The organism is Amphritea sp. GJ51-11 (assembly GCF_055808735.1).
Map to the genome: position 1 here is coordinate 3,497,881 of NZ_CM147881.1, position 57,671 is coordinate 3,555,551.

Sequence of the window (57,671 nt, forward strand, 5' to 3'; positions counted from 1 at the left end):
TAGGATAAGCAGGGCTTTTTTAGCGAGAGACTGAAGTTGCTTTTGATAGCTACCATCCAGACGACCTGCGGTCAGATCATCAAGCAAGCGAGTTAAGCGGTAGTATCTGACGGTTTGCTGTTGGTCGCAGGCGCTGGTTGCCAGAGCGCAACCAAGATAGGTTTTTCCTGCACCTGTTGGGCCTGTAATCAAGATATTCTGGTGCTTGTGCAGATAACTCCCCGTCAGAAGTTCGCTCATCTGTTTGCGATTGAGGTTTCGTCCCTCCTTGTAGATGAGTTGACTCGGTTGCGCATCCACTCTCAGCTTAGCTTGTCGTTTTAAGCGTTGTATTTTGCTCTGATTACGGTTCAAGATCTCGCTTTCCAGAAGCAAGCTTAACCGCTCCTCGAAGTTCAGCTCTGCGTAAGTGGTCAGTTGCTCTTGTTGCTGCTCTAACGCTTTCGCCGCATGGCTCAAGCGGAGGCTTTTGAGTTGATCATTAAGTGCGTTCATATCTTTTCTCCTAGTGATAACAGGTCGGGCCTCGAACATTGCTGTGAACAAGGTTCGGCGTATTCGCTTTGTCTTTACTCAGTTGCCCTTCACGATTGTTCTTGAGTAGATTGTTGACAGAAGGTGTAATTGGGTTTTGTCAGCATCAGTGCATCTTTACAGGCTTGCTCTAGGCGCGATTCACCATGGGCTTTGCTTAGGTTGAGTAACCCCAGACAAGAACGATAAGACTGCTCTGGATGAGGCTTGGAGTTAAGCATCTTATTGACAACTTCTCGTGTGGCTGGGCCGATATTGGCTCCCCAGTTGAGTAAGCGTCCAGGCGACCACTTTTGATGTTGATGATTACTCGGCATGTGCTCTGGTTGAGTGCTGTTTCCGTGCTCCCTTTGGCTACGTGGGTGCTGAGCGACCAAGTTACCTTGATGGTAGATTTGCACCAAACGGTTGGAAGCTTCCAGTTCGACATGATGGCCAACAAGCTGATGAGGAACCGAGTAGTAATGGCGGCGATATTCGATGTGATAATCAGGCCCCACTTTGGCTCGTTTGGTTTCGGTATATAGGTATCGCTGCTTAGGCAGTGGCTTCAATGCAGGTTTATCGAGTTTGTCGAACAGCGCTTTACGACTTGCACCATACTGTTTCATCTCACGTTGATTTAAGTCATTCATAAGCTCACGGATGGCCAAGTTCAGCTCTTTGAAGGTATGAAAGGTTTGGTGTCGTAGCCGCATCATGATCCAACGTTCCACTAGGAGCACGGCATTCTCTGCCTTGGCTTTGTCTTTCGGTTTGTAGGGGCGAGCAGGCATCACAGCAGTTTGATAGTGATTTGCCAGTTTTTGATAGCTGTCATTAAGTCTTGGCTCATAGCGATTAGCTTTGGTGACCGCGCTACGCAGGTTATCGGGAACCAAGAGCTGTGGTACACCGCCGAAGTGTTCGAACACATTCGCATGCGCCTCTAACCAGTAAGACTTACCTTGACTAGGGAAGGCTTCAACATAGGTGTAATTTGACGCGCCTAAGGTCGCTACGAACACTTCGGCTTCGCGCACTTCACCTGTATCAGGGTTGACGACTTGAAGCCGAGGCCCGCAGTAATCGATAAACAGCTTGTCACCTGCAACATGGAGCTGACGCATGCTGCGCTTTTGGGTTTTGAACCAGCGAGTGAAGTGCTCGCAGAACTGAGTGTAAGCGTAAGCCTGCTCTTGATATTGCTCATGGTATTCCTGCCACAACAACATCTTTGTCATGCCTTTACGCTTGAGTTCGACAGCGTACTGAGCGAAGTCTGGCATGACCTTGTGTCGACTGGCTTTCTTCGAATGATAAAGAGCTTTAGTAAGGTCTGTATCACTGCAACCTTCTGGGAGAGGCCAGCCTATCTGACTTTGCTTAAAGCGAGCGACAAGTTCTGAGACTGTTGCAAGACTGACATTGAGACAACTGGCAATACTACGGTAGGACAACCCACACTCGTACTTAAGGCGTAATACCTCTTTGATTTTGTTCATTGGCGTTCTCTTTTTAGCCATTGTCGCTTCCTTACGTTCTTTTTTAAGAAGTAAAGAATAGCGAGCTATTGATTTAAAAGAGAAAAAGGAAGGATTTCGGGCATTCCGAACGCGGTTTTCGCTATTCCGAACGCTGATTTCGGAGTTCGCTTAAAAGTGTTCGGATAATCGCGGAATGTGCGTTCGGATTAAACCGAAATAGGTGTTCGGGTCATACCGAAATGGCTGTTCGGAATGCTCCGAAATACGCAATTAGCCTACTTATCTTCTCGTTCACTTTATGGTTTTCTGCATATATCGCTGGGTTTGACGAGACGTTTGCTCCCAAGTAGTGGCCCCTCCTCCCCAGAGAAAGCTTCTACAGCTATTCAACTTTTAGCTCAAAACTGGGATGCTCAGTTGAAGTTTTCTATCTCATGTATTCCTATGGATTGCTCAAACTTCGAAAATATACGTGGTGTCACTCAGATTTGAAGGTTAGAATTACACAAGGAGAACCGTGGATAAATCGCATTTCGGTAATAAGAGAATTTACCTGTAAGCCAACTCACAACCAAGGTTCTACCGCCTAGTTTTGGAGATACAACAATGGCCACTGCAGACCAGCTAAAAGCACTACTAAAAAGTCACGCAGATCGTGATGATGATCGCTTTTACTCTATTGCTCTTCAAGTGGCTGCCAAGGAGGCTAGGCAAGGGCATAACAAGCTAGCTAAAGACATCAAGGGGCTTGTAGAGAAGTCCCAACAGAGCGCTAAGTTAGAAGTAGCCCCAACTAAAGCCCTTCCTTTTACCCACAAAGCAAAAAGTGAACTGAATGGTCTTTTAGAACTTACTCCTTTAAGCGTAAGAATAAGTGAGCTTGTTTACTCTCAAGATATAAAAGAACGGTTAGAGCAAGTTCTAATTGAACAACGCCAAAAAGATAAACTTAACAGATTCGGGCTCCACCCGAGAAGAAAGCTCTTGTTTACCGGTTCACCAGGAACAGGTAAAACCATGTCAGCCTCAATGCTGGCCACAGAGCTAAAGCTTCCACTTTACACCATCGTGTTAGACAACCTTATTACTCGTTATATGGGTGAAACGGCAGCAAAGCTCCGTCTCATTTTTGACCATATTAAAAGGACCAGAGCTGTTTATCTCTTTGACGAATTTGATGCGATTGGCGCCCAAAGAGGCGCTCCAAATGACGTAGGTGAAATCCGACGTGTACTCAACTCTTTTCTCCTTTTCGTTGAGCAAGATAGCTCTGAAAGTGTAATTGTTGCAGCTACAAACCATCCCGAGCTTCTTGATCAAGCTCTATATCGCCGCTTTGACGACATCATTAAATTTAAAAAGCCTCACAAAGACCAAATATCCCTTCTTATTGAGAATCGTTTAGCTATATTCGATACACATAATCTAGATTGGGATGAGATATCAACTACTGCTATCGGCCTCAGCTCAGCTGAAGTAACAAGATCATGTGAAGACGCAGCAAAAGAAGCGGTTCTTAATTGCGAAGGAAGGATCTCCACTGACATTTTACTCAAGGCTCTGTCTCGGAGACATTCAGGTAGCTCAATTAATAAGTAAAGAATAATAAGGATAGTTATGCCTGGTGATCGGAAGCACTTGAATGCAGGACGTTTTTTTACTGAAGAACAGTTCAAATCGAAAAGGTTAGGTAGAAACCCTGGGGCTCCAACAAATGACAGGAATACCCATGGAGCTAAATTAGATAGGCAGTATCAAGCAGTACTTAACCAATACACTCAAATTGAGGCAAACAGAGAACAGCCTATCACCGAGGATGTTGGTATCTATGTCGAGGTAGTAAGCGCAGAAAATTGTAAGCTACCTTTAGATAGCCTCGATAATCGTGACTTCAAGCTATGTGCTCACAAAGTCACTAAAAACCGAGAAATAGCAACTGTTTTTATTCCTGAACTTCGAAGAGCAGCTTTCCATAAAAAAGTTAGACAGTATCTTGATTCAGAAAAAGATGGAAAACCTAATAAAGCTGGTGAGGTTTTCCCTAAAAATCATAATTTATTGGATAGTATTTCTGAAATTAGATTAGCTAATTTAAAATCATTTTGGACGGATCCTGATGAGTTCTACCCAACTGATCCAGATTCTGCAACATGGTGGGAACTTTGGCTCAAGAACTCCGCCAGTCACGACGCTATTAAGGTTGCTAATTTACTCTCTGAGCGACTAAATGCAGAGCTTGGTAATACCTCATTAACCTTTTTTAACTCTGCAGTCTTCCTTATCTGCTGCTCAGCTAACGATTTAAAAAAAGCTCCGGAATTAATAGCCAACTTAGAGGAGCTTCGTAAAGCTAAAGAAACTCCGGAGTTAATTCTAGAATCATCTCCTTTAGAACAGGCCCAATGGACTGAGAATATCAAAGAAAGAATCAGGCGATCAGAAGAAATTACTTGTGCTGTTTCCATCCTCGATTCTGGCGTTAACTATAACAATCCACTACTGAGCTTTGTTTGTGATGAAAACTATTCTGCGACCTGGGACCCAGATTGGCCAAATTTTGATGTCTATAAACCCTTGTCCCCATACAACGACCATGGGTCACTACAAGCAGGTACTGCTACTTTCGGTAATTTGATGCAATTAGCATTAAGTAATGAAGAAATTGACATCACATACGCTATCGAGTCGGGGCGCATTCTACCACCAACTGGTGAAAACACTCCGAAACTATATGGCTCGATCACTGTTGGTACTGCATACAAACTTGAAGCTGACCGACCAAATCTGAATAGGGTGTATAGTCTCGCTGTAACCTCCAATCATGAAAAAGAAAGTGGTCAACCCTCTTCATGGTCAGCAGAAATAGACAAGTTTTGCTCGGGGATGGACGACGGCCACCGTAGACTGTTTGTTATCTCCGCAGGTAACAATAGAGACATCAAAGCTACACCTGACTATTGGGATCAAGTCTCTCTTTCTGAAATCGAAGATCCCGCCCAAGCATGGAACGCTATTACAGTCGGTGCATATACCGAAATGACAACCAATGATGACAAACAATTTGAAGGTTGGTCCCCTTTTGTTCGCCCTGGCGATGTAGCTGCATCTAGCCGTTCTTCTGTTAACTGGCAATGGAAAATACATGCACCTTTCAAACCCGAAGTTGTTGCAGAAGGTGGCAACAAACTACTCTCGCCCGATAAAAAAGATGTAAGTAGTGAAGATGTTGTTTCTCTACTTTCAACTTCAGGAAGGGCCGAGGGACAGTTATTTGAAAGAAATGCAGATACAAGTGCCGCATGCGCTTTAGTATCACGTCAAGCCGCAATATTAAGCACGGAATACCCTGATCTTTGGCCAGAAAGCATTCGTGGATTGATCGTACACTCTTCCGAGTGGACCCCTCGAATGATGGAAAGATTTGGTTTACTTAGCGGTGTACACAGCCCTAAAGTGGCAAAAGAAAACCTATTACGTACAGTAGGATACGGAGTCCCTAATCTTGAGAAAGCTAGATATAGCGCAGATCATAATTTAACACTTATTGCAGAAGGAGAGCTGCAACCGTTTACAAAGAAAAAATGGGCTACAGCTTCTACAGATCCTAAGCTGAATCAAATGAAGCTATACCAACTACCTTGGCCGATTGAAGCTTTACGACAATTACCCATCGAGACGGAAGTAAAGCTGAAAATTACACTTTCCTACTTTATCGAGCCGAACCCTGGACGAAGAGGCTACAGATCAAGATATAGTTATCAATCACACGGTTTAAGATTTGAGGCTATTCGCCCCGGTCAAGATATTAATAACTTCCGAGCATATATAAACGTAAGCGATCAATAAACCCCATCTAATAACTTTGCGACTTACCCGCTAACCTGCACCCTCACAGTAAGCAGAGGGCAACGCCATGACGACCGAACAAAAACGCACTTTTTGGCAAAATCATATCGACTGTTGGCAAGGAAGTGGACAATCACAGACAGCCTATTGCAAGCAACACGGACTGAAACTCGCTAACTTCGGCTATTGGCGTACCCGCTTGAGTAAAACCCAGCGCAGCCATAAATTCATACCGGTCGATCTGGAGCCAAATGTACAGGCCAGAGTATCATTGCCTAATGGCATCCGCCTGGAAGTGCCCGTTCATACTCTGGCCGATGTATTACCGTTACTGAGTCGAGCCGCTCTGGAGGACTACTGATGCTTCGCCCCGCAGACAGTATGCAGGTCTACCTGTATGCCGAACCGGTCGACATGCGTAAGTCTATTGATGGTCTGTCCGTGCTGGTTGAGCAGGAAATGATGCTGTCTCCCAGCAGGGATGCGCTGTTTGTGTTCTGCAATCGTGGTCGCGACAAAATTAAACTGCTGTGCTGGGAGCGTAATGGTTTTATCGTCTGGTACAAGCGGTTGGAGAAGCAGCGTTTCCGCTGGCCCAAGTCTGAAGACACACTCAGCCTCACCGGTCAGGAGCTAAACTGGCTATTAGATGGCTTCGATATTTTTAACAATCGCCCTCATCAGCCCCTGTATTTTGACTCGGTAAGCTGAGCATTCAATGTTAAAATCCGCGCTATGAGCGCGGTAAATACACAATTTCCAAACGACCTTGAGGCGTTAAAAAAGATCATTGAGCAGCAGGCGAATCGCATCGCCGCGCTTGAAGAGTCTCTGCGGCTGCAAAAACTGAAGAAGTTTGGTGCCAGTAGCGAAAAGTCTCCCGACCAGCACGACATGTTCAACGAAGCCGAGCTGTCGGTCGTGGTTGAGGCGTACCTTGCTGAAGATGAGGTGGAGCCAGCGCACACCGAATCCAAAACACCAAAAGCCAAGCCCGGCCGTAAACCGCTGCCAGCGGAACTGCCTCGCGTGCGTATTGAGCATGATCTGTCCGAGCCTGAAAAGCAGTGTCCCTGCGGTCATGAACGCACCGAGATCGGCGAAACGACCAGTGAACAACTAGACATCATTCCGGCGCAGATCCGGGTACTAGTCAACGTGCGCAAAAAATACGCTTGTCCAGCCTGTGAAGACGGCGTCAAAACCGCGCCGCTGCCGCCACAGCCCATCCCCAAAAGTAACGCCAGCCCCGGATTATTGGCTCATATTGCGACCGGCAAATACCAAGATGCATTGCCATTGTATCGCCAGGAAGCGGTACTGAATCGTTCCGGTATTGAGATTCCTCGCAACACTCTGGCCAGTTGGATGATCAAGGCAGGTGAACTGATCCAGCCATTGCTTAATTTATTAGAAGATAAGATGCTGGCCTATCCGGTACTGCACTGCGACGAAACCAGTGTTCAGGTTTTAAAAGAACCTGATAAAGAGGCCTCCAGTAAATCCTACATGTGGGTGCGGGTCGGCGGGCCACCCACGCAACCGGTACGACTCTTTCATTATGCGGACAGCCGTAAAGGTGAGGTCGCCTGTCAGTTACTGGCGGGATATGAAGGTTACCTGCAAACCGACGATTACGCCGGCTACAACGCCGTGGGCTCGGACGGGGTTATCACGCAGCTGGGGTGCTGGGCGCACGTGCGTCGCAAATTTATCGATGTACAGAAAGCGACTGCCAGCAAAAATAAAAAAGTGGGCAAAGCCCATATGGCCGTCAGCTTGATTAGCAAACTGTACGCCATCGAGAAAAAGATCAAAGCCGAAAGTACAGAAATAAGGTATCAAACCCGGCAACAGGAGGCAGTACCGCAGCTTCAGAAGATCCGAGCCTGGCTGGATAATACCTTGTACAGCACGTTACCCAAGGGGGTACTCGGCAAAGCGCTGGCATATCTAGATAAAAACTGGGATAAGCTCACCGTTTACACGAAAGACGGTCGCCTGGCCATTGATAATAATCCGGCAGAAAATGCGATCCGTCCCTTCGTGGTCGGCCGTAAAAACTGGCTCTTCAGCGCCACGGTTCTGGGTGCTAAGTCCAGCGCCAACCTCTACAGCCTGATCGAAACGGCGAAAGCCAATCAACTGGAGCCTTACCAATACCTACGCCATATCTTTGGGCAACTGCCTAAAGCGAAAAGCATCGATCAAATCGAGGCACTGCTACCCTGGAATGTCACATTGCAAGACGTTGTTAACTGACCGCTTACTATAAACGGCCTAGTAGATGTAGAAGATTACGATGGTCCCGAAGGTGATAACGAAGGATGGTTCCTAGGTAACCAACTAAGAACCCGCGGTTCTATTCATTCAGATACTTGGACTGGGAGTGCAAGTGATTTGATTGATATGCACACTGTTGCCATCTTCCCTGTCGGTGGTTGGTGGAAGTATCGGACAGCAGAAGACCGTTGGCAGAACAATGTTAAATTTAGTCTTATTGTTAGCATAGAAACGCCTGATCAAGACATCAACATATACACCGAAGTTGAAAATATGATTAACATCCAGATTGAGGTCTAATCAATTAAACATTCTTAGCAAATCTAAGACGACAAAGAAGATTCCTTCGTCGTCTTAGGTCATCATAAAGAGCATCTGACACTTAACCTAATGGATCCAAGCTAAAAGGACCTCAATATTATTTGCTAGCAGGAGATATGTATTCAGAGCTACCTGCAGGTGATCCTCTCTCCCCTTCAGAAATTGAGTTAATACTAGATAGGCGCTCTGATTTCATGCTGTCTGCCACTCGCGCACCCATAACCCCATGCTGGTTTTGCAAGTTCCCAGCGAGCTTTCCGGCAATATCGGAACCAGTATGTGAAGCTAGGTTCTTAGCAGCCTGGGCGACAGTGCCCATCCCTGTAGCGCCCTGAGCCGAGGCTAGTTTAGCAGCTTCCGCTACAGCCAAACCGCCACCAGTAGCTATTTTAGTCCCAGCCGCTGCGCCTGACGCCGCACCGGTCGCAGCGCCTATGAATGCAGATGCTGCACCAGTGGGAGTTAAACCGCCGCCAAAGGCGGAACCATTGATCATTGCAGCAGCAATACCAGGTAAACGGTTAACAAGGATAGCAATAACTATCGATGCGGCCGCAAGTGTGAGGATCTGGTCCTCTGTCAATTCAACGTCTACTTGCCACTGGAACAATGTTCCCCATGCAACAGCGATTAAAAACTGGAGCAACATTAGCTTAACGCCAACACTAAGAGCGTACTTGAAGTAGTTCACGGTAAAATTATTGGTAAAACGAGAAGCCCCAAAGCCCAAGAAAATAATACCCCCGATTGTTACCAAATAGCTTTCAACTAGAATCAATACCATCTCGGCAGCAATCAAACAGAAACAAATCATGATAATTAGAGCTGGAATCAGTAATATCCAAGAAGTCGGCGAAGTAACACCGATCTCAGAGAATATACGACCTGTGATGATCAAGCCCAGCTCAATAATTGCAGATGGATATAGCTGCGTCTGTGCGCCTGATACGGTAGCTGCATCCTGTCCAATCTGACGCAAGCTGGCGATAATATCTCCAGCCCAATCGAAACCGTTTACAACCAACACCCAGAAGAAGCCAATGACCAAGATCGTACGAACGATTGTCCCCAGAGCATTATCCAGCTCATTGCGACCAAGCCCCAAAGTAATACCCACCCAGGTCAGTTCGATCACGGCCAGAATCCAGAATAGACGTGTGGCGTAATCAGTGATTAGAGCTTCCCAGCTCGCCGCTTCAAATCGGAACGAGGTAAGTACGCCATCTAGGATGTTTTCAGAGTTAATCGCGGCTATGGCTTCACTAGGTAGGATTGCAAAAACGAAGATGACCAGCACTGGTATCGATAGAAAATTTCGCATGCTAAAACCCCTTCCCGTCGTTAACGTCTAAGTCGTTTAGACCGTTGGTGAAGTATTTTTTACGGCTCTCGCACTCCTTGTCAGCAAAGCATTGTGCATCGTACTTTTCCTGCTCAATAACCGTAATTTCGCTATTCAAATTGATCTGTGTAATGCCGTAGCCGGCTCCACCTAAAACCACCGTCAAAACGGTATATATAATCACTGTCCTGTTCATGTTTAGAATCCCTGCCCATCATTAACGTCTAGGTCTTTCAGACCGTTGGTGAAGTAGCTTTCACGGATAGCCTGGTCACGATCCTTTTCAGCCTGGATCGATGTTTCAGCCGCTACACTGAGTTGGATTTGAGACATGATTAACTGTCTCAGTTTCTGAATTTGACGTACCTGCTGGGCAGCTATCAAAGAACCGGCCTGTATCGCCTGAAGCCGTCCAGTAGAAGACTGAGATAACAATTCAATCTGCTGGAGAGTGCTGTTTTCATCTACGAACTGTTCAGACTGCAAGCCAGCGGCACGTAGAGCCGAGCGGATCGAATCCCGGTTGGTTTCAGACCAGTCACGATATTCAGATTTGAAGTTAGCACGGTTGTAGTCTCGGACCAGGTGATCGTCATACGACCGAAACTTAGCCTGGAACTGAGAATCTAGGTTGGTTCCGGAGTAGGCCAAAGCTTCGCCGGTCTGCACAATGCTCGCTAGCTGCTGCAAATGCTGGGTTGCATTACCCCAGATATGGTTAGGCAGGTTAAGCGTGTTCTGAACCATGTTGTTGTACTGGTTCACAAGCTGCTGATACTGCTGGATTTGGTTATGAATCTGCGTTAACTGGTGAGAAACTTGCCTAGTTTCCTGGCTAAGCATTGCCCCCAACTCAGCGTTATTTGCGATCTGAGTTATCTCAGTCGCACCGCCAGTTAAACCGCCACCTCCGGCATAGGTCCAGAAAGATAAGAGACAAAGGATCAGTAAAAAAATCCTCTTTTGAACAGAGTTAATCATTAATCTGTCCTCCCTCTTTCTAAAATACCACCCTCTGAATATCTGCAAATCAGAGCAGTTTTGTTTTCTATTGAATCTACTAAAGCTTTGATCCGCTTCAACGAATCGAACAACTCAGGGGTTCTAATAGGCTGCTGTCCAACCAGTTGTGATGATTGAAATCCAGCCTGACGCGCCAGATTATCGAAATTTTTAAAGAGCAATGATTGAAGCTCTTTAGACTCTCTCTCTACGAAAGGGAGCGATACAACGTTATCCATATACACCATCCTTATGATTTCTTGAGTTACTTCGAGAAGGGAGGAGCTATTCCGGTAAAATTCGCTCCATAAAATATTGCTGAATTTTCTCTGCTGAATGCCTCAACGTTTCGGCTGTCAGAATCACATATCCGGCTGTAACATCATCCCTACCAGTTGCATGATTCATTAGCCTTTTGAGCTTATAGCTTCCAATATCCAGGTGTTCTGCAGAGGTTGCGAATGTTCTACGCAAATCATGGAAGTCACAGCTAGTAGATGAAAGCAGCTTGACCTTAGCTACAACTTTTTTTGGTTCCCTGATCTGCCCATAAGAATTCTCGGCAGCGAATACATACATAGATCCAAAAGCCTTAGATTGTCGTGAGAAAATATCTTGGATCGTATCTGTAATTGGGAGCTCTAAAGGCAAACCATTTTTAGTGTCCATTACAGTAAAAATTTTTGCTCTCTCATCTACATTTCTCCATTGGAGATTGAAAACCTCACCCCGCCTTAAACCTGTAAAGAGAGCAAACAGCATCGCGTCACATATTGACTTCCCTGTTGGTGTCTCGGTAGCTTTCACAGACTGTAGAGCGCGGTAGAAAAGTGGCAATTCACCTGGACGTAGATGTGTTTGTCTACGCCTGACGTTGTTCCATTGCTTACGATGGGAAAGGATTTCAACTGGATTTTCAGAGAAGATTGAACTGCCATCCTGATAGCAGTATTCATACTTTGCGAAATTGAACAAAGCTCGCAAAACTCTCATGGTGAGATCTGCTTGTGCTTTAGATCCTATTTTCGAGTGAATATCAGCAACAGTTTTGCGATCTATAGTTTTTAGGGGCCTATTCAGCTGACGAGCCAAGTGATTTCTTACAACACCTTGATACCCCGTCAACGTTGTTTTCTTAAGACTTCTGGCTTTTTTATAAGCCTCAAAAACCTCAAGTAAAGTAATCTCGGCTAAAGCGTCTACGCGCCTTTTTTCATTAGGGTTCACACCGCCACATAGGTCGGCTAAGTGCTGAAGCGCTAAAGATCTTGCTTTCACTGGAGTTAATACTGGATATTTTCCCAAAGTCACACGAACTGGATGGCCGCCAGAGATACGCTTGAATACAGAAAAGCTTTTGATACCCTTTGGAGTAACACGAAGACGCAGCTCCGGTATCTTATCGTCACGATATTCGATACGGCTTTCAGGAAGTGGCAAGCTTTCTATAGCCTGCTTAGTGAAGTTGAATTGTCTAGTCACACATTCTCCGGGGTCACACTAGGGTTACATCACATGAAGATTTCATATTACTGAGAATGATCTCAAAGTACATACAAAACCTTATATATCAATAACTTAGTTACATAGCGTTATACTATGTGACACCGAATTATATGTTTATTTTTGACTCATAATCGATCGGTCGCAGGTTCAAGTCCTGCAAGGCCCACCACCTCCCATAAATATTCAACAGAAAAAGCTCGACTCAACTCTCTAATAGAGATGTATCGGTCGCAGGTTCAAGTCCTGCAAGGCCCACCACCTTCTACGAATACTCAATGGAAAGAGCTCGACTCAACTCTCTAATAGAGATGTATCGGTCGCAGGTTCAAGTCCTGCAAGGCCCACCACCTTCTACGAATACTCAATGGAAAGAGCTCGACTCAACTCTCTAATAGAGATGTATCGGTCGCAGGTTCAAGTCCTGCAAGGCCCACCACCTTCTACGAATACTCAATGGAAAGAGCTCGACTCAACTCTCTAATAGAGATGTATCGGTCGCAGGTTCAAGTCCTGCAAGGCCCACCACCTTCTACGAATACTCAATGGAAAGAGCTCGACTCAACATCTCTAGTAGAGATGTATCGGTCGCAGGTTCAAGTCCTGCAAGGCCCACCACCTCCCATAAATATTCAATAGAAAAAGCTCGACTCAACTCTCTAATAGAGATGTATCGGTCGCAGGTTCAAGTCCTGCAAGGCCCACCACCTTCTACGAATACTCAATGGAAAGAGCTCGACTCAACTCTCTAGTAGAGATGTATCGGTCGCAGGTTCAAGTCCTGCAAGGCCCACCACCTCCCATAAATATTCAATAGAAAAAGCTCGACTCAACTCTCTAATAGAGATGTATCGGTCGCAGGTTCAAGCCCTGCAAGGCCCACCACCTTCTACGAATACTCAATGGAAAGAGCTCGACTCAACTCTCTAATAGAGATGTATCGGTCGCAGGTTCAAGCCCTGCAAGGCCCACCACCTCCCATAAATATCCAATAGAAAAAGCTCGACTCAACTCTCTAATAGAGATGTATCGGTCGCAGGTTCAAGTCCTGCAAGGCCCACCACCTTCTACGAATACTCAATGGAAAGAGCTCGACTCAACTCTCTAGTAGAGATGTATCGGTCGCAGGTTCAAGCCCTACAAGGCCCACCACCTCCCATAAATATTCGTAAGCGGTCAGTTAACAACGTCTTGCAATGTGACATTCCAGGGTAGCAGTGCCTCGATTTGATCGATGCTTTTCGCTTTAGGCAGTTGCCCAAAGATATGGCGTAGGTATTGGTAAGGCTCCAGTTGATTGGCTTTCGCCGTTTCGATCAGGCTGTAGAGGTTGGCGCTGGACTTAGCACCCAGAACCGTGGCGCTGAAGAGCCAGTTTTTACGGCCGACCACGAAGGGACGGATCGCATTTTCTGCCGGATTATTATCAATGGCCAGGCGACCGTCTTTCGTGTAAACGGTGAGCTTATCCCAGTTTTTATCTAGATATGCCAGCGCTTTGCCGAGTACCCCCTTGGGTAACGTGCTGTACAAGGTATTATCCAGCCAGGCTCGGATCTTCTGAAGCTGCGGTACTGCCTCCTGTTGCCGGGTTTGATACCTTATTTCTGTACTTTCGGCTTTGATCTTTTTCTCGATGGCGTACAGTTTGCTAATCAAGCTGACGGCCATATGGGCTTTGCCCACTTTTTTATTTTTGCTGGCAGTCGCTTTCTGTACATCGATAAATTTGCGACGCACGTGCGCCCAGCACCCCAGCTGCGTGATAACCCCGTCCGAGCCCACGGCGTTGTAGCCGGCGTAATCGTCGGTTTGCAGGTAACCTTCATATCCCGCCAGTAACTGACAGGCGACCTCACCTTTACGGCTGTCCGCATAATGAAAGAGTCGTACCGGTTGCGTGGGTGGCCCGCCGACCCGCACCCACATGTAGGATTTACTGGAGGCCTCTTTATCAGGTTCTTTTAAAACCTGAACACTGGTTTCGTCGCAGTGCAGTACCGGATAGGCCAGCATCTTATCTTCTAATAAATTAAGCAATGGCTGGATCAGTTCACCTGCCTTGATCATCCAACTGGCCAGAGTGTTGCGAGGAATCTCAATACCGGAACGATTCAGTACCGCTTCCTGGCGATACAATGGCAATGCATCTTGGTATTTGCCGGTCGCAATATGAGCCAATAATCCGGGGCTGGCGTTACTTTTGGGGATGGGCTGTGGCGGCAGCGGCGCGGTTTTGACGCCGTCTTCACAGGCTGGACAAGCGTATTTTTTGCGCACGTTGACTAGTACCCGGATCTGCGCCGGAATGATGTCTAGTTGTTCACTGGTCGTTTCGCCGATCTCGGTGCGTTCATGACCGCAGGGACACTGCTTTTCAGGCTCGGACAGATCATGCTCAATACGCACGCGAGGCAGTTCCGCTGGCAGCGGTTTACGGCCGGGCTTGGCTTTTGGTGTTTTGGATTCGGTGTGCGCTGGCTCCACCTCATCTTCAGCAAGGTACGCCTCAACCACGACCGACAGCTCGGCTTCGTTGAACATGTCGTGCTGGTCGGGAGACTTTTCGCTACTGGCACCAAACTTCTTCAGTTTTTGCAGCCGCAGAGACTCTTCAAGCGCGGCGATGCGATTCGCCTGCTGCTCAATGATCTTTTTTAACGCCTCAAGGTCGTTTGGAAATTGTGTATTTACCGCGCTCATAGCGCGGATTTTAACATTGAATGCTCAGCTTACCGAGTCAAAATACAGGGGCTGATGAGGGCGATTGTTAAAAATATCGAAGCCATCTAATAGCCAGTTTAGCTCCTGACCGGTGAGGCTGAGTGTGTCTTCAGACTTGGGCCAGCGGAAACGCTGCTTCTCCAACCGCTTGTACCAGACGATAAAACCATTACGCTCCCAGCACAGCAGTTTAATTTTGTCGCGACCACGATTGCAGAACACAAACAGCGCATCCCTGCTGGGAGACAGCATCATTTCCTGCTCAACCAGCACGGACAGACCATCAATAGACTTACGCATGTCGACCGGTTCGGCATACAGGTAGACCTGCATACTGTCTGCGGGGCGAAGCATCAGTAGTCCTCCAGAGCGGCTCGACTCAGTAACGGTAATACATCGGCCAGAGTATGAACGGGCACTTCCAGGCGGATGCCATTAGGCAATGATACTCTGGCCTGTACATTTGGCTCCAGATCGACCGGTATGAATTTATGGCTGCGCTGGGTTTTACTCAAGCGGGTACGCCAATAGCCGAAGTTAGCGAGTTTCAGTCCGTGTTGCTTGCAATAGGCTGTCTGTGATTGTCCACTTCCTTGCCAACAGTCGATATGATTTTGCCAAAAAGTGCGTTTTTGTTCGGTCGTCATGGCGTTGCCCTCTGCTTACTGTGAGGGTGCAGGTTAGCGGGTAAGTCGCAAAGTTATTAGATGGGGTTTATTGATCGCTTACAAATATTCAACAGAAAAAGCTCGACTCAACTCGCTAATAGAGATGTATCGGTCGCAGGTTCAAGTCCTGCAAGGCCCACCATCTCCCATAAATATTCAATAGAAAGAGCTCGACTCAACTCGCTAATAGAGATGTATCGGTCGCAGGCTCAAGCCCTGCAAGGCCCACCACCTTCTACGAATACTCAATGGAAAGAGCTCGACTCAACTCGCTAATAGAGATGTATCGGTCGCAGGTTCAAGTCCTGCAAGGCCCACCACCTTCTACGAATACTCAATGGAAAGAGCTCGACTCAACTCTCTAATAGAGATGTATCGGTCGCAGGCTCAAGCCCTGCAAGGCCCACCACCTCCCATAAATATTCAATAGAAAAAGCTCGACTCAACTCTCTAATAGAGATGTATCGGTCGCAGGTACAAGTTCTGTAAAGCCGCCTTATTCCTATTATTAAATTAAAAAGCCTAACTCATACTGCACGCACAATAACCTGTAGCGAGCGAAGCGTTGTCGCGATTTCTACCCCAGTAAACAAAGGCTTTAGTCATATAAAGTTAAACTTTTCATCGGATAACAACAAACTGCAAACCCGGTATTTAAGTACTGCAACATATAAATGGCGGATTAGGCTTAACAGCATTCTATGAGTTTAAGACCGAACTATCTGATGCTATAGAGGAATGCATAGGGTCGACTATTGCGTGTTGCGGATCATAACCACTGACAGCTTCCAGCAGAAGCTGACGGACTTTGAAGTAATCGTAATGATCTAGAGAGTCCATCATGTTGACGAGTATTGGCTTAAGCTCGGACCATTCAAGCATCGCTTCTTCCGCCCGCATAATCATGGGATGCTCGGTTGCTTGCACATCATCCCCGATTAATAACTCTTCATAGAGTTTCTCGCCGTCACGCAGCCCAGTATAAATAATTTCAATATCACCATCCGGATTGTGCATATCTTTCACAGATAAACCCGCCAGATTAATCATCTGCTTAGCAAGATTTTTTATCTTGACTGGCTTACCCATATCTAAGACAAACACATCACCGGAAGCGCCCATTGAGCCCGCCTGTATCACCAAAGAGGAGGCTTCAGGTATCGTCATAAAATAACGGGTAATCTCCGGGTGAGTCACCGTTACCGGCCCACCCTCACTAATCTGCTGGCGAAACAGCGGAATCACCGAGCCTGAAGACCCTAAGACATTACCGAATCGCACCATAGCAAAACGCAAGCCACAACCTTGCTCTCGTTTGCTCAACGCCTGTAAGACCAGCTCAGCAAAACGCTTACTGGCCCCCATCACATTCGTTGGCCGCACCGCTTTATCGGTAGAAATCAACACAAAGTTATCAACACCACAAGCAATCGCCGACTCTGCAGCGTTCCAGGTACCTATCAGATTGTTACGTACACCGGCCACCACGTTAGCCTCGACTAACGGCACATGCTTATAAGCGGCGGCATGATAAATAGTGTTAACAGCATATTGGCGAATCACCCGTTTGAGGTAAGCCAAGTCAAGCACCGAACCTAACACCGGTACCAGTTTAATCGATTTCTCGCCATCCAGATTAGACAAAAACTTCTGTAACTCTTGCTCGATACAATAAAGCGCAAACTCTGATTGCTCATAGAGAATTAAAGTAGAGGGTCGCTGATTAATAATCTGACGACAAAGTTCTGAACCAATAGACCCGCCAGCCCCTGTTACCATAACACTCCGGCCTAGAATACAGGCATCAAGTAACGCCTTATCGGGTTGCACTTCTTCACGTCCTAGGAGATCGGCTATATCAACCTCACGAACATCACTCATGCTCACTTTGCCACCGGCAATATCAGACAAAGCCGGCAGGGTTAGCACCCTCAGTTGAAAAACACTTAACGAATCAACAATCGCTTTCCGGCGAAAACGGGACACCGAAGGAATCGCTAACAAAACCGAATCAATATCATAGCGCTCAATAAGCCCAGCAATATCGGTCGGACCATAAACCCTTAAATCATTAATATCCATGCCGTTAAGGGTTGGATCATCATCAATAAAAGCGATCGCTGAAAACTCACCCGACTCACCCAAGGCTGTCGCCAGCTGCCTACCCGCAGAACCAGCGCCATAAATCAGCACACGATCGGCATGTTGCTGCGCTTTACTATCGCCACCCGGAAATTGGTGAAGAATAACCCAGCGGGCAAACATTCGACTACCGCCAATCACTAATACTGCGACCAAACAGAAGATTAAAATAACCGATCGAGGGGTATTATATTCCAGCGCCATCATATAAACGCCAACAGCCCAAACCAGCACCGATAACGACACAGCCTTAATAACCGTCCACTGGGCACGATAACCAATGTAACGAATGATGGCCCGATACATACCCATCTTAATGAAAATGGGAATCGCAATAACTGGCGCTAGAAGGTACGCAGGCCAGTGCACGAAATTAACAGCGGTCCAGTCGCCATAACGCAGCGCATAACTGAACCAGCAGCAAATAGGTAAAACTAATAAATCAAATAAAACAAAAACGGCTTTTTTTGCTTTCGCGTAGAATTGAGTAATAGTTGCAACACAATTAATCCCTAAATTGTGAAATCATCGGACGCGATCACCCGAGCCTTGCCCTAACAACGTCAGCAAGAGATAACGAAAATAATCCTTCAATGATAACGTCTTAATCATACGAGCATCCCATTCAGCCAAGCGCTCAGGGGTCGACATATCAATTTCATTAACTTGAGCAAGCCCAGTTACACCGGGCCGAACATTATAGATACCCAACTTATCCCGTGCTTCTGTTAACACATCCTGATTAAACAATCCGGGCCTAGGCCCTACCAAACTCATATCTCCGACCAGCACATTCCACAGTTGAGGTAATTCATCAAGTTTGGTACGTCGTAAAAAATGACCAAAGCGGGTAATAGAGGCTCTGTCCGCAAGATGCGTTGCAACTGAGGCTGTATTCGTTTGCATAGTCCTAAACTTGAAAAGAGTAAAAGGCTGTTTATAGCGCCCGACACGCTGCTGGCAAAAAATTGGTGAGCCTGTATCAAAGAAACCAACCAACATTAACCCCAACAGTAATGGAAGTCCAAAAGTTAACCCTATCAACGCAAAAACAATATCAAAAAAACGAATCACTTATCACGCCCCGTATCAAAACACCGCCGAAGCCCCTCTTCCACTGAAATTGGAGGACTCCATCCAAGCATATCACGGGTTTTACTGATATCTACCTGCAAAGAATCTAACAAGCGATCCGCAATGTCTTTTTTTCCTAATAGCCTAGCAGCAAAACGCAACCAACTCTCTGGCACAGGAAAAAGCCGACTAGGCTTACCCATGGCGACAGCTATTCCTCGCAAAAGCTCAGATGTCGACAGATCTTCACCGTCACCAGCTAAAAAAACCTCATTAGCCGCCGCAGGATGATCGATGCAAGTCACAATCAGATCAACCAAATTATCAAGCGCCACGAATGAACGTTTATTGTGGATAGCACCTAGAGGCAAGGGAATGCCTTTTTCAACTAACTGGATCATCCTCAAAAAATTAGCCTTAACACCGGGGCCATACACTAAGGGTGGACGAATGATGACCACCTCCATATTAGTGTCTGCCCCTAACTGCATCAAACCTAATTCAGCAAGCCATTTTGACCTAGCATAGGGCCCTATAGGGTTAAACTGATCATTGGCCTTAAAAGGCTTATCGACAGCAGTAGACTCACCTAGCACCTTTACGGTACTGATAAAAATAAATCGTTTAACACCGGCGGATGCCGCTTGACGAGCCAAGTTAAGTGTACCCTTGGCATTCACATCACTGTAATGCTCAATCGAATTAGCATCATTCTCGTTGATCACATGCGCAATAGCCGCGGTATGTATAACAGCATCAACATCCTGAACCGCTGCTTGCCAATCAGTATTCGCACCCATATTACCGACATTAACCACCGAGCCACCAAAAGAAACTAACGCTGTACTACCCCGTGAAGAAATGACAACATCACAACCCAAAGCTGATAAACGAAATACCAAATTTGAGCCAAGAAAGCCAGTAGCACCGGTGACTAAAAGCTTCATGTCTTCCTTACTCCAAGAATAAGAGTTATCAATAACACCATAACAACATATAAGCGTTCAACAGGTTTTCGACGAAGTTCATTACTTTGCAACAACAAACAGAAAACATCTCTTCGGGAAAATAGATTATATTTTGTAAATTCGGCATTTGAAGGCAAAATATCTATCAATTGATTGACTTGAGTAACACCATCAAAAAAAACATATTTAGCGCGCTTAAATAAAGAGGAAAATGTTGTATTGACGCCCACCTGATTATTTTCATGCTGCCTGTAATCCAGACAAGGCACAGAATCGATGAGCCACGAATATCCTTGAGATCGAGCAAAAGCATACAGCAGCCAATCATGTAAAATCACATTGTTAGTCGCAGGGGTTTTACGTAAGAAATCTTGAAAATCAGCTGCAAGCTTTTGATTCATAACGTAAGTACAGCCAGGCCCAGCGGCTTCAAAAAAGTAATCAAGTTTTCGCTGAGGTTGTGCTTTATCAATTAATCGACGTCGACCGTCAGCCCAGAAAGCGACAACATTACTTGAATAGGCATCAAAATTCTTTGACTTTATACTTTGGATTGCTCTAGAGAGTTTGTCTGGATACCAGATATCATCCTGATCAGACAAAGCAATATAATCAAATTCCTTAAAATCTACATCTCTAAATAGCCTAAAAAATTCTTTGCAGCTCCACCAAACTTTTCGCCATAGGGTAGGACTATAACATTATCTCTTTCACTTTCTAGCTGACGACACCATTGATAAGTTTCATCCTGCGATAAGTCAACACTGATAAATATCATAGCGTTAACATCAACTTGATTAACAATCGACTCAACCTGCTCTTTAATGTAGTCAAAACCATTATAGGCAGCTAATAAAATTGCACAACTGTTATATTCCAAAAATCTTCCTCAACAACTAAATAAAAAGCCACCTACCTATTCAATAAATAAACTTCCTTAATAAAATCTTTACTTCCAAAAAAAATGCTTTATTAATGAAAATAAAAAAAGAAAGGGAACCATAAGATATAAAGAATATTTAACTCTAGATACTCTCAAGTACATTTTCATTTCACCTAGCCTCATCTTAAATCGAGCATGACTTAGCCCCCCGGCCGTTAGAGAAGGTCTTCCAAGCACAACCAAAGGCAAAGATAAAAAATAAACAGGAACGTATAAGGAAGTACGCATCCACAACTCATGGTCTTCAGAATATCGCAATGTTTCATCAAAATAAAAAAAAGCGGACTTCTTAACAACAACAGAAGGTGTAACTGAAAAGTTTTTTAATAAAATACTACATGAAGCAATACGCTTATTATCGCATTTACAATCCAGAAAATCATAATTGAAATTATCAAAAAGTGTAAATTCATGACCTAAAATCAATATACCATTTCCCACCATTTCTCTAATTACTATCTCTAGCTTTTGCGGATGCCAAAAATCATCAGAATCTAAAAATGCTATATATTCGCCAGTAGCATTTTTTACTCCAATATTTCTTGCAACAGAAACACCTTTATTTACTTGCGATATCATATTAATGGTACGTTTAAAGTAATAATTCCGACTAATATCTTGAACAATCAAAGATGTTGAATCATATGACCCATCATCAACGACAATAATTTCAATTTCATCTTGATATGTTTGCAAAACAACGGACTCAATACATTCAAGAATAGAATATTCAGAATTATAAGCAGGAATAACAACTGAAACTTTCATAAGCTAAAACCACTATAACTTTTTATAATTTTTAAGCAAACGAGCAATAAAAATAAAAATACTAATAAATCTCTTTTTAGTTTCCATTTGTATTCTGAAGTTTTCGGTAAGAGACCCTAATAAATCTTTTGAACTAACACCCGAAGTAGAAAATTCACCAGCAACGAAGTCAGCTCTATTTACCTCTCCTCCATTTTCAACTACTGTCTTTATAAATAAATGATCAGCCGCGATGGGTAGTCGATTTGAATAAAAACCAAACCGATCATGCAGTGATTTTTTAAAAACGGACCCAACAGCATGACCTGACACATATGCACATTGATTATTCACCAAAGGAAAACCATTTTTTGGCCTTACCATTTTACCATTAACATCAATCATCGCGGCAATAATATCCGCATTACTCTTTTCAATTTCAATCAAATATTTTTCTACGGCATCTCGATATAAAATATCATCAGCGCCAACAACTAAATAATAATCATTAGAAATCAAACCAATACCTTTATTAAGCGCATCATAAATACCAAAATCCTTTTCAGAAATAAATTTCATATTGAGCGACTTAATATCGTTCAAATATTCCACAGTTCCATCAGATGAGTTTCCATCAACCACAATCCATTCAAAATCTTTTGACGTTTGTTCCTCTAAACTTGAAACAAGCTTTGGAAGAAATCCTAATGCATTATAGGTTACAGTAATAACTGAGAGCATCACAAAAAACCCAAAACCAAATAAAAATCACTTATATAACAGAAAAAACTTTCAAAAAACAATATCAATATATAAAATAAACAAAAACTATCAGCTTTTATCTAAAATCATATTGTAAAGTTCATGATATTTCTTCGATATAATCCCATTATCAAAACTAGATACCGACTTCTGTCGGGCATTATCACTAAGCGTTAGCCAGTTTGGGTTTTTTGCAACCCACTCAATGCCTACTGCTAAATCCTCTACATCATATGGATAGGCTTTATAACCATTAATCTTATGATCAACAATATCTTTTGGTCCTGTTGCATCGAAGCAAACAACAGGTATACCACACGCCATCGCCTCTGCAATTGTCTTTCCAAATGCCTCCATAATACTTGGAGCAACAAAAACATCAGCCACAGAATATATTAACCTCAATGTTAGTATATCGTTAATAAACCCTAAACTTTTAAACTCAAATTCAATTTTATTTTCTATTTCACAAGAAACACTACCAAAAAAACAAACAAAGTATTCATCAGAGTTAAGGTACTGCAATGCTTCCAACGCTTTAGATATACCTTTATAATAATCATCAAGAGACTGAGCACCTAATAATAATATTTTTTTATTTGTTTTTATTCCAATAATTGACTTACCCATCTCTTTTTCAACAGCAAAAAAATCATTGGTATCAATATTATTTGATATAGTTCTTACATCAAAACCGGAGAAAACATAACTATTCTTTGCTTGATCACTTATCCATTCACTTATACCTACTACTTTTATACTTTTAGGTAAGTATTTCTTCTTTCTTGCAATTATATAACTTGATAAATCATATTTTCTAGTTGAACCAAGCTGAGGGCATGCGCCACACCCATCAATATATTTATCACAACCCATTGAATAATGACACCCTCCAGTCATAGGCCACATGTCACGCAGAGTCCACACGATAGGTTTTTTTATTTTCTTTAATATTTTAACATTCACAAAACCAGCATTTATCCAGTGTAAATGGATAATATCAGCCTTTCTATACTCCTTAGTATTTGTAAAATCATAGCCTAGAACCCCAACACTAAAGATAGTACTCGGCTTTTTCCTATAAAATCTAGTAGGAAAACCATCTAACTTAGCACGTAACAAGGCTAAAAACTTTTCAAATTCATTTTCGGAAATTGATTTAATGAAAGGTTTATCCTCTAACAATTCACTCGTGATCAATATTTGTGATTCTATACCCTCACGAATTAAACCCAGATGTAATGAATACGCCCCTTTAGCAGCCCCTCCGGACAAGTTCCCAGCTACTAAGTGCAATACATTCATAATCATCTCCTACTGTTAAAATATATAAAACCCCACTTTAAAATAAATTATATAACACAATCACTTTTTACCTAACATAACCCCTTTACCACTCATACAAGATACCAGTAGTGTAATCGAATCAGCCCAAAAAAGTTCAAGTAAAAAACAAATGACACATATAATATACGTTTTCACTTATAAAAAAAGCCACAGAACCACTATAATAACGCCACAAATCCATTAACAATGATCACAATGCCTAAATTTTGCTCATCAACCCTCAATTGGTTGTCAGACACACCGACATCTCCGTTATTTGAAGACATCTACTTCTCCATCGATGATGGCTTGGCCGAAACCAAGCACGTGTTTCACGATAGCAACCAACTCACCGAACGCTTTGCGACAGCTAATACCTTCACGATCGGCGAAACGGGCTTCGGTACGGGGCTTAACTTTCTTGCCACTTGGAAGCTGTTTAACGAACAATCCGCGGCTGACGCCAAGCTACATTTCATCAGTGTTGAGAAATATCCCATCACTAAGAATGATCTGGTAAAAGCCCTCGCCCTATGGCCAGAGCTTAGCATGTTCTCTGAGCAACTGATTGTCCAGTATCCATGTCATTCACCGGGATTTCATCAACTTTTTTGATGACGATCGTATTACGCTGACCTTGATGCTGGGTGATGCGGTTGATTGTTATCGTCAGCTCGACGCTCAAGTAGATGCCTGGTTCCTTGATGGTTTTACGCCAGCAAAAAATCCAGAGATGTGGTGCCCTGAACTATTTCAGCAACTCGGTCGGCTCAGTAAACCTGAGACAACCTTTTCCACCTTTACTTGTGCAGGCGTAGTTAAGCGCGGTATGCGAGATGTGGGATTTACGGTAAAAAAAGTAACCGGCTTTGGTCGTAAACGAGAGATGTTCGTGGGCACTTTTACCGCAGACAAACCTGATTCACATCCGCCGGAAAGCCCTGCATGGGCGCGATTGCCACTAAAACACAGCAGTGAGAAAACCGCTATCGTGATCGGTGCAGGTATCGCGGGCTGCTCAACGGCCCATTCATTAGCTAAGCGTGGCTGGAAAGTGACCCTTGTGGATAAGAATTCACAGATTGCCGCTGAAGGCTCAGGCAATCATCAAGGTGCTCTGTATGCAAAGCTGCCGATTGAGCCAATCCCAACCAGCCGTATCCATCTATCAGGCTTTCTGTATAGCAGTCATTTTCTGACGCAGAACCTAGCTAATCGCAACGATATCTGGTCACCCTGCGGTTTATTACAGCTAGCCGCTCATGAGAAAGAACAGGCCAAGCATCAGAAACTGACTGAGTCCGGTAACTACCCTAACTCCGTGGTTCGCTATGTCGAGCAGCGGGAAGCGTCTGATATTGCGGGCACCGCTGTGAGTAACAGTGGTTTGTTTTTTCCTGAAGCCGGCTGGGTGACGCCACCACTGCTGTGTCAGTGGTTATGCGAGCACCCAAACATCACGGTCATGACTAACACCCAGATCAATCGACTTGTACGGGATGATCATCAATGGCATTGCTATACCCAACATGGACAAGCACTATCAGCAGCGGTGACCGTTATCGCCTCCGCTGCCGACAGCGTCTATTTCGAGCAAACTAACCATCTGCCGGTACAAAATATCCGTGGGCAGGTATCTATCACCCATGAACACTCCGGTTTGCCCGCTCTCAAGACCGTCCTATGTAGCGAAGGCTATATTTCACCCCCTCAAGAGGGCCGCTATTGCTTTGGTGCAACCTTCGATCTTAAAGATGCAGCAACGGATATCCGCGAATCAGGCCACCAGCATAATCTTGAAAAAATCTCGAACATGGCTCCCCACCTCGGCACAGCACTGACGCAATATCATAGCCAAAATACCTTAAACGGCCGTGTCGGTTTCCGTTGTGCCTCACCCGACAAACTGCCGATCGTTGGCCCAGCTCCAATCTATAGCGCTTTCATAGAGGATTATGCTCGGCTACGGCACGATGCAAAAAACCTAATTGATACAGCACCTCAACACCATCAGGGACTCTTTGTTAACCTTGCTCATGGATCTAAAGGGCTTATTAGTTGTCCTATTAGTGGAGAGCTTATCGCTGCGATGCTTGAAAACGAACCGTTACCGCTGGAAAAAGAGCTAATCGATAAACTCAATCCGGCAAGGTTCATCATCAAGAATTTGATCAGACGGGCGATATAGTACTTATCATTCAGTTATGGCAGTAGTGAATCGTTATGGCATTGGTTATTTACGATCAGGGTTATCGTATCAAGACACCGGTTAAATCATTATTTATGCCTGGCGGCGTAGAGCAGACGGGTGCGTCAGCAAATACAGCACCCGCCGGCGGTGAACGAGACCATGAAAAAGAGATGGTCGACCAAGCCCAGCATCATGAAACCAGCCCCAGCATCCAGGGAAATGCTCGCAAAGCGGCCTCTGCTTATAGCCAAACCGGCGGCGATGACGCTAACTTAGTCAAGCCGCGCTCCTATATTCCGGCTTCACTGGTCATGTCATACCCGATACAGACCGTACTGGAAGGCAGTAAAATTCAATCAACCTTATACAAAATGAAACAGTATTCCATCAGCCATCTACTGGTGCTCTCCGGTACGGGTCGATTGATGGGAATCGTCACCGAAAAGCTACTGTTACAATATCTTAGCTATCAAGGGGCTCAACCACATAGTATCGAAGACACCATTGATCGCTGCTATTCAAAACAAGTCATCACTGCGACACCAGACACGAATATCCGACAATTAGCTGTCAGCTGTGTCGAACATCAGCTTAGCTGTATTCCAGTTGTCGATGAAAACGGTAACCTGAAAGGGATCATCACCCGCACGGATTTATTACAATCGCTCATCAATAACGAGTGGTTAGATAGCCGTTAAACACGCGGCTATATTAAGGTTTACGGTGGGGTAGCACGCTTTCTTCGCTGAGATTGATGGTATCCTTTTGCCCGCCAAATAAGCCTGCCAAAAAAGCAAAGACCTTTTGTACCCCACGCCAGATTTTCGGCAACAACCAGATAACTAATGCAATAAACAGCACCAAGCCAACAAGAAACGCAATCGGATAGTTCAGTGCCGCCCATAAGCCACCAAAGACGGCTAAGTCTTCAGTAATAGAGGCCGTCCAGTTAGTAACCGGTTCGGGAGAGGTATTGATCATCACCCGTCCACCCGCTTTAAGAGCGTGACTGGTCGCCGACAATGAGCCACCGACTAAGGCGGCGGCGACAATCACCGCTTCATTCATATCGCCCATCGCACCAGCAGCCAACGCGGCTCCTGCAGGGATACGAATAAAGGTATGTAGGGCATCCCACCCCGTATCAACACCGGGGATCTTATCAGCAAAAAATTCAACACAATACATAAAGCCTGCAGCCATCAGCACCATAGGATCAGCAATAATTTCCAATCCACTAGGCAACTGAAAATGCCCCATGTTCGCCGCTAAGCCAAGCATTAAAATGGTGGCGTAAAGGTTGATACCACTCGCCCAGCCGACACCCATGGTTAACGCAATTAAGGCAGTAATCTGTTCTAACTGATCCATCATAATACCCCGTTCAACTATAAAAGTTCACGAGCCACTATATTGCACAGGCCTGTACTCTGACTGAACAAAACGACGGCTTCACCGTTTCTCAGTTTAGCCCGAACCTGCTCTATGCGCGTATCAAGTGAAGTTTCGCTAAAACCATAATCAGTACCATCACGGGTGACAAACTCTTTAATCAGACTAGTTAGCGTATCGGGTTGCAGTTGTTCCCACGGAATAATCATCGTTACCAAGGCCAACGAAAAAAGCTATCGGCACGTTCACTGATACGCGGACATGACTTAAGATCTTCCCGGTATTGTGTAGCCCGTTGCTCAACAGCATCCGCCTGTTCAAGTAATAGCTGATCAGGATGATACTCCAAGCGTCGCAAGCCACCATGGCCGATTCTTGAGGCGATATAAAGCTCACCTGCTTGGTTCATCGTCAGATCATTACGCTGGCTGGCCATCTGCGCATGCCAACCGAGAAAATCTAGCGCAGTGGTGATATCGGCCACCGATGCATCCCAGTTTTCACTCGCCAAACGATACTCTTCCCAGTCGGTATAAGAGGGTTTGATATATTCGCTCGCCTGCGTACCCACCGGCATATTTAGCTCGGCCAAGGCAATGTGCAACGGTAGACCCCAGTGGTTTTCAGTGGCAACGGCGGCATCGAGCCAATCGTTATTCTGATATAACCCACGACAAAAGAGATTATCCGGTTTTACAAATCGCTCAGGCACCACCTGAGCAATATCACTACAGCCTTGCAAAAGCAAAATACTCAGTAAACATACGGGTACTGATCTGTAAAACCTCAACCTATGCATCTGTCGTCCCTCTTAGTCGTTGTATTCCGCCAGTAACGCCATTAACTGCGTTTCGTCCATAACGGGCACATTCAGCTCTTCTGCTTTCTGTAACTTGGAACCCGCGCCTGGGCCAGCCACCACACAATCGGTTTTTTTCGATACGCTACCGGCCACTTTTGCCCCCAGTGCCAATAACTGTTTTTTAGCTTCAGTACGAGGCATCTGCTCCAGCGTGCCAGTGAGCACCCATGTTTGCCCGGCTAAGGGTTGCGCATTCTGATCCACCTCAACATCCTGCCAGTGAACCCCTGCAGCCCGTAGCGCTTCAATGACTTCACGGTTATGTACTTGATGAAAAAAGCTCACAATATATTGCGCCATCACCGGCCCAATATCCGGTGTTGCTTGTAGCTCTTCTTCGCTTGCCGCCATCACCGCTTCAAGAGAACCAAACTGCATCGCCAAGGTTCGCGCAGTCGCTTCACCGACCTCACGGATACCCAACGCATAGATAAAATAAGCCAGTTCCGTCGCCTTACTGTTATCAATACTCTGTAATAGCTTAGTGGCTGACTTATCGCCCATCCGCTCCATACTGGCGAGTTGTAAGTGACCCAAGCGATAGAGGTCTGCGGGGCTATGCACCAACTCCTTTTCGACTAAACCATCGATCAGCTTTTCACCCAGCCCATCAATGTCCATCGCCTTACGGGACACATAATGCTTTAACGCTTCTTTACGCTGCGCGGCGCAGCTCAGACCTCCCGAACAACGTGCCACCGCCTCACTCTCTACCCGAATAATTTCAGAATCGCACACTGGACAACGCTCTGGCAACTGCACTGCCACCGTTGTAGCCGGGCGGCGCTCTAAGACCACCGAAACAACCTGCGGAATCACGTCTCCAGCGCGGCGAATAATGACACTATCCCCCGCTCTCACACCCAGTCGCTCCACCTCATCCATATTGTGCAGCGTAGCATTACTCACGGTTACGCCACCAACAAAGACCGGTTCCAAACGGGCCACCGGTGTAATCGCCCCGGTCCGGCCCACCTGAAATTCAATCGCATTCACAATCGTGATCTCTTCCTGTGCCGGAAACTTATGCGCTATGGCCCAGCGAGGCGCCCTTGAGACGAACCCTAAGCGCTGCTGTAGCGCGATATCATTAACCTTGAATACAATCCCATCTATTTCATAAGCAAGCTGATTACGCCGCTCTGAGAGCGACTCATAATACGCCAAACAGCCTTCTGCACCTTGCACCACCGCCATTTCGGCATTGATTTTCAGGCCCCAGGTCGCCAATTTCCGTAGAATAGCCTCATGGCTGCTTGGAAGTTCGCCACCACTGACTACGCCCACCGAGTAACAACACATTTCCAGTGATCGTTGTGCGGTAATTTTAGGGTCGAGCTGACGCAGGCTACCCGCCGCCGCATTACGCGGATTAACAAAAGGCTTGTCCCCTCGTTGCAGCGCTTCTTCATTGAGTCGAGCAAAACTCTTGCGCGGCATATAAATCTCACCGCGCACTTCGAGTCGCTCAGGGTAGCCAGTGCCCATCAATCGTAATGGAATTGATTCAACGGTCCTAACATTGAGCGTGATATCTTCCCCGGTACTGCCATCCCCTCGAGTAGCGCCACGAACTAACCGCCCATTTTCATACAGCAGACTAACCGCAATACCATCAAGCTTTGGCTCACAAGCAAACACCAACGGAGTGTCTTCATCCAGCTTGAGACGATCGCGTAGTCGTTTTTCAAAGCTATGCATATCCTCCGCTGAAAAGGCGTTATCCAGCGATAACATTGGCATCTCATGCCGTACCTGAGTAAAGGCAGTCAGCGGTTCCGCACCCACCCGTTGTGTGGGTGAGTCTGAAGTAATCAGTTCAGGATGTTCATCTTCCAGTTTTTTCAGTTGTTGAAACAGCCGATCATATTCAGCATCAGGCACTTGAGGATCATCAAGCACATAATATTGGTAATTGTAATGGCGTAATTGGTCGCGCAGTTGCTCAAGCAACGGCGTCATAGAGGTATCGGGTTTCATCGGCTTTTATCTGGGACTATCAGGCGGTTGTCGTTTTTTTCAGCTTACGCATTTCAAATTTGCGAATACGTTCACGATAATGTTCTTTGGTCTGATCGCGCATGGTCGAACGGTTTTCATCCAGCAGTACGCCGTGCAAGTTCTTGGCGACCGCCGAAGCTGTCGCCAACATACACTCATAGGCATTCATCACATCGCGAGGTTCTTCCATCGACATAAAGAAAGTGACACCTCGGGTTTCGATGCTATCCATAGTATCGATATCAAAATAGCCCGGCTCAAGTGCGTTAGTCATACTGAACTGAATCGCGCCTTTATCGAGCCCATCTTCGTAACGATGGAAAATTTTCATATCACCATAGCGCATGCCACAAGCCAACAAGATTTGCAGCAGATTGCGACCTGAGAAACTACTTTCACCTTCAGAAGCAACCACCGAAATAACCAACACCTTGTCGGCTTCAGGGATCTTTTGCAGTGATTGGCCTTTAATGCCTATCGCTGGATCAGCCTTATTATCTAGCTCGACCGTTTCTTTGGCTTTAGCCGCTGGCGGCTGAGATATTGGTTTTGCTGGAGGCGCTGGCGCAGCATCAGGTTGCTCATCCGTAAACAATCCTGTCAGTTCAGTTTGCTCTTCATCATCAATGGCCGAGAAATGCTCTGATGGTCGCTGCGTTTCAGCTACAAAATCGCGGGGCGCCGCATTAGCTATCGATTTATCAACCATTGCAACAGAGTCAACCCGCCGCTGATATATCTCTGGGTGTTCTGGCAGATCCATCATGGTTTGCTGCAGTTGATTATTATCTTCCCGCTTCGGCCGCATCAGCTCACTCACCGGACGGGTATAATCAAATTCATGTTCATCGTCATCCGCTGCAGCTTCATCCCTAGCATTCAGTTGGAAACCAGCGGGTAAAGAATCTATCAGATTGTCCTCTTCAACGGCATACGCTGAAGTTTTATGCCCTTTATCGGCATTAAGTTCAGGATCATTATCGAGGGCAAACATATCGTCAATGTCGGGCTGATCATCGGTTTCAATCGATTGAGCGACAACCTCTGGCTTAACAATATGCTGCACCATCGGAATATCTTCGACATCGTCAACTTCAGTATAAGGAATAGCGTTATCAACAAACTCCGCAGTACTTGTAGTCCCAACCGTGGTTTGCTCAGGCATTTTATCAGCATTAGCTGGTACTTCAGCAGAGACTACACGTACCGCTGAAACACCTTCATCCATTTCATCAAATGAGGGACCATCATGATGTGGAGGAAAGCTATCGGCTGATGCAAACAGTGGATCTTGTTCCGGCACAAAAGCAGACGCAGGCTCTACCGGCTTGGTCACTAATGGCTGAGTTGGTGACATTACAGGCTTGGCAGCCGTATTTAGCTTAGGGACATTATCACTTGATGAACGATTATTGGCCGCTGCAGACTGCTTAACAGGCGACTTTACCGGCGCCTTAGTAGCGACAACCGTTGCATCCATCTTGCTTGAATCAGGCTTAGCTTTTCTGACCGGTGAGAGATTAAGATCATTAAACCCAGGCTCTGCTGCTGGCTGGGGGTCATTACTAAATACCGGCTCTTGACGGGCGCTCGGAGGCTCGCCATAGCCGTTAACCACACGCGCACCGCCACCGGGTAGTTCGGGATTGAAAGATGACTCTTCAGGCAAATCGGGAAGGTCCGATAATGATTTATCGATCTTCATCTTTAGTCGATTACTGCTGCCGCGCATCCGGCGCCAACCATCCAACACAATCAGGAGAACAACTATCACGCCACCGATAATCAGCCATTCGCGTAATCCTAATTCCATTGCCTGATATTACCCTTCATCTAATTTATATGCCGAACGCAGAGATACTCCTGCGCCAGATTTGGTCAATCATTCCACAATGTGATCGATCGACAGCTCTAATATATCAACTTGTCCATGAACAGCAACAGAAGAAATAATCCCACTGAGATCTCCCGGCTGAGGTGTCGGCTGTCCAGAGGCCGATATCCGTGCTACTAGTTCAACGGTTTCAGCCCCGGAAAGCTTAGCTTGGGGACTCATAGAAGTAGTATCGTCTAACACCACCGTCAACGGCAGATCCGCCACCGTCAAACGCTTCGCCGCCAACGGCATCCTTCCACCTACTGGGCGAGCAAAAATAAACACGGTCATGTCCGGTGTTACCCGGCTTCGCAGCTCAGGATCTAGGCTTACAGCTAATTGTAGCTTAACCTCAGCCAATTCGGGCATATCAGGAACGGTTTCGCCTGCAGCAACGAGCTTATCGCGCGCCGAACGAATCCCGGATTTCAGTGAGTCGGCTTGATCACCCGCTGCATTACGCAGCCCTTTACGCCAAAACGCCATCGCCCCTCGATAGTCGCCAGCTTCATAAGCCGCAATACCAAGCAGCCCTAAAGCCGTAACATCAAAAGGATCAAGCGCTAAGGTTTTCTCTACTTCAGCATTAATCTGGTCATTCAATTGGCCATTATTAGCAAAAAACAGTGCCTGCGCATACTGACCATTAACACCGGCATATTGCGGCGCGTCTTCCGGCAAGTATTTTAGCGCGTTGCTATAACCATCTGCCGCTGCAGCATAATTCTGCATACTCATAAAGGTGTTTGCCAGTAAATACCAACCTTCAGGATTTTCTGGTGACTGCTCAAGACGATTCTGTAACGCAGTAATGGCTTCTTCAACAGTCGGGGTTTTACCATTAAAAGGATCAACCGGTCCATTCATCGCCACCGCTAGATCACCGGAACGTCCATGCTCGCTATAAATAGCTAAACCCATCGAGGGTACCAACACCGCCAATAAAAAGGCCGTGATAACCGCCCGTTGCGTCACTAACAACGGTTTACTCGAGGAGGCAACCGTATCATCCACATCTTGTAACAGGTTACGCTCTAATTCTAATTTCAGAGGCGCGTAGTTCTCCTCATCGAGATTACCCGCAGCGCGCTCACTTTTAAGTTCGGCGAGGCGCTCCTCATAAATTGAGATATTCAGTGCGCGGCGATCAACATCCACCTGGCTCTGTGTTTCGGATCGACGTCCTTGATAAACCGGAAATAAAACAAATGCCACTGCCAGCAGTGAAAGCAGTGCAATACCTAACCATAACGCCGTCATTTATTCTGTTCCTGTTTCAATATCTCATCGAGCTTTTGTTTTTCCGTATCACTCAGATTAGCCTTAGGCTTGCCCGGCTCAGCTTTTTTTCGTTTACCACTGACCAACAAAACCACCACGAGGCCGATCACCAGCAAACCTGCGGGACCATACCAGAGTAAATAGGTTTGTTCGGTCATCCGTGGACGATACAGTACAAACTCGCCGTACCGACCGACCATAAAATCAATCACCTGCTGATCGTCAGCCCCCTCTTCCAACATGCGGTGTAATTCGTTACGCAGATCTTCAGCAATCGGCGAATTAGAATCGGCAATATTCTGATTCTGACACTTAGGGCAGCGCAGCTCTGCCGCTAACGATTGAAATCGTTCACGAGTGACGTCATCTTTAAACTCATAGGTATCGATGGCCGCATTCACTAACGAACTAAAGCTAAGTAACACGACCAACAAAGCATGCCGGATCATCAGTTAACCTCCAGCAATTGCATACGCTCACGCAAGTCATTCCAGACCCGCTCATCAATAGCGCCGATATGTTTGTAACGGATAACCCCTTGAGCATCCAATAAGAACGTTTCCGGCGCGCCATAAACCCCTAGATTCAGCCCAAGCTTGCCTTCTGGGTCATAGATATTCAGAGCATAGGGATTTCTATAATTATCCAGCCAGACCTTCGCTTTCTCACGATCATCCTTATAATTAACCCCGTAAATTGTAATCCCTTCATTTTGAACCATACGGTTTAACTGAGCATGCTCCGCCTTACACGTAGGACACCAAGTTGCCCAAACATTCAGCAGTGCAGGGCGTCCCTTCAGGTCGGCAGCGGTAATGGTCTGTTGCTCATCCAGCAGATCAGACAAACTAAACTCAGGCACCGCTTTACCAATGAGTGGTGAAGGTATGCTTTCGGTATTTTTACCAATACCATTCCAAAGAAACAGCCCAAGAGCCACAAATAGCACTAGGGGAAAAATAACAATTAATCGACGCATCGTTATACCTATTGAAACACTTAATCAAGCTGCGGCTCGGGCAGCTTCGCGCCGAGCCTGTTTACGGTATCGAGGATCTGTCGCTGCCAGTAAACCACCAGCGGTCATCAGCAAGCCACCCAACCAGAGCCAGCGAACAAAGGGCTTGTACTGGACACGTACAGCCCAAGCACCATTCCCTAGAGATTCGCCCAGCGCCACATAAAGGTCGCGGAACAAACCTGGATCGATATCCGCTTCGGTCATCACATTGCCTCGGGCAGGATAGAAACGTTTCTCCGGCTTCAACTCGCCATAAAAATCGCCTTTATAAAGCACCCGGATAACCCCCATATCGGCGGTATAGTTAGGCCCCTGCTTCTTCTGCGCGCCCAAAAACTCAAACTGATATTCACTGAAATTCAGTACATCACCGGGCGCCATCCGCAGGTCACGCTCTTCGTTATAAACACTGACCATCAGCGCGCCAACAACCGTTACGGCAATACCTGTATGAGCTAATATCATACCGATATAGCTGCGAGACATACCGGTTAACGCTTTTTTCAGATGACTGCGGCCGGCTATTTTGCGCCAAAAATCCTTGATGCTGGTAAAGACCACCCAGAAGACTAAGGTCATTACACCGGCGACCGTCAGATTAAAGGTCTCAGCATAGAAGTATTGAAATAACAGTCCGGCGATTAAGCTCAGTACCGCGGGTAACCACAGCTGTTGCAACAGATATGTCAGTGAGGTCTCGCGCCAGCGAGCGGCAACGCCAACCCCCATCGCGCCAAGGATCAGCAACATCAAAGGTATAAACAGCGAATTAAAATACGGCGGTCCAACCGAAATCTTCCCCCACCCCATCGCATCTACGATCAACGGATAGATCGTGCCCAACAGCACCATCATGGCGGATACAACAAGTAAAATATTATTCAGCAACAACAGTGTTTCCCGAGATAATAATGAAAAGCTAGACTCGCTCTTCACATTACCCGCTTTAACGGCATAGAGAATCAGGGAACCACCGATGGTAATCACCAATAGTGCCAGAATAAAGTAACCGCGATCAGGATCAGAGGCGAAAGCATGCACCGAGGTCAACACACCAGAACGCACGAGGAAAGTACCCAGCAGGCTCAGCGAGAAGGCAAAGATAGCCAACAGCACTGTCCAACTTTTAAACACCCCACGCTTTTCCGTTACCGCAAGTGAGTGCACCAGTGCGGTACCCACTAACCAAGGCATAAATGAGGCATTTTCAACAGGGTCCCAGAACCACCAGCCGCCCCAGCCAAGCTCGTAATAAGCCCACCAGCTACCCAAACCGATACCTAGGGTCAGGAAAGCCCAAGCAATACTGGTCCAAGGCCGTGACCAACGGGCCCATGCCGAATCGAGACGACCTGTCAGCAGCGCTGCGATAGCAAAAGCAAAGGCTACCGAAAAACCCACATAACCCATATAGAGCATTGGTGGATGAATAATCAGACCGATATCTTGCAGCAATGGGTTTAGATCGCCACCTTCAAGTGGAAACGTTGGCAAATGACGATCAAACGGACTCGAGGTCATCAGGGTAAAGAGGGTAAAGCCAACCGCTACAATCCCCATCACCGCTAGCACGCGGGCAACAATCTCTATCGGCATGTTTTTACTTTTAAATGCTACCGCGACCGTCCAGCCACTGAGAATAAACACCCACAGTAGCAAAGAGCCTTCATGCCCTCCCCAAACCGCACTGACCTTAAAATACCAAGGTAATAAGGTGTTTGAGTTGGTCGCCACATACACCACGGAAAAATCATCGACGACAAACGAATAGCCTAAACAAACAATACTAATCGCCAAAAAGAAAAACATTCCCACCGACAAAGGCCGGGCATAATTCATCATCAGGGTATTGCCAATTGAAGCGCCCACCATCGGCACAACCGCCAGCAGAGCAGACATACAGAGCGCCAGAATAAGCGCATATTGTCCTAATTCAGGAATCATAGTGGCTGGGCTCCCTTAGCGCGCATCTGTTCCGGCATCTTACCGGCCTTCTCTAACGCTTCAGCCACTTCAGGTGGCATATAGTTTTCATCATGTTTGGCCAACACTTCAACCGCTTCAAACACGCCGTCACTATTCATCTCACCCTGTGCCACAATACCCTGCCCCTCACGGAAAAGATCCGGCAAAATACCAGTAAACGTAACAGTGACCTTATTGGCATAATCAGTCATATCAAAGGTCACTAACAAACTCTGGGTATCCCGTTTAACACTGCCTTCAACCACCATACCGCCAGCCCGGATACGGGTACCTTCAGGTGCTTTATGTTCAACAATATCCGTAGGGGAATAAAACAGATTGATATTCTGATTCAGGGCATACATCACCAGCCCAACCGCCGTCGCGGCCCCGAATACAATAAAAAGTACGATGATCAAACGTTGCTTACGTTTAGGGTTCATGAGTTTTGTTTCTCCCTGCGCAGCCGACGGGCCTGCTCAGTAAAAATCTGACGCTTTTGCATCAACGGATTGACTATATTGATCACTATCACCACCAAGGCGATCGCATAACTCAGCCAGACATAGAGGCCGTGACCACCCATGTCGATAAATTCGGCAAACGATTCGAAACTCAAACTAATATCCTCAACCAGTGATCAGGGCGCGCACCCAGCTACTACGACGCTCACGCTGAATAATTTCATTGCGCAGCCGCAACATCATGGCGACTGCAAAAAAACAATAGAAACCGATCACCATAACCAACAATGGCACCCACATCTCTGCAGGCATCGCCGGGCGTTCGGTCAATTTAAAGGTTGCTGGCTGGTGCAGCGTATTCCACCAGTCAACGGAGTATTTGATAATGGGAATATTCACCAGCCCCACCAGCGCTAACACGGCTGTCGATTGCGCCGCAGTCCGTTCACTTTCGATGGCTGAGTTGAGAGCGATAATGCCTAGGTAGAGGAAAAACAGAATCAGCATCGAGGTCAAACGTGCATCCCAGACCCACCAAGAGCCCCAGGTCGGTTTACCCCAAATGGCACCGGTAGCCAATGACAAAATAGCGATAGAGGCACCGATCGGAGCACAGCATTTAGCGACCATATCGGCCACTTTCATCTTCCAGATCAGGCCAATCGCGCCAGCTACTGCCATCAACATATAACAGGACTGCGCCAAAATAGAGGACGGTACATGGATATAGATGATGCGAAAGCTATTGCCTTGCTGATAGTCTGCAGGAGCAAAGGCTAACGCCCAAGCAACACCAACCACGAGCGATAGGATAGCCGCTATCGTAAATATCGGTAGTAATTTACCGGTAATGTCATAACACCAGCGGGGAGAAGCCAGTTGATAAAACCAACGTGGCATCCACTTCTTTTCAGCCATATTTCAACCTTTCGGGGATTTACCCACTCACACTAATTCTTAATGCTGCACCGATTGCCAACGGAGCCATCACCAATCCCAGAGACAACATGGCCCCAAGAATCGCCAGATACCCGCCTAAGGGTAATCCCGTCACTGCCCCCTGTACCGCCGCACTGCCAAAAATCAGCACCGGAATATACAGTGGCAGAACCAACAGTGAGATTAACACCCCACCCTTGCGCAAACCAACGGTCAGTGCGGCACCAATCGCGCCCACTAAACTTAAGGTAGGCGTGCCAAGCAATAGGCTCAGCACCAGTCCCCACATACCATCACCGGGTAAAAATAACATTACCCCCAGCAATGGAGCCAAAATAGTTAACGGCAAACCGGTCAACATCCAGTGAGCCAACACTTTTGCCAGCACCACCAAATAGAGTGGCTGCGGACTCAATAAAATTTGCTCTAAGGTGCCATCTTCAAAATCAGAGCGAAACAAACTATCCATCGACAACAGCGTTGCTAACAACGCTGCTACCCATACCACTCCCGGCGCCACATCAGCCAAAAAGGTTGGGTCAGGGCTAACGCCCAATGGGAACAGTGTTGCCACCATTAAAAAGAAAATCAGCGGATTAACCAGATCACTTTTACGTCGATAAGAAAGCAATAGTTCACGTTTCAATGCACCCCAAAACGGACCATCGACCCGGTATTCATAGAGCATCCCATCTTCCGCCGGTCGATTAGGCATAGTATCGCTCATAAAGTTCCCGCTAATTGATCTAGATTAAGCCGACGGATCTTATCACCCATAGCCAACTCGTGGTGGGTCGTCAAAATAACCGTCCCTCCCTGCTCGGCATGAGCCGCCATCAGGGCTTCTTGTTCTGCCACACCACGTTTATCAATTGCCGTAAAAGGCTCATCCAGAATCCAGAGAGGCGCCCCACTCAAATAAAGCCGCGCCAAGCTAACACGGCGGTTCTGACCGGCAGAAAGCGTATGACAAGGTACATCCTCATAGCCGGTCAACCCCACTTTCATTAGCGCATAATCAAGCTTTTCTAACGCCATATCCGGGTGTAATGACGCATACCATTGAAGATTTTCTCGCGGCGTCAACACCGCTTTAACGCCGGGCTGATGACCAAAATAGAGTAACGACTCCCGGTAATCAGAAGCGCAGTTATCGAGATGTTCACCTTGCCAGTAGATATCACCTTCAAAATGACGCGACAAACCACTGAGAATCCGCAGCAAGGTGGTTTTACCACTGCCATTCTGGCCTTCTATCTGAATCACTTCACCGGCGTGCACATCAAAGCAAAGCGCTTCGAATAGCACTCGCTCATCACGCTCACAGAACAGATTCTCGATTTTCAGTCTTGGTGTGGACAACAGAACAACCTCAAAAAAAGCAAAACAGACAATGCCGCCTTTATAATTAGCAATATCCGCCGAAAGCAAGGCATTATATACAAAATAAACAGCCGTAGTGCATAACTCGGTCAAAAGAACTATGAAGGTATGGAACCTGAGCAGGAAAATAACGAATGCTTAATCCACTGAGCATACAGAATCTGCAAAACAGCGCGGGAAAACCCCTCTCTGCCACCGAACTGGTGCGTACGCTGCCGCTCAACAGTCCGACCCAAATTAACGTGCGCCAAAGCAACCCCGATGCATCACGGCCGAATCAATTTACCTTACAGGTGCAGCTCGGTAGTCAGCTATATCAGTTAAAAAGTGATCAATCCCTACCGCCCGGCACCACAGCAACGCTCACCCGCACCGCTGCCGGGGAGTTACTCTTAAGTAGTAACGCAAGCCCAGCAAACACCGCGGCCAGCACGAACACCCAAACACTGACGAATAACCAGCAGCCAGTGCCATTGCGTCAGAACGGCCCGCAGACGTCCCCTCAAGATCAACGGGGGCAGCAAGCTTCAACGAACTTACCCTCCACAGCGACGATTCCTGCCCGCTCTGCGGCAGAACTCAACCGGCTATTGCCCATTAACCGCCCGGTTCTAGCAAACGTATCGGTGGCCGTTAGAACCGGAGCTGGCGAAGGTAACATTGTCGCCACCATCAATGGCCGCCCGTTTTCGCTAAACCTTAATCAATCTCTGCCCTTCGATGGTAAGGTGATGCTGACCCGCACTGCTGATAACCAGGTGCAGATACAGCCCATCACCTCACCGGCGCAAAACCAGAATCTCGCCCATACCATTAATGACGCACTACGTTATGTGCTACCAACCCAACAACCCATTGCCGACAGCCTGCTTAAACTGCAACAACTGAATAATAAAGCCGGTGGTGAAAAAAGCCCCGTTAACGGCATGATCAGCTCACTGCTATCGCTCTTTGGTGTCAAAACCGAATCGGCTGCTCAAGCTCAAGCCGGGGTACAACAGAACTTACTCAATGGCGGGCTATTCACGGAGCGCAATCTCGCCGACCCGCGCAGCCAAATCTCGACCAATGATATGAAATATCAACTGAGTCAACTGTTACAGCAGGCGGATAAATTGCCCGAACAGCCACGACAACAGTTACAAGACCTAGTTAAAGGATTACTAAACCGCATCACCACCAATCAACTGGATAGCATCCACAACACCCGCATCAATAGTGACGGAGGGCTTGAACGTTATTTTTCATTGGATTTACCGATTAAGAACGGTGATCAACTGGATAATGTCGAACTTAAGCTCTCGGAGCATCGCCGCCAACTGTCTGAAGATAAATGGCAACAGCTTTGGCGGGTTCGGTTACATTTTGATATGCAGGAAAAAGGCACCATCGATGCAGAGCTGGTGCTGGAAGATGAACATCAAATTACCGCACATTTTTGGTGTAGCCAATCCGCCGTAGCGGAGGAACTGAATGAGAAGCTACCCAGTTTTAATCAGCAGTTGCACCTTCAAGGGTTCAGCATTCATTCCACCCATTGCAGTGAAGGCGCCGCGCCTAAGGCCATCAACCAGGTTGAACAGTTAATTGATGTCACAACCTGAGCGAGTCATCAATGAATAAAAAAACTGAAGAGTATCAAAAAGCGATTGCCCTTAATTATGATCACCAAGGGGCACCAAAGATCACCGCAAAGGGTCAAGGCGTAATTGCCGAACAGATCATCCGGTTAGCCAAGGAACACGATGTACATATTCACGAAAGTCCGGAGCTGGTTGAGGTGCTATTGCGCTTAGAACTCGGCGATGAGATTCCGGAAGCACTCTATCGCGCCATTGCCGAGATCATCGCCTTTACCTATAAACTAAAAAACGAAACACCTTAACTAACGACCAGCCAGCGAGGCTAAACCGTTAAGGTAAAGCTGTTAGCTTTGTTTATCCGGTGCCGCTATCTCTTTATGCAACAGCGCCATCAATTCAGCCTCAGGCCGGCCGATACCGCAGTTCTTCACCAGATCATCGACATCAGCCCCCATCTCCATTAACCGAGCGGCCTGATTATAGGCCAGCACACCGGGGTCGCGATTAGCCAATTCCTGCTGTTTTTCAGCGGTAATATTAAGTTGATTTTCAACATCCATTAGACGATGACCCATACCGATGGAACTACTCGTCAACGCTTGTATTTCGTTGCGCAGCACATTAATTAATGCTTCATACTGGCGCTGATGTTGCTGCAGCTTCCGCCGAGCATTAATCGTGTATCCTACCGACACCGATGCAATCACGGCGACAACCGCCAGGGCAAACCAGATCATTCTATCTCCTCATCACTGATGCCACGCTGCATCCAGTTCATCTAACAGCGCCGGAATATTCATAATCGCGCACTGATGTGTCATACAGGTACCCAACAGCCACGGTCGCGATTTAGGGTTGTTATTCCAAGTAATGGACTCGGCTTCTATTGTTTGAGAACCAATCATCAAATCGATCGTTATCGCCCATCCCGAGTCTTTAAATTTTATTAATTCAGCATAATCAGCTTTATCAGGCTCATATCGTTCCGGCACAATCCACATGGCGGTATCAACCACCCGCACCAAAGTACCCGACTCATCATAACTACCCAAAATCCACTCATCATCATGATTCAGCCCCAATTTCATGGCTTTAATATCATGTGCACCTTGTAAATATTTAACGGGCAATGCGAGCTTAATGCCATACATTTTCACCAGTAGGCATTGTAACGGTTCCACCACGATTTCTGGCTCTGGCTCTGGCTCTGGCTCTGGCTCTGGCTCTGGCTCTGGCTCTGGCTCTGGCTCTGGCTCTGGCTCTGGCTCTGGCTCTGGCTCTGGCTCTGGCTCTGGCTCTGGCTCTGGCTCTGGCTCTGGCTCTGGCTCTGGCTCTGGCTCTGGCTCTGGCTCTGGCTCTGGCTCTGGCTCTGGCTCTGGCTCTGGCTCTGGCTCTGGCTCTGGCTCTGGCTCTGGCTCTGGCTCTGGCTCTGGCTCTGGCTCTGGCTCTGGCTCTGGCTCTGGCTCTGGCTCTGGCTCTGGCTCTGGCTCTGGCTCTGGCTCTGGCTCTGGCTCTGGCTCTGGCTGAACAGTATTGGGCTGCTCGCCAGACATATCCAGTATTATTTCCATCTCATCGAGATCGACATCTTCCATCTCGGGACCAGCTTTTGGCAGCTCCGCCGACACCAAAGATGTCTCATTAACGCCTACCTCCGGCGTTTGCGCCAGCTCAAGCTCACCTTCAACGCTATAAGGATTACCTTCATCCTTAAGTAAGGTATCGAGATACTCTTTTACTAGCTGCTGCTGTCGATTTAACTGACCGTCACTCATCCTCTACTCCGTTCCGCCAAACCGCGTAATATACGGATATAAGCCTGCACACCCGGCATAGTCAGATCCAGCTCCGACGGTGTCACCCCTTTAGCACTGGCAGTAATAAACTTACTATCTACCGGCACCACGGAAGCAGCCATATTATCCACAAAGCGCTGATGTAACTCTCGCAAACAGCTGACAGACGTTGGAACAGTACGGTCATAAAACGTGGGGATAAGGGTATAGGTTAGCTGTCGTTTTCTCGCTCGATTGATCATAGCGATAGTACGCAGCATTCGCTCTAGCCCTTTCAAGGCCAAAAACTCCGTTTGAACCGGCACCAACAGATGGCCACACGCGGCTAACGCATTGATCATAAGCACACCTAACACCGGTGGACTATCGATCACGACATAGTCATAGCGGTCTTTTACCAACCGCAGCGCTTTAGCAACCTGTAACCCCATGCCTTCTTGACCAACAGATTTTCGCTCCAGCGTAGCTAGCGCTGTCGTCGCTGGAATGAGGTCGATGCCTTCATTCGAGGTAGGCATTAACAACGGCTCAAGCCGTTTCATGTCGATCTCACCCGGCTGAAACAGGTCATAAACACTGTTTTCTAATTCATCCGGATCATACTTAAAATAACTGGTCATCGAGCCGTGAGGATCAAGATCGACCAATAACACCCGTTGCCCGGCATCAGCCAACAACCCGGCTAATGTAACAGCAGTCGTGGTTTTACCCACGCCACCTTTCTGATTGGCTACCGCCCATACCTGCATTACTGCGGTGACTCCTGTGCCTGCGGAGAAAAACGCTCCGGCGACGTTAATGTTTCTGTATCCAGCGGTTGAGTCGCTTCTTGACGACTAAAACTAATCCGCCCCTGATCATCTTCAACCGTTTTGATGGCTGATTCAGGCAAACCGCTTTCCGTCAAAATAGTGCTCACCGCGTCTTCACTCACCTGCTCACTGCCAAAAGCAGAGACAACCCGTTGGGTTTTCCGATCTCGAGTAATCACAATCACGATTCTACGATTCACTCTGCGACCGTTTTCCGTGCCGTTATCACCCAATGGTTGATATTCACCAAAACCTACCGCAGCCATGCGCTGCGGCGGAATACCATTCATTTCGAGGATTCGCACCACACCGGCAGCCCTTGCCGCGGATAATTCCCAGTTCGAAGGGTATTGATCAGAAGAGATAAACTGATTATCAGTATAGCCTTCAACGTGGATAGGGTTATCATACTGTTTAAGTATTTTCGCCACCCGCTCAAACACCGGATCGGATGTGATCGCTGGTAATGAGCCACCTTCAGGGTAAACGAGATTGGCGCCCAACTCTAAGGCGACCCAAAGATTATTACTCTGCACCGCCGCATGTCCGGTGCGAATCAGTTTTTTAAACTGCATCTGCAGCTGCTCACCAATCGCCTGAAGTGCAGCGCTATTTTCCGGCTTTGGTGGCACAATTTTCACGATTGTGCTTTGCTGACTGGCCTCCCCTAAGGTTTGACCAACGCCAGTGGGATCAACTGTGGATTGTCTATCGACCGGATTATTAGAGGGTTGCTTAGCAAACACGCCGGCAAATGAGTCAGCGACCTGGCGATACTTCTCTTCATTCACCGACGAGATAGCGTACATCACCACAAAAAGCGCTAACAATAAGGTTAACAGGTCAGCATAGGAGATAATCCAACGCTGGGAGTGTAGATCTTGCTCTTCGACTCGACGCCTGGACACGTTAAGGCCCCTGTTCCAGATATCCTTGCAGACGTAGCTGAATGATTTTAGGGTTCTGGCCCTCGGCAATGGATAGCAACCCTTCCAGCATCATCTCTTGATAGTAAAAACGCTTCAATATCACCGCTCGAATCTTATTAAACAGCGGCAGAAACAGCAGGTTTGCAAGCGCCACACCATAAATTGTTGCGACAAATGCGGTTGCTATACCCGACCCTAAGTTAGCCGGATCTTGTAAGTTAGACATCACATGTATCAACCCAAGCACCGCACCGATAATACCCATCGTCGGGGCATACCCGCCCATACTCTCGAGCACCTTAGCCGCCTGCAAGTCACGATTTTCACGACTCACTAGCTCGGTTTCAAGGGTCGAACGAATCACATCCGCGGTGCGGCCATCCACCAACAGCTGCAAACCATTGCGCACGAAGCTATCACTTTGGCCGGCAATCTCATCCTCTAACGCCAGTAATCCCTTACGACGCGCAGTTACACACCAGCTGACAATATTATTAATCCCGTCACGGTAATCCAAATCGGTTTTACCAAACACACTCACAGATAACTTAGCTGCTCGAGAAAGCTCCGCAGGGGATGATTGAATTAACACCGCTGCAAAGGTCCCCCCAATCACAATCAACAGGGCAGGAAGATCAAACAGCTCATCAAAACCACCACCTTCGAGATAGTTGCCACCAAAAATGGCAATAACCGCCAGCAGTATGCCACTCAGACTCACTAGGTTCATTTGTGTCCCCAATGATTAAACAGTTGCCGGATAGTTTCCAGATTCAGCACCGCATCAGCCAGATCCGCTTGAATAACGGCTTTTGGCATACCAAAAATAGTACAGCTTTCTTTATCTTGTGCCCAAACCGTGGCACCAGCTTTTTTCAACACCCGTGCACCATCACAACCATCAGCCCCCATACCGGTCATGACCAGCGCCAACACCCGCCGACCATAGCCTTTGGCCACCGAAGCGAAGGTCAGATCAACACTCGGTTTATAGGTCATGCGCTCATCGCTTGCGCGAATAATCAACTTGTTGGGATTGGCCGGATCTAAAATCATTTGCTGACCACCCGGCGCAAGATAAGCATGCCCCGGCTTTAACTTGTCACCATTTTCAGCCTCTTTAATCTTGATAAGACTTAAATCATCGAGACGCTTGGCGAAAACAGAGGTGAATGCTTTAGGCATATGTTGAGTCAGCAGTATTGGCACAGGAAAATCAGCCGGTATTTGCGTCAGAATAAATTGTAAGGCTGCAGGGCCGCCGGTAGAGGAACCAATCGTAACAATGTCACAGTCTGGAACAGAGACCTCCTTATCGCTTTTTTCCTTCCACGGGGTACTGATAACATTTGAAGCGGCACTCACCGAGGTTCTATTCGCCCTAATCGTAACAGACGATACTGGGCGAGGCGTGCGCCGACCTAACGCCAGAATTTTTTCGGTCAGTATGGTTTCTATATGACCAGACTCGGTGGAACCCGGCCCTGCAACCCAGGCCCGGGCGTCTTTTTCCATATAGTCAGCAGCCCCCTGGGCTAGCGCTTCAAGGGTGACCGAAGCACTACGACGTGTCAGCGACGACAACATAATCACTTGGCATGGGTTTTCAGACATAATCTGTTTTAACGCGGTGATGCCATCCATCTTCGGCATCTCCACATCCATAGTGACCACATCCGGATGCAGCGACTTCACTTTAGCCACCGCCTCTTCACCGTCTTTAGCCGTATCCACCACGACGATGCCAGGGTTACTAGACAGTATTTGCTTTATACGGTTGCGAAAGAAGAATGAATCATCAACAACTAAAACTCGAACTGCCATACGGTTATCCAGTATAAGTCTGCCGCGCGAACATAATGCTCAACTGGCGTATGCCTTCAAGAGGCTAGGAATATCAACAATCAAAGCAATCCGACCATCACCCGTAATCGTAGCGCCCGATAATCCTGGGGTGCCGTGTAAAACAGAGCCAAGGGGCTTAATTACAACCTCTTCTTGACCCACTAGTTGATCAACCACAAATGCGACCTGCATGGTACCAACGTTAGTGATTACCACATGGCCATTTTCAGGCAACGGGTCTTTCTCGAAGCCTTTCATCAACCAGCGTTTCAAATGAAACAGTGGCATCGCTTTATCGCGAACGATAATAACCTGCTGCCCGTCAACCATATTAATTTGTGTTAGATCAAGATTGAAAATCTCATTTACATTGACCAGCGGTAGTGCAAACGCCTGACTTTCAAGCAGCACCATCAAGGTGGGCATAATAGCGAGAGTCAACGGCACCTGTATTTCAATACGCGACCCCATGCCAAGGGTAGAATCGACATCTAACTTACCGTTGAGCTGGGAGATTTTGGTTTTCACCACATCCATCCCAACACCGCGACCCGAAACATCCGAGATCTGTTCTTTGGTTGAGAAGCCCGCTGCAAAAATCAGATTGTAACACTCATGATCACTCAGTCGAGCGGCTGCTTCATGATCAAGCATACCGCGTTTAACGGCTAGATTACGCAGTACATTGGGATCCATACCCGCGCCATCATCCTCAATCACCAGCAGAATGTGGTCGCCTTCTTGTTCAGCCGATAACAGCACATGACCTTCACGAGGCTTATCATTAAATTCTCGAACGGCAGGCTCTTCAATACCATGATCGATTGCGTTTCGGACTAAGTGAATCAGAGGATCTGCCAATGCTTCGACTAGGTTTTTATCCAGATCGGTATCTTCGCCGCGCAGTTCAAGGTTGACCTCTTTGTGCAACTGCCGAGATAGGTCGCGAACTAAGCGAGGAAAACGACCAAAAACCTTTTTAACCGGCTGCATGCGGGTTTTCATCACCGACATCTGCAGATCAGCGGTCACCATGTCTAATGACGCTAATGCTTTTGACATATCACCGTCGTCGACCTCAGCACCCAACCTAACCAAGCGGTTACGAACCAGTACCAACTCACCCACCATATTCATAATCTGATCTAGCAGACGGGTATCCACCCGAACATTGCTTTCAGCGACCGGTTTGTGGGGATGGGCTTTAGCTGCGGCTGCCGAGGCAGGCGCGCTCTCAACACTGGGGGAGAAAAGGAGGTCGCGGGCGTCATCGGAGCAGCGCCAGTCGGTTTAGGCGTTATCGCCGCAAAGGCGCCTTCACCCTTAGACTGCAGATCATCTAATAAATGTTCGAATTCATCATCGTCAATTAGATCATCACTTACCGCTGAGGTTGGCATGACAGGCGAAGCCGGCTCAGTCGCACCCAGTAGCTGATCAAACTCATCATCGGCACGGGTATCAACAGGCTTAACGCCGGGTGCACCACCCGGGCCATGCAGAGTATCTAGCAGGTTATCAAATTCATCTTCGGTAATAAGATCTGAGACGGGGGCCGACATACCCGGTGCACCATGAGCGCCGTGCAATTGATCGAGTAGGTCGTCGAACTCATCTTCAGTAATAAGATCAGAGGCCCCTGCACTATTCGCACCAGGAACATCCGTCGCCAACCCCGCCACGAGGGAATCAAACTCTGCCGCAACAGAGACATCATCGGCTTTCGCCGGTGCGACTGGCGCTGACGACGGCATCGGTGCTCCAAGGGACTTGCCGGAAGCGATCGCATCTAAGCCGGCTAACAGCTGAGGATCAACCGGATCAGGATAGCTACCCTGCTTTACTGTCTCAAACATAGCGTTAATACTATCCAATGCTTGAAGCACTAGATCCATTAACGCTGAAGAAACTTTTAAAGCATTGTTACGCAACTGATCAAAGAGATTTTCAGCGCTGTGGCAGCAATCAACCATCGGATCGAGTTGAAGAAAGCCGGCCCCGCCCTTTACGGTATGAAAACCGCGAAAAATAGCGTTAAGTAATTCACGATCTTCAGGATGTTGCTCAAGATCGACCAACTGCTCAGATAGCTGTTCTAGAATTTCTCCAGCTTCAACTAAAAAGTCTTCCAATATTTCCTGATCAACATTCAAGGACATTCGCTTTACCCTTCAAAAACCGAGGCTAGACAGGAGGTCATCAACATCATCCTGATTGGATGCAACCGCCCCTTGATTTCGCCCCTTCATCTGAGGCCCTTCGGCTTTAATCTCTGAACTCTCAGCAACCGATGGTTCGACTACTGGTGTCGCACAATCCGCAATCGGCAACGCACCGAGGCTATTCACCCGGGAGGCCACTGCCATTAATCCAACTAGTTTTTCTTCGATATCAGCCACCAGCTGAATAACCCGCTTAATTAACTGACCGGTAATATCTTGGTATTCCTGTGCGAGTAAAATACCCGTTAACCGTTCTTTTAGCTGGCCTAAAACAACTTTGTGGTCACCGGCATAGCGACAGGCTTTCTCATAGAGTGCTTCGAGTTGTGGGTGATCACTCTTAAGCGCCGCAAGGTCTTCAATCAGCTCTTGGCGTTGTAAGAAATCCTGCTCAATCGTAGCAACATGCTGCAATGCTTCGTCCACCTGATCAATGGTTTTATGGGCATTAGCTTCAGTCAACTCTATCACATAGGAGAGACGTTCACTGGCGTCTGAAATTGAAGCGATACGTTGTTTCGAATCTTGCAATAACTCGGTAGAACTAACGTCGTCGGTAAAGCCAACAATCGCATTGTGCACGGCCCGGGTGAGAGTTCCCACCTCATGGTAGAGTGCTTGATGACGCATCTCATTGAGCTGCTGTACCTGATCCATCGCTTGCGGTAACTGCCCTTGACTGAGCAGTTCAACAAGCCGTTCAGCACGTGTCTGTAGCTCTACTTCAAAAAGATGCTGGTCGTAATGTTTTTCAAAATCAGACATAAACGCCTCCTAGCCCTGCAGGCGCTCAAAGATTTTGTCAATTTTCTCTTTCAGTACCGCAGCGGTGAAGGGCTTAATAATATAGCCGTTAACACCCGCCTGTGCGGCCATAATGATTTGTTCTCGTTTGGCTTCAGCCGTGACCATCAAGATCGGTATATGACTTAACGAAGGGTCGGCTCGAACCGTTTTTAACAGATCAATGCCGGACATTTTCGGCATATTCCAATCAGTCACCAAAAAATCAATCCCACCGGCTTTAAGCACAGGCAGTGCGGTTGAACCATCATCCGCTTCGACAATATTGGTAAACCCTAAATCCCGCAGCAGATTTTTTATAATCCGTCGCATCGTTGAGAAATCATCTACTACCAGAATTTTCATGTCTTTATTCAAGACAATCCCTCCTAACTCGTTTTAAACGGCAAGTTATTCTTCAGACTCACCGCCACTCTTTTAAACGACCACGTAACCGTAATGCCGCTTGACTGTGTATTTGGCTTACCCGTGACTCACTGACACCAAGCACTTTACCTATCTCTTTAAGGTTAAGCTCTTCATCGTAATACAGTGACAACACCAGCTTCTCACGTTCCGGCAACCCCTGTATTTCACGGGCGATCGCCTTCATAAAATCTTTTTCTTCAAACTCGTCAGAGGGGTTTGGCGAATTACTCGCAATGGTTTCCCCCGGCCCCTCATCCTGCGGCCCCGTCAATTTATCAAAACTAAACAGACGACTTTCAGCGGAGTCTTTCAATAATGCATGATATTCACTGACACTGATATCAAGTTCAGCAGCAACCTCCCCATCTTGGGCATCTCGACCGGTACGCGATTCAATCGTCTGAATAGCTTCCGAAACCCGGCGACCATTACGGTGCACTGAACGGGGCGTCCAATCCCCTCGACGGACCTCATCAATAATCGAGCCACGAATACGGATACCCGCATAGGTTTCAAAACTGGCCCCTTTACTCGCATCATATTTCTTCGCGGCTTCCAGCAGACCGACCATACCCGCCTGAATCAGATCTTCCAGTACGACATTACTCGGCAGACGCGCCAATAGATGATGAGCAATACGTTTAACCAGCGTCGTATGCTGCTCAATAATCTCCTGACTTGACTGAAACTGAAGCTGATTATACATAGAGACCATACGTTACTCTGATAATTTATTCAGGCGCCGGCAATCAAACGCTCAACAAAAAATTCAAGGTGCCCCCGCGGGCTGGAAGGCATCGGCCAAGCGTCCACTTTAGTTGCCAACTGTTTATAAGCCAGCGCCGCTTTACTCTGCGGAAACGCTTTTAAAACAGCACGTTGCTGCTTCACTCCCTTCCTTACCGCTTCATCATAAGGTATTGAACCCAGGTATTGAAGCGTCACATCGAGAAAGCGGTCAGTTACCGTCAATAACTTGTTATACATATTACGGCCTTCCTGCTCAGTGCGGACCATATTGGCCAGCACCCGAAAGCGGGTCATCTTGTAATCCCGGTTGAGTAATTTCATCAGGGCATAGGCATCGGTAATAGACGTCGGCTCATCACAAACGACCACTACAACATCCTGCGCCGCTTTCACAAAACTCACCACCGCCTCTGAGATACCGGCAGCCGTATCAATTACAAGAATATCGAGATCATCGGCGATCTCACTAAATGCGTGAATCAACTCCGAATGCTCATGGACGCTTAATGACGTCATCGCTTGTGTGCCCGAAGCCGCCGGCACAATACGCACATTCGTACCGACATCGATCAGTAGTTCTTTTAAACCACATTCACCCGACAACACATCAGAAATATTACGCTGCGCTTTAACCCCCAGCAAAACATCTACATTGGCAAGTCCTAGGTCGGCATCCATCAATACCACTCGATGTCCCATCTCACCTAATGCGAGACTCATATTAACCGAGACATTGGTTTTGCCTACGCCACCTTTACCACCGGTAACGGCAATCACCTTAACCGGTCGCGAACTACTCATGGCGGTTTCCTGTATCTGTTAACAAATCAGCTCTCCCAATGCTCATCTCTGGCCAACCTATCCTGCTGATGCTCATGAAATACGCGACGACTACGGGTCGCTTTCTGCGCCGTGATCACCGCCCGGCTGACCAAATCCTTTTTATGCGCCACGTCAATATCATCCGGCACCCGCTGCCCGTCTGTGACATAACTCACAGACAAACCGTTTTCGATCACCAGATCGAGGGCTTCCCCTAGATTACCGGACTCATCCAGCTTACTTAGCACACAACCACTCAACCCCAAGGGAGCATAGGTGGCATAGGCACTTTCGATCACATGCCGCTGACTCGAGCAGGACAGTACTAATAACTTTTTCAGCCGCACAGAGACATCTTCCAGCATATTCAGCTGTGCCTGGGTATGCGGTTCATGGGCGTTCATACCCGCCGTGTCTATTAATACTAGACGTTTGCCTCGCAAGGAAACCAGTACTTCATCCAACGAATTGTTTTCATCCACGACCCTCACCGGCACATCCAGAATGCGACCAAAGGTAAGCAATTGCTCATGCGCAGCGATACGATAGGAGTCCGTCGTCACCAGCGCGACACTGGAACTACCATGTTTTAACACATAACGGGCTGCAAGTTTGCCAATTGTGGTGGTTTTACCCACCCCTGTAGGGCCAACAAATGCAATCATCCCACCACGTTCGACGAAATCTTCCCCCATCACTGGGATATTGTCACTAAAACGAGTCAGAGTGGAGCGCCAAGCATCATCCAACTCATCGGTATCAACCACCTTAGACGATAACTGGCGACTAATCTGCGGGCCTAATCCGATCCGCTCTAAGCGACGCTCAACTTTTACAATGGCAGAATCAGCCAACTCATGACGCGGACGCCCCGCAGCTTTAGCGGGCTGAGCTTTTGCTCGTGCTGGCTGAGGCGGAGAGGGTGGACGCGGAGGTTCAGCCTTTTCTACCGTCTGGGGACGATTAAGAATGCTTTTAAGGGATTCGATTTCCTGCTGCAAAGCGGCAATCGCATCTTGCTCATTATCTCGATCAGGGGGGTTCTGGTGCAAATTCATGGCGCCGCCGAGTAGGATCAAGCCTCGGTGCAGCCACCCGCGCCTTGGTTTCCTGAACATTCGGCGATTGATACTGGCGCCCTTGTTGACGGCGCTTTAGCGTATCGAGAATCTCAGTTAGCTCATCATCATCGTCATCCAGCTGCCGATTTTTTTGTCTAGGTTCCGGTGCACCTTCCTGAGCCGTGGCTATCCGCGCCTGCGCCTTGCGCAGCTCCTCGGCGAGGTTACTCTGCAATTTGGCGGGCTTAGGGGCTTCTTTACGGGCGTGCTCTGCTGATCGTTTACGCTTAAATTCTTGCTGCGCAGCTTCATACTCATGCTCATGGGCCGCCACAACTTCAACGCCACCCGCCACCCGATGATTAGAGACAATCACCGCGTCCGGGCCGATCTCGTCCCTGACCCGTTGCATGGCCTGCCTCATATCCGGAGCAAAAAAGCGTTTAACTTTCATAACCGTCTCTATTCATTACCCAATCAAGCACCGGCCTGATTCTGGCCACCCACCGTAGCAATAATCGTAACCCGTTTATTTTCGGGGATTTCCTGATAGGAAAGCACACTAATTTGGTGCTCACCATAACGTACAAACTTAGCCAACAACGGCCGGATTGGAGCCGCCACCAATAAAATGGAAGCCCGCCCTGCAATCTCTTGCTGCTGTGCAACCTCCGCCAAGGAGGTTTGCAGCCGTTCAGCCATGGTTGGTTCAATCACTAAGCCTTCTCCACCCTCACCCCGTTGCACAGAACCTAACAACAACTGCTCTAATTGAGGATCGAGGGTAATCACCGGCAGCTCATCGTCATTACCAACAATATTCTGCACAATCATACGCGATAAAGATATCCGTACCGCCGCCGTGAGACTTTGCGGATCCTGCGTCCGGGCAACCGCTTCAGCCAGCGATTCGGTAATGGTTCTGAAATCCTTGACCGGCACCTGCTCCATCAGCAAATTCTGTAGCACTTTTAACAGTGTACTCACAGAAAGCTTGCCAGGTACTAACTCTTCTACCAGTTTTGGGGACGTTTTCCCCAATAGATCCAATAATTTTTGTACTTCATCATGTCCCATCAGTTCATGGGAGTGCGCCTGCAGAATCTGATTAAGATGGGTTGCCACCACTGTGCCGGCATCAACCACCGTATAACCGAGGGTCTGCGCTTGCTCCTTTTGGCTCTGCTCAATCCACACCGCATCCAAACCAAAGGCAGGGTCTTTTACATCGATCCCTTTGAGAGTACCAAACACCTGACCGGGGTTAATTGCCAACTCTCGATCAGGATAGACCTCCGATTCCCCCACAGACACACCCATTAGGGTGATTCGGTAGGCTCCAGGCATTAAATCGAGATTATCGCGAATATGCACTGACGGTACGAGAAAGCCTAAATCTTGAGAAAGCTTTTTACGCACCCCTTTAATCCGGTTCAACAACTGCCCGCCCTGCAATTTATCAACCATCGGTATCAAGCGATAGCCCACCTCGAGGCCGATCATATCGACCGGCATCACATCATCCCAGTCTAGCTCTTTCACATCCGGCTCAGGTTCCGTCTGCTTGGTTTTAGCCGCGCCCTCTTCAACCAATTCAGCCTTGGCTGCCAAGTTGCGCTGTTGAATAAAGTAGGCGCCAATCCCAGCAGCAATTGCCAACGACAAAAACGCCACATGGGGCATACCCGGGATAGAGCCCATAATAAACAGAATAACAGCTGCAACGGCCAGTGCCTTTGGCGAGCCAAATAGCTGACCAATAATCTGCTGCCCCATATCCTGGGAAGAATTAACCCGGGTCACCATAATTGCTGCGGCGGTTGATAATAGCAACGAAGGGATCTGCGCCACCAGCCCATCACCAATGGTCAGCAGGGAGTAATAACGGGCCGCCAGCTCAAAAGACAGGTCATGTTGCAACATGCCTATACCCAGCCCGCCAAGGATATTGATCACCAGAATCAAAATACCCGCTACCGCATCACCACGAACGAACTTACTGGCACCATCCATCGAACCATAAAAGTCAGCTTCCTGAGTCACCTCTTGCCGACGCAGCTTGGCATCCTCCTGACTGATCAATCCCGCATTCAAATCGGCATCAATCGCCATCTGTTTACCGGGCATAGCATCCAAGGTAAAGCGAGCGCTTACTTCGGATATACGCCCTGCACCTTTGGTGACCACCACAAAGTTAATGATGACTAAAATCATGAAGACCACCAGACCCACAACATAGTTGCCGCCAATCACCACTTCGCCGAAGGCCTCAATCACCTTACCCGCCGCATCACCCCCTTCATGCCCATACAACAGAACGACTCGTGTCGAGGCGACGTTGAGGGCCAAGCGCATTAAGGTGGTAATGAGAAGAATGGTAGGAAAAACAGCAAAATCCAGCGGCCGCATGGCATACACACACACCAACAACACCACGATAGAAAGAGCAATATTAAAGGTAAACAGGGTATCCAGCAGGAAGGGCGGCATCGGCAGCGTAACCATGCCGAGTACGAGCATGAGTAGAAAAGGGATACCTAAATTCCCTTTACTCGCTCCACGAACATTGTTGTAAATCGCTGCTCTGTCCATTACGCCCCAAATGAGATCTTTCCGCTGACAAAGCGTCAAAAAAACATCACAAAATAATTAATTATTTGAAGATTGAAAAATAACATTAATAGAAGGCTAAAAACATCAATATTTTGACGCTTTCATGGCCTTAGGGATAGGAATGCAAGAATCCAGCCATATATTTGCCGGAATTTGACCTAGCAGAATGATTAATCGTCCTGACGCAGCTCATCTGGAATATCCAGATCCTCAGAAACCGCTTTCGGTGCTGGACCCTGTTGACGCTTATGGCGTTGCAACTGAAATACATAGGCCAGCACTTCAGCCACTGCTTTAAATAGACCAGAAGGTATCTCTTCATCGACTTCAGTAGAGTGATAGATGGCCCGCGCTAAAGGTGGTGCAGAAAGTACGGGGATATCGTGTTTATCCGCAATTTCTCTGATTTTAAGGGCAACAAAATCCCCGCCTTTAGCCACTAAAAACGGCGCACCGCCACCGCCCTGATCATACTTCAAGGCCACCGCATAATGAGTCGGGTTGGTAATGACCACATCCGCCTCAGGCACTGCAGACATCATCTTACGTTGGGAGATTTCACGCTGTAGCTGTCGGATACGTCCTTTAACTTCAGGCTTACCCTCACTGTTTTTCATCTCATCTTTAACCTCTTGAAAGGTCATTTTGAGTTTTTGCGTGTAATCATAGATTTGAAAGGGCACATCGATAAGAGAAATCAGAATCATGGTGCAGCTCATGACCAGAAACGCCCAGATCACAATCTCAGTCGCATGGGACATGGCGGGAAAGATATCTTGTGACCCAAGCGAAAAAAGCGCGTCCTTAGAAGCCATCAACACCAGAAACGAGAGCGAACCGACCACTAAAAATTTAGCCAGCGCTTTAAACAGCTCCAACAAGGCCTTAAGTGAAAACATCCGCTTAATACCCGCCAATGGATCGATCCGACTAAACTTAGGCGCCATCGCTTTCATACTGACGTTCCAGCCACCCAGGGCGATTGGCCCCACAATTGCTGCAACCAATAACACCATAAAGAAGCCAATACAGGCATACAGCGCCTCAAACAGCGAATACCCTAGATGCATAAACATCGCGGCCGGATCCATTACCGCCTGTCGATCAAGACTGAAGTTAAACTTCATCATGCCGGCCATCTTATCCGCCACCTGCCCACCGAACATCATCGCTGCCGCTGCCGCTGACAACAACAGCACCGTCGTCGCCAGCTCTTTCGATCGGGCAACATCGCCTTTCTCTTTAGCGTCACGAAGTCGTTTCGACGTGGGTTCTTCGGTTTTCTCCTGACCGCTGTCTTCAGCCATCTACAACACCCCCACGCCAAGCACCTCATCGAGGTAATTAAATGCCACCGCTACAAAGCGCTGGTACTGACCTAAAAAGCCTTCCAAACTAACCCAGGCAATCACTAACCCCACCAGCATGGTAAATGGAAAGCCGATAGCAAAAATATTCAACTGCGGCGCGGCCTTAGCCATCACACCAAAAGCGAAGTTAATCACTAACAATGCCGTCACCGCCGGCAGCGCCATTAATAGCGCACTGGCTAACATCCAACTACCCGACTTCGCTATTGCCATATAACCGGCCACCGGCATCGGCCCCGCCGACACGGGCAAGACAAAGAAACTACGGGCCAACGCCTCAAACATCACCAAATGACCGTTAAAAGCCAAAAACAGTAGCATCACCAACATGAGATAGAGTTGCGATAGCACCACCACCGATACGCCATTTGCCGGATCACTGACAGAGGCAAAACCAAGCCCCATCTGTGAGGAGATTAACTGCCCCCCCAAGGAGAATATCTGAAACAAAATCTGAATAACAAACGCCATCGCCGTACCAATCAGCACCTGCTGCGCAATCAAAATATACGTTTGCAGCGACATACTGTCGATAACGGGCATAGCCGGTAAGGTAGGCAATAAAACGATGGTCATGGCTAACGCCAACCCCAGTCTAATACGGGCAGCCACCAGCTGGGTACCGATCATCGGCACCACCATAAAAAAAGACGCGATACGAAAGAAGGGCAGCAAGAACTGCGCAACCCATTGCTCCAACTGAAGGGACGTCAGTTGCAACATTTCTTACCCCAAATACAAGGGTATATTGGCGAAAATACTGTGGAACTGATCCATCAGCTGTCCCAGAATCCAAGGCCCTGCCCACATAATCGTTAACAGGGTCACCAGCAAGCGCGGCAAAAAACTCAGGGTTTGTTCGTTAATTTGGGTAGCCGCCTGAAAGGTCGATACCATAAGCCCCACCAGCAATGATGGCACGACAATCACCGCCACCAGCACAACCACTAAAAACAGTGCTTCGCCAAACAGATCAAGTGCCATTCCCGGTGTCATTAGATACTCTCCCAAGCGTTAAACGATGCCTTACGCGACCGTTGAAAAACCGTCAAACAACAAAGCTGCCCGCCAGCGTACCTATTACCATAGCCCAGCCATCGACCAACACAAACAACATAATCTTGAACGGCAGCGAGATAATCACCGGTGACAACATCATCATACCCATTGCCATCAAAACACTGGCCACCACCAAGTCGATCACCAAAAATGGAATAAACAGCATAAAGCCAATCTGAAAAGCCGTTTTCAGCTCACTCGTCACAAACGAAGGCACCAATACTGTAAAAGGTATATCTTCCGGCGTTTCGACCGCCGGAGTGCGGGAAATATTCATAAACAGATTAAGATCGTTTTCACGGGTTTGCGCCAACATAAAACCTCGAAACGGCAAGCTAGCCGCCGTTAACGCTTCCAGAGATGTAATCTCTTCATTTAAATACGGCTGCACCGCCTGCTCATTCACCTTATCGAGCACCGGCGACATGATAAAGAGTGTCAGAAACAGTGATAGTCCCACCAAGATTTGGTTCGAAGGTGTTTGCTGCAATCCCAACGCCTGCCGCAAAATAGCAAAAACAATGATAATACGCGCGAACGAAGTCATCATCATCAGAATAGCGGGCAGGAA

58 protein-coding genes and 2 pseudogenes (2 of these 60 only partly in view) are annotated in these 57,671 nt (G+C 47.3%); 10 read left to right on the top strand and 50 right to left on the bottom strand.

Features of this window, described 5'->3' with window-relative positions; translation table 11 throughout:
- Together istB and istA are read right to left on the bottom strand one after the other, a co-directional pair.
- A protein-coding gene (gene istB, locus AC0L4K_RS15700) for an IS21-like element ISVch3 family helper ATPase IstB (RefSeq protein ID WP_473267100.1) crosses the window boundary here: on the bottom strand, nt 1-495 show its 5' portion. The gene continues 246 nt to the left of window position 1, outside the view; the window shows 495 of its 741 coding nt (coding positions 1-495); it begins with the start codon at nt 493-495; its stop codon lies off the left edge, out of view.
- Nucleotides 496-505: 10 nt separating this feature from the next.
- Nucleotides 506-2,039 (bottom strand): annotated as a pseudogene (gene istA / locus AC0L4K_RS15705) (IS21 family transposase).
- Between the two features lie 567 nt (nt 2,040-2,606).
- On the opposite strand from istA, the gene AC0L4K_RS15710 reads away from it, so the two are divergent.
- The 5 genes from AC0L4K_RS15710 to tnpC (AC0L4K_RS15730) all read left to right on the top strand — a co-directional run bounded on the left by AC0L4K_RS15710 (nt 2,607) and on the right by tnpC (AC0L4K_RS15730) (nt 8,108).
- Entirely contained in the window at nt 2,607-3,599 is a 993-nt protein-coding gene (locus AC0L4K_RS15710) for an AAA family ATPase (protein WP_473267102.1), read from the top strand.
- Between the two features lie 18 nt (nt 3,600-3,617).
- Nucleotides 3,618-5,846, top strand: coding sequence for a S8 family peptidase (locus tag AC0L4K_RS15715; protein ID WP_473267103.1), 2,229 nt, complete (start codon nt 3,618-3,620; stop codon nt 5,844-5,846).
- 67 nt (nt 5,847-5,913) lie between these two features.
- Complete coding sequence (gene tnpA / locus AC0L4K_RS15720; protein WP_473267104.1) at nt 5,914-6,207, top strand: IS66 family insertion sequence element accessory protein TnpA; 294 nt, start codon at nt 5,914-5,916, stop codon at nt 6,205-6,207.
- On the top strand, nt 6,207-6,557 hold the full coding sequence (gene tnpB, locus AC0L4K_RS15725) for an IS66 family insertion sequence element accessory protein TnpB (protein ID WP_473267105.1): 351 nt from the start codon (nt 6,207-6,209) through the stop codon (nt 6,555-6,557). Before tnpA (AC0L4K_RS15720) ends, tnpB (AC0L4K_RS15725) begins: the two co-directional genes overlap by 1 nt.
- A gap of 24 nt (nt 6,558-6,581) precedes the next feature.
- Nucleotides 6,582-8,108: an IS66 family transposase gene (gene tnpC, locus AC0L4K_RS15730; protein WP_473267106.1), complete on the top strand. Its 1,527-nt coding sequence runs from the start codon at nt 6,582-6,584 to the stop codon at nt 8,106-8,108.
- A gap of 439 nt (nt 8,109-8,547) precedes the next feature.
- On the opposite strand, the gene trbL is transcribed toward tnpC (AC0L4K_RS15730), so the two are convergent.
- The 16 genes from trbL to AC0L4K_RS15810 all read right to left on the bottom strand — a co-directional run bounded on the left by trbL (nt 8,548) and on the right by AC0L4K_RS15810 (nt 23,630).
- Nucleotides 8,548-9,771, bottom strand: a complete 1,224-nt coding sequence (gene trbL / locus AC0L4K_RS15735) for a P-type conjugative transfer protein TrbL (RefSeq protein WP_473267107.1) — start codon at nt 9,769-9,771, stop codon at nt 8,548-8,550.
- 1 nt (nt 9,772) lies between these two features.
- Nucleotides 9,773-9,988: a hypothetical protein gene (locus AC0L4K_RS15740; protein ID WP_473267109.1), complete on the bottom strand. Its 216-nt coding sequence runs from the start codon at nt 9,986-9,988 to the stop codon at nt 9,773-9,775.
- Between the two features lie 2 nt (nt 9,989-9,990).
- On the bottom strand, nt 9,991-10,773 hold the full coding sequence (gene trbJ / locus AC0L4K_RS15745) for a P-type conjugative transfer protein TrbJ (protein WP_473267110.1): 783 nt from the start codon (nt 10,771-10,773) through the stop codon (nt 9,991-9,993).
- Entirely contained in the window at nt 10,773-11,033 is a 261-nt protein-coding gene (locus AC0L4K_RS15750) for a hypothetical protein (RefSeq protein ID WP_473267111.1), read from the bottom strand. Before AC0L4K_RS15750 ends, trbJ begins: the two co-directional genes overlap by 1 nt.
- 46 nt (nt 11,034-11,079) lie before the next feature.
- Nucleotides 11,080-12,276, bottom strand: a complete 1,197-nt coding sequence (locus tag AC0L4K_RS15755; protein ID WP_473267113.1) for a tyrosine-type recombinase/integrase — start codon at nt 12,274-12,276, stop codon at nt 11,080-11,082.
- 1,197 nt (nt 12,277-13,473) lie between these two features.
- Nucleotides 13,474-15,000: an IS66 family transposase gene (gene tnpC, locus AC0L4K_RS15760; protein WP_473267106.1), complete on the bottom strand. Its 1,527-nt coding sequence runs from the start codon at nt 14,998-15,000 to the stop codon at nt 13,474-13,476.
- 24 nt (nt 15,001-15,024) lie between these two features.
- Nucleotides 15,025-15,375, bottom strand: coding sequence for an IS66 family insertion sequence element accessory protein TnpB (tnpB, locus tag AC0L4K_RS15765; protein WP_473267105.1), 351 nt, complete (start codon nt 15,373-15,375; stop codon nt 15,025-15,027).
- Complete coding sequence (gene tnpA / locus AC0L4K_RS15770; protein ID WP_473267104.1) at nt 15,375-15,668, bottom strand: IS66 family insertion sequence element accessory protein TnpA; 294 nt, start codon at nt 15,666-15,668, stop codon at nt 15,375-15,377. The genes tnpB (AC0L4K_RS15765) and tnpA (AC0L4K_RS15770) overlap by 1 nt, the downstream gene beginning before the upstream one ends.
- Before the next feature lie 720 nt (nt 15,669-16,388).
- On the bottom strand, nt 16,389-18,137 hold the full coding sequence (locus AC0L4K_RS15775; protein ID WP_473267114.1) for a polysaccharide biosynthesis protein: 1,749 nt from the start codon (nt 18,135-18,137) through the stop codon (nt 16,389-16,391).
- A 219-nt stretch (nt 18,138-18,356) separates the two neighbouring features.
- The gene (locus AC0L4K_RS15780; protein ID WP_417223855.1) at nt 18,357-18,905 is read right to left on the bottom strand and encodes a sugar transferase; all 549 of its coding nucleotides are present in this window, start codon (nt 18,903-18,905) and stop codon (nt 18,357-18,359) included.
- Nucleotides 18,902-19,852 (bottom strand): UDP-glucose 4-epimerase family protein, encoded by a 951-nt coding sequence (locus AC0L4K_RS15785; protein ID WP_473267116.1) that lies wholly within the window; start codon nt 19,850-19,852, stop codon nt 18,902-18,904. Before AC0L4K_RS15785 ends, AC0L4K_RS15780 begins: the two co-directional genes overlap by 4 nt.
- Nucleotides 19,849-20,475 carry a glycosyltransferase family protein gene (locus tag AC0L4K_RS15790; RefSeq protein WP_473267117.1) on the bottom strand — a complete coding sequence of 209 codons (627 nt, stop codon included), beginning with the start codon at nt 20,473-20,475 and terminating at the stop codon, nt 19,849-19,851. The genes AC0L4K_RS15785 and AC0L4K_RS15790 overlap by 4 nt, the downstream gene beginning before the upstream one ends.
- Nucleotides 20,476-20,501: 26 nt before the next feature.
- Nucleotides 20,502-20,753: a glycosyltransferase gene (locus AC0L4K_RS15795; protein WP_473267118.1), complete on the bottom strand. Its 252-nt coding sequence runs from the start codon at nt 20,751-20,753 to the stop codon at nt 20,502-20,504.
- A 69-nt stretch (nt 20,754-20,822) separates the two neighbouring features.
- On the bottom strand, nt 20,823-21,584 hold the full coding sequence (locus tag AC0L4K_RS15800; RefSeq protein ID WP_473267120.1) for a glycosyltransferase family 2 protein: 762 nt from the start codon (nt 21,582-21,584) through the stop codon (nt 20,823-20,825).
- A 12-nt stretch (nt 21,585-21,596) separates the two neighbouring features.
- Nucleotides 21,597-22,304 carry a glycosyltransferase gene (locus AC0L4K_RS15805; protein WP_473267121.1) on the bottom strand — a complete coding sequence of 236 codons (708 nt, stop codon included), beginning with the start codon at nt 22,302-22,304 and terminating at the stop codon, nt 21,597-21,599.
- 90 nt (nt 22,305-22,394) lie between these two features.
- Complete coding sequence (locus AC0L4K_RS15810; protein ID WP_473267123.1) at nt 22,395-23,630, bottom strand: glycosyltransferase; 1,236 nt, start codon at nt 23,628-23,630, stop codon at nt 22,395-22,397.
- 237 nt (nt 23,631-23,867) lie between these two features.
- Here AC0L4K_RS15810 and AC0L4K_RS15815 point away from each other — a divergent pair, with 237 nt between their 5' ends.
- From AC0L4K_RS15815 to AC0L4K_RS15825, 3 genes are read left to right on the top strand one after another with little or no spacing between them, the layout of a single operon-like run.
- Nucleotides 23,868-24,266 carry a hypothetical protein gene (locus tag AC0L4K_RS15815; RefSeq protein WP_473267125.1) on the top strand — a complete coding sequence of 133 codons (399 nt, stop codon included), beginning with the start codon at nt 23,868-23,870 and terminating at the stop codon, nt 24,264-24,266.
- Nucleotides 24,220-25,839: a bifunctional tRNA (5-methylaminomethyl-2-thiouridine)(34)-methyltransferase MnmC2/FAD-dependent 5-carboxymethylaminomethyl-2-thiouridine(34) oxidoreductase MnmC1 gene (gene mnmC / locus AC0L4K_RS15820; protein WP_473267127.1), complete on the top strand. Its 1,620-nt coding sequence runs from the start codon at nt 24,220-24,222 to the stop codon at nt 25,837-25,839. The genes AC0L4K_RS15815 and mnmC overlap by 47 nt, the downstream gene beginning before the upstream one ends.
- Before the next feature lie 35 nt (nt 25,840-25,874).
- Entirely contained in the window at nt 25,875-26,540 is a 666-nt protein-coding gene (locus tag AC0L4K_RS15825; protein ID WP_417223841.1) for a CBS domain-containing protein, read from the top strand.
- A gap of 13 nt (nt 26,541-26,553) precedes the next feature.
- Here AC0L4K_RS15825 and AC0L4K_RS15830 read toward each other — a convergent pair whose 3' ends face one another.
- The 14 genes from AC0L4K_RS15830 to ccmA all read right to left on the bottom strand — a co-directional run bounded on the left by AC0L4K_RS15830 (nt 26,554) and on the right by ccmA (nt 39,005).
- Nucleotides 26,554-27,216 carry a DUF4126 domain-containing protein gene (locus tag AC0L4K_RS15830; protein WP_473267129.1) on the bottom strand — a complete coding sequence of 221 codons (663 nt, stop codon included), beginning with the start codon at nt 27,214-27,216 and terminating at the stop codon, nt 26,554-26,556.
- Nucleotides 27,217-27,230: 14 nt separating this feature from the next.
- The gene (locus AC0L4K_RS15835; RefSeq protein ID WP_473267131.1) at nt 27,231-27,443 is read right to left on the bottom strand and encodes a YheU family protein; all 213 of its coding nucleotides are present in this window, start codon (nt 27,441-27,443) and stop codon (nt 27,231-27,233) included.
- 2 nt (nt 27,444-27,445) lie between these two features.
- Complete coding sequence (locus AC0L4K_RS15840) at nt 27,446-28,033, bottom strand: transglycosylase SLT domain-containing protein (RefSeq protein ID WP_473267132.1); 588 nt, start codon at nt 28,031-28,033, stop codon at nt 27,446-27,448.
- 12 nt (nt 28,034-28,045) lie between these two features.
- Nucleotides 28,046-30,076: an NAD-dependent DNA ligase LigA gene (ligA, locus tag AC0L4K_RS15845; RefSeq protein ID WP_473267134.1), complete on the bottom strand. Its 2,031-nt coding sequence runs from the start codon at nt 30,074-30,076 to the stop codon at nt 28,046-28,048.
- Between the two features lie 19 nt (nt 30,077-30,095).
- Nucleotides 30,096-31,910, bottom strand: coding sequence for a cell division protein ZipA (gene zipA, locus AC0L4K_RS15850; protein ID WP_473267135.1), 1,815 nt, complete (start codon nt 31,908-31,910; stop codon nt 30,096-30,098).
- A gap of 69 nt (nt 31,911-31,979) precedes the next feature.
- Complete coding sequence (ccmI, locus tag AC0L4K_RS15855; protein ID WP_473267138.1) at nt 31,980-33,233, bottom strand: c-type cytochrome biogenesis protein CcmI; 1,254 nt, start codon at nt 33,231-33,233, stop codon at nt 31,980-31,982.
- Nucleotides 33,230-33,703 carry a cytochrome c-type biogenesis protein gene (locus AC0L4K_RS15860; RefSeq protein ID WP_417223831.1) on the bottom strand — a complete coding sequence of 158 codons (474 nt, stop codon included), beginning with the start codon at nt 33,701-33,703 and terminating at the stop codon, nt 33,230-33,232. Before AC0L4K_RS15860 ends, ccmI begins: the two co-directional genes overlap by 4 nt.
- A complete protein-coding gene (locus tag AC0L4K_RS15865; RefSeq protein ID WP_417223829.1) occupies nt 33,703-34,233 on the bottom strand; it encodes a DsbE family thiol:disulfide interchange protein in 531 nt (176 codons plus the stop codon). The genes AC0L4K_RS15860 and AC0L4K_RS15865 overlap by 1 nt, the downstream gene beginning before the upstream one ends.
- 24 nt (nt 34,234-34,257) lie before the next feature.
- Nucleotides 34,258-36,219 (bottom strand): heme lyase CcmF/NrfE family subunit, encoded by a 1,962-nt coding sequence (locus AC0L4K_RS15870; RefSeq protein WP_417223827.1) that lies wholly within the window; start codon nt 36,217-36,219, stop codon nt 34,258-34,260.
- A complete protein-coding gene (gene ccmE / locus AC0L4K_RS15875; RefSeq protein WP_417223825.1) occupies nt 36,216-36,683 on the bottom strand; it encodes a cytochrome c maturation protein CcmE in 468 nt (155 codons plus the stop codon). The genes AC0L4K_RS15870 and ccmE overlap by 4 nt, the downstream gene beginning before the upstream one ends.
- Nucleotides 36,680-36,859, bottom strand: a complete 180-nt coding sequence (gene ccmD / locus AC0L4K_RS15880; protein WP_417223824.1) for a heme exporter protein CcmD — start codon at nt 36,857-36,859, stop codon at nt 36,680-36,682. The genes ccmE and ccmD overlap by 4 nt, the downstream gene beginning before the upstream one ends.
- 10 nt (nt 36,860-36,869) lie before the next feature.
- Nucleotides 36,870-37,622, bottom strand: coding sequence for a heme ABC transporter permease (locus AC0L4K_RS15885; protein WP_417223822.1), 753 nt, complete (start codon nt 37,620-37,622; stop codon nt 36,870-36,872).
- Between the two features lie 19 nt (nt 37,623-37,641).
- Entirely contained in the window at nt 37,642-38,331 is a 690-nt protein-coding gene (gene ccmB / locus AC0L4K_RS15890; protein WP_473269234.1) for a heme exporter protein CcmB, read from the bottom strand.
- Nucleotides 38,332-38,366: 35 nt separating this feature from the next.
- The gene (gene ccmA / locus AC0L4K_RS15895) at nt 38,367-39,005 is read right to left on the bottom strand and encodes a cytochrome c biogenesis heme-transporting ATPase CcmA (protein WP_473267142.1); all 639 of its coding nucleotides are present in this window, start codon (nt 39,003-39,005) and stop codon (nt 38,367-38,369) included.
- 155 nt (nt 39,006-39,160) lie between these two features.
- Here ccmA and fliK point away from each other — a divergent pair, with 155 nt between their 5' ends.
- A complete protein-coding gene (fliK, locus tag AC0L4K_RS15900; RefSeq protein WP_473267144.1) occupies nt 39,161-40,630 on the top strand; it encodes a flagellar hook-length control protein FliK in 1,470 nt (489 codons plus the stop codon).
- 11 nt (nt 40,631-40,641) lie between these two features.
- Nucleotides 40,642-40,911 (top strand): EscU/YscU/HrcU family type III secretion system export apparatus switch protein, encoded by a 270-nt coding sequence (locus AC0L4K_RS15905; RefSeq protein WP_417223819.1) that lies wholly within the window; start codon nt 40,642-40,644, stop codon nt 40,909-40,911.
- Nucleotides 40,912-40,953: 42 nt separating this feature from the next.
- On the opposite strand, the gene AC0L4K_RS15910 is transcribed toward AC0L4K_RS15905, so the two are convergent.
- The 18 genes and pseudogenes from AC0L4K_RS15910 to fliP all read right to left on the bottom strand — a co-directional run.
- Nucleotides 40,954-41,346, bottom strand: a complete 393-nt coding sequence (locus AC0L4K_RS15910; protein WP_473267147.1) for a DUF2802 domain-containing protein — start codon at nt 41,344-41,346, stop codon at nt 40,954-40,956.
- A gap of 12 nt (nt 41,347-41,358) precedes the next feature.
- A complete protein-coding gene (locus tag AC0L4K_RS15915; protein ID WP_473267149.1) occupies nt 41,359-42,384 on the bottom strand; it encodes a chemotaxis protein CheW in 1,026 nt (341 codons plus the stop codon).
- Nucleotides 42,381-43,154 carry a ParA family protein gene (locus AC0L4K_RS15920; RefSeq protein WP_417223815.1) on the bottom strand — a complete coding sequence of 258 codons (774 nt, stop codon included), beginning with the start codon at nt 43,152-43,154 and terminating at the stop codon, nt 42,381-42,383. Before AC0L4K_RS15920 ends, AC0L4K_RS15915 begins: the two co-directional genes overlap by 4 nt.
- The gene (locus AC0L4K_RS15925) at nt 43,154-44,125 is read right to left on the bottom strand and encodes a flagellar motor protein MotB (RefSeq protein ID WP_473267151.1); all 972 of its coding nucleotides are present in this window, start codon (nt 44,123-44,125) and stop codon (nt 43,154-43,156) included. Before AC0L4K_RS15925 ends, AC0L4K_RS15920 begins: the two co-directional genes overlap by 1 nt.
- A 1-nt stretch (nt 44,126) precedes the next feature.
- Complete coding sequence (locus tag AC0L4K_RS15930; protein WP_417223813.1) at nt 44,127-44,876, bottom strand: flagellar motor protein; 750 nt, start codon at nt 44,874-44,876, stop codon at nt 44,127-44,129.
- On the bottom strand, nt 44,873-45,970 hold the full coding sequence (locus tag AC0L4K_RS15935) for a protein-glutamate methylesterase/protein-glutamine glutaminase (RefSeq protein WP_417223812.1): 1,098 nt from the start codon (nt 45,968-45,970) through the stop codon (nt 44,873-44,875). The genes AC0L4K_RS15930 and AC0L4K_RS15935 overlap by 4 nt, the downstream gene beginning before the upstream one ends.
- A gap of 39 nt (nt 45,971-46,009) precedes the next feature.
- A pseudogene (locus AC0L4K_RS15940) lies at nt 46,010-48,150 on the bottom strand (chemotaxis protein CheA).
- Between the two features lie 12 nt (nt 48,151-48,162).
- A complete protein-coding gene (locus tag AC0L4K_RS15945; RefSeq protein ID WP_417223808.1) occupies nt 48,163-48,978 on the bottom strand; it encodes a protein phosphatase CheZ in 816 nt (271 codons plus the stop codon).
- Between the two features lie 9 nt (nt 48,979-48,987).
- The gene (gene cheY, locus AC0L4K_RS15950) at nt 48,988-49,362 is read right to left on the bottom strand and encodes a chemotaxis response regulator CheY (protein ID WP_473269236.1); all 375 of its coding nucleotides are present in this window, start codon (nt 49,360-49,362) and stop codon (nt 48,988-48,990) included.
- A gap of 58 nt (nt 49,363-49,420) precedes the next feature.
- Nucleotides 49,421-50,131 carry an RNA polymerase sigma factor FliA gene (locus AC0L4K_RS15955; protein ID WP_473267153.1) on the bottom strand — a complete coding sequence of 237 codons (711 nt, stop codon included), beginning with the start codon at nt 50,129-50,131 and terminating at the stop codon, nt 49,421-49,423.
- A gap of 29 nt (nt 50,132-50,160) precedes the next feature.
- Nucleotides 50,161-50,976, bottom strand: coding sequence for a MinD/ParA family protein (locus tag AC0L4K_RS15960; RefSeq protein WP_417223802.1), 816 nt, complete (start codon nt 50,974-50,976; stop codon nt 50,161-50,163).
- A gap of 26 nt (nt 50,977-51,002) precedes the next feature.
- Nucleotides 51,003-52,055, bottom strand: a complete 1,053-nt coding sequence (gene flhF, locus AC0L4K_RS15965) for a flagellar biosynthesis protein FlhF (RefSeq protein WP_473267155.1) — start codon at nt 52,053-52,055, stop codon at nt 51,003-51,005.
- Nucleotides 52,030-52,512, bottom strand: a complete 483-nt coding sequence (locus AC0L4K_RS15970) for a hypothetical protein (RefSeq protein ID WP_473267156.1) — start codon at nt 52,510-52,512, stop codon at nt 52,030-52,032. The genes flhF and AC0L4K_RS15970 overlap by 26 nt, the downstream gene beginning before the upstream one ends.
- A 23-nt stretch (nt 52,513-52,535) precedes the next feature.
- A complete protein-coding gene (gene flhA / locus AC0L4K_RS15975) occupies nt 52,536-54,650 on the bottom strand; it encodes a flagellar biosynthesis protein FlhA (protein WP_473267158.1) in 2,115 nt (704 codons plus the stop codon).
- Nucleotides 54,651-54,841: 191 nt separating this feature from the next.
- Nucleotides 54,842-55,978, bottom strand: a complete 1,137-nt coding sequence (gene flhB / locus AC0L4K_RS15980; protein ID WP_417223798.1) for a flagellar biosynthesis protein FlhB — start codon at nt 55,976-55,978, stop codon at nt 54,842-54,844.
- Entirely contained in the window at nt 55,979-56,764 is a 786-nt protein-coding gene (gene fliR, locus AC0L4K_RS15985; protein WP_417223797.1) for a flagellar biosynthetic protein FliR, read from the bottom strand.
- Nucleotides 56,765-56,767: 3 nt separating this feature from the next.
- The gene (gene fliQ, locus AC0L4K_RS15990) at nt 56,768-57,037 is read right to left on the bottom strand and encodes a flagellar biosynthesis protein FliQ (RefSeq protein ID WP_417223795.1); all 270 of its coding nucleotides are present in this window, start codon (nt 57,035-57,037) and stop codon (nt 56,768-56,770) included.
- Nucleotides 57,038-57,089: 52 nt separating this feature from the next.
- Nucleotides 57,090-57,671, bottom strand: the 3' portion of a protein-coding gene (fliP, locus tag AC0L4K_RS15995) for a flagellar type III secretion system pore protein FliP (protein ID WP_417223794.1). 168 nt of this gene lie beyond the right edge of the window; 582 of the gene's 750 nt are visible here — the last part of the coding sequence; the start codon falls outside the window, past its right edge; its stop codon occupies nt 57,090-57,092.

Coding starts and splice junctions, on each gene's coding strand:
- AC0L4K_RS15970 (WP_473267156.1), bottom strand. CDS start 52,512: ATGAAAGTTAAACGCTTTTTTGCTCCGGATATGAGGCAGGCCATGCAA.
- tnpC (WP_473267106.1), bottom strand. CDS start 15,000: ATGAGCGCGGTAAATACACAATTTCCAAACGACCTTGAGGCGTTAAAA.
- AC0L4K_RS15775 (WP_473267114.1), bottom strand. CDS start 18,137: ATGTATCGGGCCATCATTCGTTACATTGGTTATCGTGCCCAGTGGACG.
- AC0L4K_RS15935 (WP_417223812.1), bottom strand. CDS start 45,970: ATGGCAGTTCGAGTTTTAGTTGTTGATGATTCATTCTTCTTTCGCAAC.
- tnpC (WP_473267106.1), top strand. CDS start 6,582: ATGAGCGCGGTAAATACACAATTTCCAAACGACCTTGAGGCGTTAAAA.
- AC0L4K_RS15825 (WP_417223841.1), top strand. CDS start 25,875: ATGGCATTGGTTATTTACGATCAGGGTTATCGTATCAAGACACCGGTT.
- AC0L4K_RS15750 (WP_473267111.1), bottom strand. CDS start 11,033: ATGGATAACGTTGTATCGCTCCCTTTCGTAGAGAGAGAGTCTAAAGAG.
- fliQ (WP_417223795.1), bottom strand. CDS start 57,037: ATGACACCGGGAATGGCACTTGATCTGTTTGGCGAAGCACTGTTTTTA.
- tnpB (WP_473267105.1), bottom strand. CDS start 15,375: ATGCTTCGCCCCGCAGACAGTATGCAGGTCTACCTGTATGCCGAACCG.
- AC0L4K_RS15835 (WP_473267131.1), bottom strand. CDS start 27,443: ATGATTATTCCGTGGGAACAACTGCAACCCGATACGCTAACTAGTCTG.
- AC0L4K_RS15865 (WP_417223829.1), bottom strand. CDS start 34,233: ATGCGTCGATTAATTGTTATTTTTCCCCTAGTGCTATTTGTGGCTCTT.
- AC0L4K_RS15785 (WP_473267116.1), bottom strand. CDS start 19,852: ATGAAGCTTTTAGTCACCGGTGCTACTGGCTTTCTTGGCTCAAATTTG.
- tnpA (WP_473267104.1), top strand. CDS start 5,914: ATGACGACCGAACAAAAACGCACTTTTTGGCAAAATCATATCGACTGT.
- AC0L4K_RS15955 (WP_473267153.1), bottom strand. CDS start 50,131: ATGTATAATCAGCTTCAGTTTCAGTCAAGTCAGGAGATTATTGAGCAG.
- tnpA (WP_473267104.1), bottom strand. CDS start 15,668: ATGACGACCGAACAAAAACGCACTTTTTGGCAAAATCATATCGACTGT.
- cheY (WP_473269236.1), bottom strand. CDS start 49,362: ATGAAAATTCTGGTAGTAGATGATTTCTCAACGATGCGACGGATTATA.
- flhA (WP_473267158.1), bottom strand. CDS start 54,650: ATGGACAGAGCAGCGATTTACAACAATGTTCGTGGAGCGAGTAAAGGG.
- AC0L4K_RS15815 (WP_473267125.1), top strand. CDS start 23,868: ATGCCTAAATTTTGCTCATCAACCCTCAATTGGTTGTCAGACACACCG.
- AC0L4K_RS15800 (WP_473267120.1), bottom strand. CDS start 21,584: ATGAAAGTTTCAGTTGTTATTCCTGCTTATAATTCTGAATATTCTATT.
- AC0L4K_RS15885 (WP_417223822.1), bottom strand. CDS start 37,622: ATGGCTGAAAAGAAGTGGATGCCACGTTGGTTTTATCAACTGGCTTCT.
- AC0L4K_RS15905 (WP_417223819.1), top strand. CDS start 40,642: ATGAATAAAAAAACTGAAGAGTATCAAAAAGCGATTGCCCTTAATTAT.
- AC0L4K_RS15715 (WP_473267103.1), top strand. CDS start 3,618: ATGCCTGGTGATCGGAAGCACTTGAATGCAGGACGTTTTTTTACTGAA.
- fliK (WP_473267144.1), top strand. CDS start 39,161: ATGCTTAATCCACTGAGCATACAGAATCTGCAAAACAGCGCGGGAAAA.
- AC0L4K_RS15945 (WP_417223808.1), bottom strand. CDS start 48,978: ATGTCTGATTTTGAAAAACATTACGACCAGCATCTTTTTGAAGTAGAG.
- AC0L4K_RS15830 (WP_473267129.1), bottom strand. CDS start 27,216: ATGATGGATCAGTTAGAACAGATTACTGCCTTAATTGCGTTAACCATG.
- AC0L4K_RS15870 (WP_417223827.1), bottom strand. CDS start 36,219: ATGATTCCTGAATTAGGACAATATGCGCTTATTCTGGCGCTCTGTATG.
- flhF (WP_473267155.1), bottom strand. CDS start 52,055: ATGAATTTGCACCAGAACCCCCCTGATCGAGATAATGAGCAAGATGCG.
- AC0L4K_RS15805 (WP_473267121.1), bottom strand. CDS start 22,304: ATGCTCTCAGTTATTACTGTAACCTATAATGCATTAGGATTTCTTCCA.
- ccmB (WP_473269234.1), bottom strand. CDS start 38,331: ATGCTCTATGAATACCGGGTCGATGGTCCGTTTTGGGGTGCATTGAAA.
- flhB (WP_417223798.1), bottom strand. CDS start 55,978: ATGGCTGAAGACAGCGGTCAGGAGAAAACCGAAGAACCCACGTCGAAA.
- tnpB (WP_473267105.1), top strand. CDS start 6,207: ATGCTTCGCCCCGCAGACAGTATGCAGGTCTACCTGTATGCCGAACCG.
- zipA (WP_473267135.1), bottom strand. CDS start 31,910: ATGGAATTAGGATTACGCGAATGGCTGATTATCGGTGGCGTGATAGTT.
- trbJ (WP_473267110.1), bottom strand. CDS start 10,773: ATGATTAACTCTGTTCAAAAGAGGATTTTTTTACTGATCCTTTGTCTC.
- fliR (WP_417223797.1), bottom strand. CDS start 56,764: ATGTTGCAACTGACGTCCCTTCAGTTGGAGCAATGGGTTGCGCAGTTC.
- AC0L4K_RS15915 (WP_473267149.1), bottom strand. CDS start 42,384: ATGAGTGACGGTCAGTTAAATCGACAGCAGCAGCTAGTAAAAGAGTAT.
- ccmI (WP_473267138.1), bottom strand. CDS start 33,233: ATGACGGCGTTATGGTTAGGTATTGCACTGCTTTCACTGCTGGCAGTG.
- AC0L4K_RS15930 (WP_417223813.1), bottom strand. CDS start 44,876: ATGAACCTAGTGAGTCTGAGTGGCATACTGCTGGCGGTTATTGCCATT.
- ligA (WP_473267134.1), bottom strand. CDS start 30,076: ATGAAACCCGATACCTCTATGACGCCGTTGCTTGAGCAACTGCGCGAC.
- AC0L4K_RS15860 (WP_417223831.1), bottom strand. CDS start 33,703: ATGATCCGGCATGCTTTGTTGGTCGTGTTACTTAGCTTTAGTTCGTTA.
- AC0L4K_RS15810 (WP_473267123.1), bottom strand. CDS start 23,630: ATGAATGTATTGCACTTAGTAGCTGGGAACTTGTCCGGAGGGGCTGCT.
- trbL (WP_473267107.1), bottom strand. CDS start 9,771: ATGCGAAATTTTCTATCGATACCAGTGCTGGTCATCTTCGTTTTTGCA.
- AC0L4K_RS15710 (WP_473267102.1), top strand. CDS start 2,607: ATGGCCACTGCAGACCAGCTAAAAGCACTACTAAAAAGTCACGCAGAT.
- AC0L4K_RS15920 (WP_417223815.1), bottom strand. CDS start 43,154: ATGCAGGTATGGGCGGTAGCCAATCAGAAAGGTGGCGTGGGTAAAACC.
- AC0L4K_RS15840 (WP_473267132.1), bottom strand. CDS start 28,033: ATGCATAGGTTGAGGTTTTACAGATCAGTACCCGTATGTTTACTGAGT.
- AC0L4K_RS15740 (WP_473267109.1), bottom strand. CDS start 9,988: ATGAACAGGACAGTGATTATATATACCGTTTTGACGGTGGTTTTAGGT.
- AC0L4K_RS15910 (WP_473267147.1), bottom strand. CDS start 41,346: ATGATCTGGTTTGCCCTGGCGGTTGTCGCCGTGATTGCATCGGTGTCG.
- ccmE (WP_417223825.1), bottom strand. CDS start 36,683: ATGAACCCTAAACGTAAGCAACGTTTGATCATCGTACTTTTTATTGTA.
- AC0L4K_RS15960 (WP_417223802.1), bottom strand. CDS start 50,976: ATGAGTAGTTCGCGACCGGTTAAGGTGATTGCCGTTACCGGTGGTAAA.